Annotated in this window: 31 protein-coding genes and 2 pseudogenes; 11 read left to right on the top strand and 22 right to left on the bottom strand. The window is 63.4% G+C overall.

Features of this window, described 5'->3' with window-relative positions:
- The 5 genes and pseudogenes from ACEW8N_RS14890 to ACEW8N_RS14870 form a co-directional block, all read left to right on the top strand.
- Positions 1 to 339, top strand: a pseudogene (locus ACEW8N_RS14890) (cation-transporting ATPase PacS); the annotation flags it as partial.
- Between the two features lie 293 nt (positions 340 to 632).
- Complete coding sequence (locus ACEW8N_RS14885) at positions 633 to 1,229, top strand: YceI family protein (protein ID WP_373500626.1); 597 nt, start codon at positions 633 to 635, stop codon at positions 1,227 to 1,229.
- 108 nt (positions 1,230 to 1,337) lie between these two features.
- Positions 1,338 to 3,521: a SpoIIE family protein phosphatase gene (locus tag ACEW8N_RS14880; RefSeq protein WP_373500625.1), complete on the top strand. Its 2,184-nt coding sequence runs from the start codon at positions 1,338 to 1,340 to the stop codon at positions 3,519 to 3,521.
- 87 nt (positions 3,522 to 3,608) lie between these two features.
- Positions 3,609 to 5,510: a CHASE4 domain-containing protein gene (locus tag ACEW8N_RS14875; RefSeq protein WP_373500624.1), complete on the top strand. Its 1,902-nt coding sequence runs from the start codon at positions 3,609 to 3,611 to the stop codon at positions 5,508 to 5,510.
- Positions 5,507 to 7,372 carry a putative bifunctional diguanylate cyclase/phosphodiesterase gene (locus ACEW8N_RS14870; protein ID WP_373500623.1) on the top strand — a complete coding sequence of 622 codons (1,866 nt, stop codon included), beginning with the start codon at positions 5,507 to 5,509 and terminating at the stop codon, positions 7,370 to 7,372. The genes ACEW8N_RS14875 and ACEW8N_RS14870 overlap by 4 nt, the downstream gene beginning before the upstream one ends.
- 99 nt (positions 7,373 to 7,471) lie before the next feature.
- Here ACEW8N_RS14870 and ACEW8N_RS14865 read toward each other — a convergent pair whose 3' ends face one another.
- The 5 genes from ACEW8N_RS14865 to ACEW8N_RS14845 form a co-directional block, all read right to left on the bottom strand.
- Positions 7,472 to 8,683 carry an ABC transporter permease gene (locus ACEW8N_RS14865; RefSeq protein WP_373500622.1) on the bottom strand — a complete coding sequence of 404 codons (1,212 nt, stop codon included), beginning with the start codon at positions 8,681 to 8,683 and terminating at the stop codon, positions 7,472 to 7,474.
- The gene (locus ACEW8N_RS14860; protein ID WP_373500621.1) at positions 8,683 to 9,411 is read right to left on the bottom strand and encodes an ABC transporter ATP-binding protein; all 729 of its coding nucleotides are present in this window, start codon (positions 9,409 to 9,411) and stop codon (positions 8,683 to 8,685) included. The genes ACEW8N_RS14865 and ACEW8N_RS14860 overlap by 1 nt, the downstream gene beginning before the upstream one ends.
- Positions 9,408 to 10,688, bottom strand: coding sequence for an efflux RND transporter periplasmic adaptor subunit (locus tag ACEW8N_RS14855; protein WP_373500620.1), 1,281 nt, complete (start codon positions 10,686 to 10,688; stop codon positions 9,408 to 9,410). Before ACEW8N_RS14855 ends, ACEW8N_RS14860 begins: the two co-directional genes overlap by 4 nt.
- Positions 10,689 to 10,977: 289 nt before the next feature.
- Positions 10,978 to 11,412, bottom strand: coding sequence for a hypothetical protein (locus ACEW8N_RS14850; RefSeq protein WP_373500619.1), 435 nt, complete (start codon positions 11,410 to 11,412; stop codon positions 10,978 to 10,980).
- Positions 11,409 to 12,404 carry a hypothetical protein gene (locus ACEW8N_RS14845; protein WP_373500618.1) on the bottom strand — a complete coding sequence of 332 codons (996 nt, stop codon included), beginning with the start codon at positions 12,402 to 12,404 and terminating at the stop codon, positions 11,409 to 11,411. Before ACEW8N_RS14845 ends, ACEW8N_RS14850 begins: the two co-directional genes overlap by 4 nt.
- A 226-nt stretch (positions 12,405 to 12,630) precedes the next feature.
- Between ACEW8N_RS14845 and ACEW8N_RS14840 the strand changes: the two genes are divergently transcribed.
- The 5 genes from ACEW8N_RS14840 (at position 12,631) to ACEW8N_RS14820 (ending at position 21,090) form a co-directional block, all read left to right on the top strand.
- Positions 12,631 to 14,175 (top strand): cryptochrome/photolyase family protein, encoded by a 1,545-nt coding sequence (locus ACEW8N_RS14840; protein ID WP_373500617.1) that lies wholly within the window; start codon positions 12,631 to 12,633, stop codon positions 14,173 to 14,175.
- Positions 14,176 to 14,269: 94 nt separating this feature from the next.
- Positions 14,270 to 14,983: an SDR family NAD(P)-dependent oxidoreductase gene (locus ACEW8N_RS14835; RefSeq protein ID WP_373500616.1), complete on the top strand. Its 714-nt coding sequence runs from the start codon at positions 14,270 to 14,272 to the stop codon at positions 14,981 to 14,983.
- Positions 14,984 to 15,176: 193 nt separating this feature from the next.
- Positions 15,177 to 16,385, top strand: a complete 1,209-nt coding sequence (locus tag ACEW8N_RS14830; RefSeq protein ID WP_373500615.1) for an efflux RND transporter periplasmic adaptor subunit — start codon at positions 15,177 to 15,179, stop codon at positions 16,383 to 16,385.
- Entirely contained in the window at positions 16,382 to 19,471 is a 3,090-nt protein-coding gene (locus ACEW8N_RS14825) for an efflux RND transporter permease subunit (protein ID WP_373500614.1), read from the top strand. The genes ACEW8N_RS14830 and ACEW8N_RS14825 overlap by 4 nt, the downstream gene beginning before the upstream one ends.
- The gene (locus ACEW8N_RS14820; protein ID WP_373500613.1) at positions 19,468 to 21,090 is read left to right on the top strand and encodes a TolC family protein; all 1,623 of its coding nucleotides are present in this window, start codon (positions 19,468 to 19,470) and stop codon (positions 21,088 to 21,090) included. Before ACEW8N_RS14825 ends, ACEW8N_RS14820 begins: the two co-directional genes overlap by 4 nt.
- 12 nt (positions 21,091 to 21,102) lie before the next feature.
- On the opposite strand, the gene ACEW8N_RS14815 is transcribed toward ACEW8N_RS14820, so the two are convergent.
- The 9 genes from ACEW8N_RS14815 to ACEW8N_RS14775 form a co-directional block, all read right to left on the bottom strand.
- Positions 21,103 to 22,965 (bottom strand): SLC13 family permease, encoded by a 1,863-nt coding sequence (locus ACEW8N_RS14815; protein ID WP_373500612.1) that lies wholly within the window; start codon positions 22,963 to 22,965, stop codon positions 21,103 to 21,105.
- A gap of 58 nt (positions 22,966 to 23,023) precedes the next feature.
- Positions 23,024 to 23,362: a type II toxin-antitoxin system PemK/MazF family toxin gene (locus ACEW8N_RS14810; protein WP_373500611.1), complete on the bottom strand. Its 339-nt coding sequence runs from the start codon at positions 23,360 to 23,362 to the stop codon at positions 23,024 to 23,026.
- A complete protein-coding gene (locus tag ACEW8N_RS14805; RefSeq protein ID WP_373500610.1) occupies positions 23,347 to 23,589 on the bottom strand; it encodes a ribbon-helix-helix domain-containing protein in 243 nt (80 codons plus the stop codon). The genes ACEW8N_RS14810 and ACEW8N_RS14805 overlap by 16 nt, the downstream gene beginning before the upstream one ends.
- 271 nt (positions 23,590 to 23,860) lie before the next feature.
- Positions 23,861 to 25,933 (bottom strand): hypothetical protein, encoded by a 2,073-nt coding sequence (locus tag ACEW8N_RS14800; protein WP_373500609.1) that lies wholly within the window; start codon positions 25,931 to 25,933, stop codon positions 23,861 to 23,863.
- Between the two features lie 108 nt (positions 25,934 to 26,041).
- Positions 26,042 to 26,488, bottom strand: coding sequence for a tRNA (N6-threonylcarbamoyladenosine(37)-N6)-methyltransferase TrmO (gene tsaA / locus ACEW8N_RS14795; protein ID WP_373500608.1), 447 nt, complete (start codon positions 26,486 to 26,488; stop codon positions 26,042 to 26,044).
- A gap of 30 nt (positions 26,489 to 26,518) precedes the next feature.
- Entirely contained in the window at positions 26,519 to 27,361 is an 843-nt protein-coding gene (panB, locus tag ACEW8N_RS14790) for a 3-methyl-2-oxobutanoate hydroxymethyltransferase (RefSeq protein WP_373500607.1), read from the bottom strand.
- A 184-nt stretch (positions 27,362 to 27,545) separates the two neighbouring features.
- Positions 27,546 to 28,475 (bottom strand): ketopantoate reductase family protein, encoded by a 930-nt coding sequence (locus ACEW8N_RS14785; RefSeq protein ID WP_373500606.1) that lies wholly within the window; start codon positions 28,473 to 28,475, stop codon positions 27,546 to 27,548.
- 171 nt (positions 28,476 to 28,646) lie between these two features.
- Positions 28,647 to 31,613: an insulinase family protein gene (locus ACEW8N_RS14780; protein ID WP_373500605.1), complete on the bottom strand. Its 2,967-nt coding sequence runs from the start codon at positions 31,611 to 31,613 to the stop codon at positions 28,647 to 28,649.
- A 42-nt stretch (positions 31,614 to 31,655) separates the two neighbouring features.
- Positions 31,656 to 32,027 carry a hypothetical protein gene (locus ACEW8N_RS14775; RefSeq protein ID WP_373500604.1) on the bottom strand — a complete coding sequence of 124 codons (372 nt, stop codon included), beginning with the start codon at positions 32,025 to 32,027 and terminating at the stop codon, positions 31,656 to 31,658.
- 294 nt (positions 32,028 to 32,321) lie between these two features.
- Between ACEW8N_RS14775 and rsmA the strand changes: the two genes are divergently transcribed.
- Positions 32,322 to 33,197 carry a 16S rRNA (adenine(1518)-N(6)/adenine(1519)-N(6))-dimethyltransferase RsmA gene (gene rsmA, locus ACEW8N_RS14770; RefSeq protein WP_373500603.1) on the top strand — a complete coding sequence of 292 codons (876 nt, stop codon included), beginning with the start codon at positions 32,322 to 32,324 and terminating at the stop codon, positions 33,195 to 33,197.
- 1 nt (position 33,198) lies between these two features.
- On the opposite strand, the gene ACEW8N_RS14765 is transcribed toward rsmA, so the two are convergent.
- The 8 genes and pseudogenes from ACEW8N_RS14765 to ACEW8N_RS14730 form a co-directional block, all read right to left on the bottom strand.
- Positions 33,199 to 34,446 carry a type I glyceraldehyde-3-phosphate dehydrogenase gene (locus tag ACEW8N_RS14765; protein WP_373500602.1) on the bottom strand — a complete coding sequence of 416 codons (1,248 nt, stop codon included), beginning with the start codon at positions 34,444 to 34,446 and terminating at the stop codon, positions 33,199 to 33,201.
- 47 nt (positions 34,447 to 34,493) lie between these two features.
- Entirely contained in the window at positions 34,494 to 38,693 is a 4,200-nt protein-coding gene (locus tag ACEW8N_RS14760; RefSeq protein WP_373500601.1) for a PEP/pyruvate-binding domain-containing protein, read from the bottom strand.
- A gap of 91 nt (positions 38,694 to 38,784) precedes the next feature.
- Entirely contained in the window at positions 38,785 to 39,405 is a 621-nt protein-coding gene (locus ACEW8N_RS14755; protein ID WP_373500600.1) for a DUF3786 domain-containing protein, read from the bottom strand.
- Between the two features lie 69 nt (positions 39,406 to 39,474).
- Positions 39,475 to 40,401: a dihydropteroate synthase gene (locus ACEW8N_RS14750; RefSeq protein ID WP_373500599.1), complete on the bottom strand. Its 927-nt coding sequence runs from the start codon at positions 40,399 to 40,401 to the stop codon at positions 39,475 to 39,477.
- A 238-nt stretch (positions 40,402 to 40,639) separates the two neighbouring features.
- A complete protein-coding gene (gene acsC / locus ACEW8N_RS14745) occupies positions 40,640 to 41,986 on the bottom strand; it encodes an acetyl-CoA decarbonylase/synthase complex subunit gamma (protein ID WP_373500598.1) in 1,347 nt (448 codons plus the stop codon).
- A gap of 114 nt (positions 41,987 to 42,100) precedes the next feature.
- Complete coding sequence (acsB, locus tag ACEW8N_RS14740; protein WP_373500597.1) at positions 42,101 to 44,314, bottom strand: acetyl-CoA decarbonylase/synthase complex subunit alpha/beta; 2,214 nt, start codon at positions 44,312 to 44,314, stop codon at positions 42,101 to 42,103.
- Between the two features lie 105 nt (positions 44,315 to 44,419).
- Positions 44,420 to 46,438, bottom strand: a complete 2,019-nt coding sequence (gene cooS / locus ACEW8N_RS14735) for an anaerobic carbon-monoxide dehydrogenase catalytic subunit (protein ID WP_373500596.1) — start codon at positions 46,436 to 46,438, stop codon at positions 44,420 to 44,422.
- A gap of 55 nt (positions 46,439 to 46,493) precedes the next feature.
- Positions 46,494 to 46,950, bottom strand: a pseudogene (locus tag ACEW8N_RS14730) (acetyl-CoA synthase); the annotation flags it as partial.

Below are 46,950 nucleotides of genomic sequence, written 5' to 3'. Positions count from 1 at the left end.
CCGGCCCTGGCCCGGGCCGACGTGGGGGTCGCCGTGGGCCGCGGCGCCGACGTGGCCATCGAGGCGGCCGACGTGATCGTATCCAGCGGCAATTTGAACGGGGTTCCCGCAGCGGTCCGCCTGAGCCGGGCCACCCTGGCGACCATCCGCCAGAACCTCTTCTGGGCCTTCTTCTACAACATCCTCCTCATCCCCGTGGCGGCAGGCGCCCTCCACACCGTCACCTTCCTCCCCGCCGCCGTCCGGGACCTCCACCCCATCCTGGCGGCCCTGGCCATGTCCATGAGCAGCGTCACGGTGGTGACCAACAGCCTGCGGCTTTATCGATCAAAGTTCTGATCTGCGAGATCCGGGAACCCTGGTGCGGGTGGATCGCGGACGACGCACCTGCTGTCGGCGAATCCGGTCCCGGCGGCCCGTGTTGACAATTGAAAATCCTTCTTTAGTTTAAAGAATTGACAACTGCGGCGCTTGTGACGCCCTGTCTTCAGGATGTGCGCGACCTCGCGTCGCCGGCCTGGTCTTACCGGTTCCAAAACGCATGGAAACGCGAGGGGAGGTGTCGGTTTTCCTTCCCCGTGGACGTCTGAAGTCCAGGCAGAATAAAAAACGCTTAACCCAAGGAGGAAAGCATGAACGCAACACTCAGGCTCTTGTCGAGGCTTCTAACGGGGACCCTGATGCTCGCGGCTTTTACGACAGCCGTGCCCGTGCCCGCGGCCGCGGATACCTACCAGGTGGACCCGGTCCACACCTACGTTCTGTTTCGTGTCAAGCATCTGGATATCGGCTATTCCTACGGCCGTTTCGGGGGGCCCGAAGGCGTCATCGAATGGAACGAGGCCGCGCCCGAAAAAAGCCGCGTGGAGATGTCGGTCAAGGCCGGCAATGTCGATACCGACAATGACAAGCGGGACCAGCACTTGCGGAGCGCCGACTTCTTCAATGTGGATCAGCACCCGGTGATCGCCTTCAAAAGCACGTCGGTGAAGAAGACCGGAGAGCGGACATTCGACGTTTCGGGCGACCTGACCCTGCTCGGCAAAACCCGTCCCGTGACCGTCAGCGTCCGGCAGACCGGGGCCGGCCAGGACCCTTGGGGGAAATACCGCACAGGCTTCGAAACGACCTTTACCGTCAAGCGGAGCGAGTGGGGGATGAACTTCATGCTGAACGGCGTCAGTGATGAGGTCGTTGTGACCGTGAGCGCCGAAGGGATTCGGCAGTAGACCGGCGGTAGAACAGATTTGTCCATTGTCCGGCCCGTTCCCGCCGACGGAGAACAAACCGGGGCCAGGATGTGAATCCGTTGCCGGGGAGAGAAGGGGGAGGCGCCATTGAAGTCTGTTGATCCCGGTAAAATGAAAATCCGCCTGATGCTGGCGGTGAGCGCCTATCTTCTGGTCACCGCCGGCCAGTGGCTCCAGAAAGACCTTCACGATCGGCTGGACGCGGTGTTCGTCGACCGGCTGGCCCCCCTGCATGTTGTCTCCAGTACCGGCACCCCGTCTTCGGCGCACCCCGCGGGCAAGGACCCCGAGGGCGGCCGCGACCCCGTCGTTTATATAGACGCCAATTTCTACTATGACCGCTCCTACCATGCCCGGGTGATTCAGAACCTGGCCGCCCTGGGGACGACGTCCCAGTTTGTCGATTTTGTATTTGAGGAGAATCTCGGGGATGAGAACGACCAGCAGATGGTGGCGGCGGTGGCTGCCGCCGGCAGCGTCTACTTCGGGGTTTCATACGAATCCCTGAACCATCCGGCAGGCACGATCCGGGACCTCGGCAGCAAAAGCGTGATCGACTATATGGACCAGACCAAATGGTGGGTCGACGCCGCCGCGCCGCCCGATCATTTCTACATCGGTCATACCCCCCGGATGACGGCCTCCCGGCTCGCCACGGTCTCCAGGGGCAGCGGGTTTCTGAACCTTCCGGTCGATGCCGACGGCGTTCTCCGCCGGATTCCCCTGCTGGTCCGGTATCGCGGGGCGCTCTACCCGAGCCTGTCGCTCCGGGCCGCCTGTGATTACCTGGGCATTTCCCCGGCGGACATCCGGGTGGATCCCGGTGAAAACATCACCCTCCGGCGTGAGAAACTCTCTCCCGACGCCCCGCCCCGGGATATCGTCATTCCCATCGACGATTGCGGCCGCATGCTCATCAACTTTGACAGCCTCCGGACGCCCATCCCCCATTACAGCTACCGGGATATCTTCCGGGCTTTTGAAGACCCCGACACCTCCCTGCGACTGAAGCGGGAGTTGTCCGGAAAAATCGCCATCCTCTCCGAGAACATCGAGGCGGACATCAACATCCGGCCCGCGGCCGGGCACAGGCGGCTCACCTCGGGGGCCGTCCATGCCGTCGTCATCCGCAATATCCTTTCCCAAACCTTCCTGTGCCGGCTTTCGGACCCTGCCGGCGAGGCGGTCGAGATCGCGATGCTCATCGCCGTGTTGGGCATTTCCCTCGTATGGTCGTCCATCGGCCTGGTTCTGGGAACCCTCATGGTGTCCGGAGCCTATCTGGCGGGGGGCGTCTATGCCTTTTCCGGAATGCGGATGGTCGTTCCGTTTGTCGGTCCCATCCTCATGGCGGGTGTCGCCTGCACCCTGATTCTGATCGCCATGGCCGCCGAACGGGCGGTCCTGCTCACCCGGACCGAAAAGGCCAGGCAGCGGGCCGAACACGAACTCGATATCGGCCGCCGGATCCAGTCGGGCTTTTTCCCGACGACCCTGCCGGAGGCCCCCGGCTGGGAGATCGCCGCCCATTTCCAGGCGGCCCATCACGTGTCGGGGGATTTCTATGACGCCTTTCACCTGGAGAACCCGCGGTATGTGGGCGTGGTCGTCGCGGATGTCTGCGACAAGGGCGTGGGTGCGGCGCTCTACATGGCGATCTTCCGGAGCCTGGTCCGCATCCTCTGCCGCGCTTCGGCCGGCGATAACGGCGACCCCCGGCCCCGGGTCGACATCGATCCGGTCCGGGTGTTGAAACGGACGATCCGGTCCGTCAACGATTACATCGCCGTCACCCATGAAAAAGAGGGCATGTTCGCCACCATCTTCTTCGGCATCCTCGACACGGAAACCGGAGAGCTTTTCTACATTAACGGCGGGCACGAGCCGCCGCTGGTCCTTGGAAACATAGGGGGAACCACCGGGGTCAAGGCCCTTCTGATGCCCACGGGGCCTGCGGTGGGGGCCTACCCGGACATGCCTTTCGAGGTGAAAATCGTCCGGATCGAGCCCGGCGAGACCCTCCTGGGCTACACCGACGGCGTGACCGACGCCCGGAACCCGGCCGGCGCGCTTTTCACGAGGGAGCGTTTCGCCCTGAAAGCCGCCGCCGCATCCGGGGATTCCCCCGGCCGCCTCATCGATGCCGTCAAAACCGAGATCGAGCGCTTCACGGCGGGCGAGGCCCTCTTCGACGACATCACCCTCCTGGCCGTGGGGCGGCAACCGTTGGATGTCGATCAAATTCTCCATGAGCAAGGTGTTCAAAAATAGGGCTTGACAATCTGAAAGCGACAGCTTTATAACAAATATTATAACTGTTATAAAAATCGAACATCCAATCTCCGTTGGAGGAACGACATGTCGCTCAGAACCAAGGTCATCCTGTCCCTGTTCATCGTTTTTACCGCATACGCGGCCGTTGAATATATTGTCCAGCGCAGGTTTCTCATGCCGGCCTTCGTCGAACTGGAACGGGCCGCCGCCGTCCGGAACGCAGAGCGGGCGGTGGAAGCCCTCCAGCGCGAGGCGGAGATGCTGATCCCCTCGGCCGCCGACTGGGCCACCTGGGACGACACCTACCGGTTTGTGCTCGACGGGAACGCCGAATACAGGAACGCCAACCTGAACCTCAAGGCCCTGGAAAGCCTCAAGGTCAACCTGCTGGCCATCTACAACACCCAGGGCAGGCGGATTTGGGGCATGGCCTATGACCACGACGCCGGCAAAGAGATAGCCTTGGGAGAGCTGTCGGCAGACAGCATCGGTCCGGCCCACCCCTTGCTGGGGGCGGGCACGGAGGATACCGTGGCGGGGCTGTTGAATACGGACGCGGGGCTCTTCATCGTCGCAAGCCGCCCGGTGCTGACCAGCGGAGGGGAGGGGCCTGTCCGGGGCCGGGTGGTTGTGGGGCGCCTGCTGGATGAGGCCGCCATCGCCCGCCTGGGGCTCCAGGCCCGGGTCAACCTGAAGGTAGAAGCCCTGGCCCAGGGCAAAACAGCTGGGTCGGCATCCATCGTGAAGCGGGGTGCCATTGGATATCTGTCCGTGGCGATCGATGAAAAGAACGCCGTCACGGAGGCCCGCACCACCCTGCTGGATGTGGCGGGCACACCGATCCTGCGCCTCCGGGTGGATACCCCCCGCACCATCGTCTCCCAGGGGAGGACGACCCTCAACCATGCCGCCGTCTCCCAGGCGATCGCCGGCGCCGTCGTGCTGCTGGTCCTTTTGATCCTGCTGCGGCGAACCGTCTTCGATCCCGTATCGCGGCTCACCCGTCATGCCATCGCCGTTGGCGCCGAAGGAGATTTGAGTGTCCGCCTCGCCATGGACCGCACCGACGAGATCGGCACCCTCGCCCAGGAGTTCGATCGCATGGTGGGGCGTCTGGCCGAGACCCGGCAGCGCCTCCTCGACCAGTCCTACCGGTCGGGCGTGGCGGAGATGGCCAGCGGCGCGCTGCACAACATCGGCAACGCCATCACGCCCCTCGGGGTGAAGCTGATCGCCCTGAAACAGGAGTTGGCGCAGGCGCCGGCGGCGGAGATGGCCATCGCAGCCGATGAATTGTCCGACCCGGCCACCCCTGCAGACCGCAGGGCCGACCTCGCCCAGTTTGTCGAGCTGGCCGGCACGGAGCTGGCCGCCGTGGTCAGGCGCGCCTCGGGCGAACTCGATGCCATCCGCGGACAGATGGACCACGTGCAGATGATCCTGGCCGACCAGCAGCGATTCAGCCGGGCCGAGCGGGTACTGGAGCCCATCGCGCCCCTCCGCTTCGTGGACGAGGCGGTTCAGCTCCTGCCGGAAAACCTGCGGCAGTTCGTCCGGGTGGAGGTCGACCCGGGGCTGGAAGACGCGGGCCGGGTGCGCGCGGCTCGGGTCGCCCTCCAGCAGGTCGTCGGCAACCTCCTCATCAATGCCGCCGAGTCCGTCCGCGACAGCGGCCGGAAAGAGGACTCCGGCAGGATCCGCATCCACGCCGCTTGCCCGGATGCGGACAGCGAAGCCTTCGTCCATCTATGCTTCGAGGACAACGGGACCGGCATATCCGCGGAGCATCTTCCCCATCTCTTCGCGCGCGGCTTCTCAACCAAAAACCGGGGTTCGGGCATGGGCCTCCATTGGAGCGCCAACACCGTGTCGGCCATGGGGGGGCGCCTCTATGCCGAGAGCGCGGGAATCGGCCAGGGGGCCTGTTTCCATCTTCTCCTGCCCCTGGCTGACGCCGCAGCGCAACCCATGGCGGAGGCCGCATGAGCACTTCGAACAACACCGAAGCCCAAACGACCATCCGCATTCTTGTTGCCGACGACGAAGCCGCCATCCGCGACAGTTACAAGGATATCCTCCAACCGCAGCCTCCGCCGTCCGCAAGCCGGGGCCTGGACGACATGCGGGCGCGGCTGTTCGGCTCCCGGTCGGCCGCCACGGCGCCCCGGGATCGTTTCGACCTGACCTTCTGCGTCGGGGCGGAGGATGCCGTGCATGCCGTGAAGGACGCCCTGGCCGACGGCAGGCCGTTCAGTGTCGTCTTCCTGGACATGCGCATGCCGCCCGGGCCGGACGGCATCTGGGCCTCGACCCGGATCCGGGAACTGGACACCCGGGTCGACATCGTGGTGGTGACCGCCTATTCCGATATCGATCCGGAAGAGATCTCCCGGCGGGTGCCGCCCACCGGCAGCCTCTTCTACCTGCAGAAACCCTTCCACACCCACGAGATCCGGCAGATCGCGGGCGCATTGGGACGTCGCCGCCAGGCCGAGGACCGGATCCGCCAGCTCGCCTACTTCGACGATGTCACCGGCCTGCCCAACCGGGCCTTCTTCAAGGAGCGGCTCACCCAGGCCCTGGGATCGGCCCGGCGGAGCGGGCAGCACCTGGCCGTGCTCTTCCTGGATCTCGACAACTTCAAGCGCATCAACGACACCCTGGGACACTCCATCGGCGATCTGCTGCTGACGGAGGTATCCAAGCGCCTGATCATGAACCTGCGCGCCAGCGACGCCATCGCCATCGGCCTTCCGGTCCAGGGGAGCGAAAGCCTGGCCCGCTTCGGCGGCGACGAGTTCACCATGCTCCTGCCGGAAATCCGCCACGGCAATGACGCAGGGCTGGTGGCGCAGCGGGTGCTCGATGCCCTGGCCAGGCCGGTCATGCTGGCCGGCCACGAGATCATTGTCACCGGCAGCATCGGCATCGCCGTCTATCCCGAGGACGGGCAGGATGTGGAGACCCTGCTCAAGAACGCCGATATGGCCATGTATTTCGCCAAGCGGGAGGGCCGCGACGGCTTCCGGTGCTTCACCGAATCCATGAATTCCGCCGCCCTCAGGCGCCTGACCCTGGAGAAACACCTGCGCCAGGCCCTGGAGCGGGATGAACTGTCCCTCCACTACCAGCCCCAGGTGGATGTGGCCAGCGGCACCGTGTCCGGCGTGGAGGCCCTGTTGCGCTGGAGCAACGATGAATTGGGAGCAATCTCGCCGATGGAGTTCATCCCCCTGGCGGAGGAGACCAACCTCATCGTCTCCATCGGCGAATGGGTGCTGCGCACGGCCTGCGCCCAAGCCAAGGCCTGGCAGGATGCCGGCGTCCTGATCCCGCGGGTGGCCGTCAACGTGTCCGTGCGCCAGTTTGCTCAGACCGGGTTCGCGGCCAAGGTGGGGAAGATCCTGGAGGAGACGGGCCTCGATCCGTCCAGCCTCGAGATCGAGATCACCGAGAGCGTGCTGATGAAAGACGGCGAAATGGCCCTTACCACCCTCCGCGAACTCAAGGCCCTGGGGATCCAGCTCGCCATCGACGACTTCGGCACCGGATATTCGAGCCTTGCCTACCTGAAGCAGTTTCCCATCGACCGCCTCAAGATCGACCGGACCTTCGTCTGCGCCCTCAACACCGACCATCAGGACCGGGCCATCGCGTCGGCCGTCATCTCCATGGCCGAGAGCATGAACCTGAGCGTGACGGCGGAAGGGGTCGAAACCGAAAGCCAGCTCTGTTTTTTGAAATCCCGCCGCTGCGGAGAGGCCCAAGGCTATTATCTGAGCCGGCCCCTGCCCAGGGATGAGATTGCCGTATTCATGCGGAAAAGAGGCCTGGAGGGCACCGCGTAGAACCCTGCCCCGCGTGAAAAAATACGCCTGTTGAGAGACATGGAAAGATCCGGCGGGGAGCGGTTCTCCCGCAGCTTGAACTCCGGCCCTTCAGCGGCGCTACTCCGCCCGGAGTGCCTCGATGGGGTTCATGCGGGCCGCCTTCCGGGCCGGGAAATACCCGAAGACCACGCCCACGCCGCCGGAAAAGAGGAAGGCCCCCAGGACGATGCCGGGGTTGAAGACGAAGGGGATGCCCATGGCGCGGGCACCTATCATCGCCGCCGTGAGCCCCAGGACGATGCCCGTGAGACCGCCGAAGGCCGAGAGCACCACCGCCTCCACCAGAAATTGAAACAGCACGTCCCGTTCGAGGGCGCCGATGGCCAGCCGGGTGCCGATTTCCCGGGTCCGCTCGGTGACCGACACCAGCATGATGTTCATGATGCCGATCCCTCCCACCAGGAGGCTGACGGCGGCCACGGCCGCCAGAAGTCCGGTCATGACCCGGGTGGTGGCCGTGAGGGTGGCGACGATCTCTTTCATGTCCCGGACGGTGAAATCGTCCTCCTTGCCGAGGGCGATGCCGCGCCGCTGCCGCATCAGCCGTTCGATGTCGGCCTGGACCGTTTCCGTGGGAACCCCTTCCTTCGCCGACACCAGAATGGTGGCGACATCCGTGTTTCCCGCCAGGCGCCGCTGAAGTGCCCTGAGGGGGATCAGCACGGTGTCGTCCTGATCCATGCCGAAGCTGGATTGTCCCTTTTCCGCCAGGAGGCCCACGACCTTGAAGGAGATCCGGCCCAGGCGGACGGCGGAACCCACCGGGTCCGCGCCGCCGAAAAGCTCCCGTTTCACCGTGGCGCCCAGCAGGCATACCGCCCGGCCGGAGCGGATCTCGCCGTCGGTGAAGGCACGGCCCGAGGCGATCTCCCAGTCCCGGACCGTGAGATAGGCGCTCGTGGTGCCTGTCACCGTTGTGGACCAGTTGGCGTTGCCGGATATGGCCTGGCTGGACCGGCTGGCGGTGGGCGCCACGGCCGAAAGCCCGGCGATCTGGTTCGCGACGGCGGCGGCGTCGGCCACGTCAAAGGGCTTATCATCCGACCGTGCGCCCCCCGGCCCCCGGAAACCCTGGCCGGGGCGGATCTGGAGCATGTTGCTGCCCAGCTTCGTGATGTCGCTCGTGACCTTGGCCGTGGCGCCGTCGCCCAGGGTGACCATGGCGATGACGGCACTCACGCCGATGACGATGCCCAGGATGGTGAGGCAGGATCGCAGCACGTTGCGGCGGATCTCCCGCTGGGCCAGCATGCAGGTTTCCCAGAGCATCAGCTTGCCCCTCCCGCGCCGGGGTCGGTGTCGATCCGGCCGTCCCGGAACTGGATCCGCCGGCCGGCATAAGCCGCCATCTCCGCCTCGTGGGTCACCATGAGGATGGTAAGGCCCCGCTGCCGGTTGAAATCGGTGAGCAGCGCCATGATCTCCCGGCTCCGGGCAGTGTCGAGGTTTCCCGTGGGCTCGTCCGCCAGGAGCACCTCGGGCTCGCTCACGATGGCCCTGGCGATGGCCACCCGCTGCTGCTGGCCGCCGGAAAGCTCTCCGGGGGTATGGCCGGCCCATCCGCCGATCCCCACCGCTTCCAAAGCAGCAAGCGCCAGCTCCCGACGCCTTCGGGCCGGGACCTTCCGGTAGATGAGCGGCAGTTCCACGTTTTCCAGTGCCGACGTGCGGTTGAGGAGGTTGAATCCCTGGAAGACGAACCCGAGGTAGTGGCGGCGCAGGAGCGCCCGCTGGTCCCGCGAGAGGCTTCCCACATCCACCCCGTCGAAGCGGTAGACCCCATCCGTGGGTGTGTCCAGGCACCCCAGGATGTTCATGCAGGTGGATTTTCCCGATCCGCTGGGGCCCATCACGGCCACGAACTCGCCCCGGTCGATGGTGAAATCGACCCTGTCCAGGGCGCGCATGGCCGCAGCACCCCTTCCGTAAACCTTCGTGACCCCGTTGAACACGATGAGGGGGCCGTCCGCGGACGCTTCCTCAGGAGAATCCGTCATGATTTGCCTCCCAGAACCTCCACCACCAGGGCCTGCCCGGGTTCCAGAGCGCCGTCAACGATGGCGGTGAGCGTCCCGTCGGTGTGGCCGGTGGTCACGGCTACCGGCGCCGGCTTTCCGTCCTTCAGGATATGGACCCGCTGGCGCCTGGCATCGGCTTCCTCCGCGCCGGCCTGTCGCCTCGGGGTATGGGGCGGACGGGGCAGGAGGGACTGGATCAGCCCCCGCCTGGGGGTCTCCGTCCGCTGGGGCGGGGTGAACCGAAGGGCCGCATTGGGCACCAGGAGCGCCGAAGCCAGCCTTTCCACCGTGATGTCCGCCGTCGCCGTCATCCCCGGGCGGAGCAGCAGATCGGGATTGTCCACCGCCATGATCGCCTTGTAGGTGACGACGCCGTCGGTGTCCTCGGCACCGTAGCGCACCTGGGTGATGCGGGCCTGGAATGCCCGGTCCGGATAGGCATCCACCGAGAATTCGGCCTGCTGGCCCTCCTTTACCTGCCCCACGTCCGCCTCGTCCACGTCCACCTGAAGCTCCATCCGGGTGAGGTCCTCGGCCAGGGTGAACAATATCGGGGACTGGAGGCTTGCGGCAAAGGTCTGGCCGGGGTCCACGGCCCGGTTGAGGACGATGCCGTCCACCGGGGAGTAGATGACGGTCTTGGCCAGGTCCGCCTCGTCCTCGACGAGTTTGGCGGCGGCCTCGTCAATGGCGGCCCGGGCGGCGTCCACCTCCGCGACGGCCCGATTCCGGGCCGCCTCTCCGGTCTCCAGGACCTCCATGGACGGGATCTTCCCGCCGGTGAGGCGCCGGGACTCGCGGTACCGCGCGAAGAGCTTTTCCTTTTCCGTCCGGGTCGCCTCCGCCTGCCGCAGCTTGGCCCGGGCCGATGCCAGGGCCGCCCTGGACTTCATTACGGCGGCCCTGAACTTGGTGTCGTCCAGCCGGGCCAAGGGCTGGTCTTTTGTCACCCGGTCGTTGAAGTCGACCTCGACGGTCGTGACGATGCCCGACAGCTCGCTGCCCACCTCCACCTCGTTGGTGGCGGCCAGGTTCCCGGTGGCCGTGACGGCGACGACCAGCGGCCCCCGGGTCACGGGCAGGGTCTTGTAGGCGACGGCCTGGGCCTTGTCGTTCAGACGCCATATCCAGACGCCCGCGGCAAGGACCAGGAGGAGGGCGGCGGCCCAGATGAACCCGCGTGTGAGGAGGCTTCGGGTCGCGCGGGAGCCGATCCCCAGGGTAGCTTCAAGGGATGTTTCCGGAGTGCTTTTCATGGATGTCCATTTCCGTGATGCGCGTAAGGGCGGCGTCGGCCGGGGGCCTGCCCCGCGTGGCCGGCCAATGGGGAAGCTCTCCCCCTGTTCCGACGCATATACGATGAAAAATGTCTTACCCCGTTTCGGTCTTTTTTGCAAAATGCTGGTGCGCCCATATTAGGAAATGTCGGCGGCGGGTGCGGTTTGGTTACAGCCGCGCGGAAGATTGCGGGGCCTGATGGGGGAATCGGTGCCGTGCGGTGGGAACATTGTAGGGGCAGGCCCCCGTGCCTGCCCGGGGGGTATTTCAAATGGGGACCTGTAGGGGCGCACGGCCGTGCGCCCCTGCGAGGGCATCCCGGATCAGCCCGTAGAGGACAAGCAGTTCGTCACCCGGGGCCGGGTCGGCCGTCCATATCCAGGCGACATCCTCCGGGGCCACCCCGAGACGCGCGGCCGTCTGCCGCGCCTGATGCCAGGTGGGCACCCACACGAGCTGTTCGGCCATCGCCTCCGAGCTGCCGAAAATGCTGATGAAACGGGGGAGGCTCAGAACGAAGTAGACCCGCAGGGGGAAAGGGGAGTCGGCCTCGATGCGGGCCTCGGGATCCCAGACAAAGCACCCGACGTGGGGCCGCCACGCCAGGCCGCGCTGCTTCATCTCGCGGGCCAGTTCCAGATGGGCTTCGGTGAAGGGAAGGGGCGCCATATCGGTTGCCGGATCAAAGGGAATCGGTTTCATCGGTCTCTCCTTGAGGGATCTGCAAGGTTTCGTTTTGCCGCGGGATTCAGGTAATGGCGGACCATCTCTCGTGCGGTGGCGGTCGCGGCCCGTCGGATCACGGGATAGAGGCGGCGGCAGTCGGCCATGTCCAGGCGCCGGACCACGGCATCCGTTTCAAGCTCGTCCCGGGTATGGGGATAGGGGTCCGCCGTCGCCGTGATCTCCTCCTTGGCGATCAGCTTGCTGTAGATGAGTGCGCGCCCGGCCAGCAGGTCCTCCTCCGGCAGAACGCGGTCCGGGTGGAACCGGTAGAGAAGGGTGAGCAGGTCTCCGGGGCCGTAAAGATGGCGGCGAAAGCCCATGCCGCGCACGGCGTCCGCCATGAGGAAGGTCACGCTCAGTTCATGACCCGGGGGAAGCCCGTGCCTCAGCTCCCGGAAGAGCGGGTAGTGCATCTGGCCGGCCTCGATGTAGAAGGACCCGCCGTCCGCCAGGGCCGCGACAATGGCCCCGGCCCGCATCCGTTCGCGCAGGGCAAAGCGGTCCGCGTCGGACCTGGCGAACCGCTTTACCGCGGTAACGGTCTCCTCGAAGGTGCCTTGGACCGACACCTCGTAGAAGTCGATCAGGGCGGCGGTGGCCTCCCGCTCCGCGGCATAGACTTGATGCAGGTCCGTTCCCGGTTTCAGGTCCGCCGGACGGCCGCCGTCTGCGAAGTGCTCGTGGATTTCGATCAGCCTCTCCAGGAAGGGCTCCACCTGGTACAGCCGTTTTCCGGCGCGGTGAAGTTCTCGCAGGATTTCCGACATGCGCCTGCCGAACTCCGGGTACTCCAGGTCCAGGGTCTCCAGATAGGCGTCGATGCCGAGCCGGCCCGACAGCATGGGTTGGAACCCTGGATCGGGCGGCTCTTCGAGGATCACCGCGTCGTGGCGCGCCATCAGCGCCTGGGCTGGGGCAACGGCTTCGGGCCGGTGGTTTGACAGGACAAGGGTCGCACGGGATCTCATGCAGCAGCCTCCGGTGGATTGAGGTTGATAAAAAACCTAACATAATCATGAAACGATCAAAGCCGCCCGCCCGGAAGAGGCCCCGGAAATCTCTGCTGGTCGGCAAAGCGTGCCTCGAAATGAAACGTCTCTGCTGTTGCCGCCGATAGCCGAATATACTATAGACACAGGAGCGCAACACCGCAATTGCAAAGACGCGATCCCCTCCGGGGAAGGAGGCATGGGTATGGCAGCGGAAAAAATTCTCCGGCTCGTCCTGGGGGACCAGTTGAACCTCCGGCACACCTGGTTCCAGAAGCCCCGGAGCGACGTGGTGTACGCGATGATGGAGGTCCGGCAGGAGACCGATTATGTCCGGCACCACATTCAGAAGGTGGCGGGGTTTTTTGCCGCCATGCGTCGTTTTGCCGCAGAGATCGAGGGTCTGGGGCACCGCGTGCGGTACCTCCGGCTGGATGACCCCGAAAACGCCCAGAATATCGAAGAGAACCTCCGGGCGATGATCCGGCAGGAGCGGTACACCCGCTTCGAGTACCTGCTTCCCGACGAATACCGCCTGGACCGGCAGCTTGCGGCCGACGCCTCCCGGCTGCCGGTGCCCTCGGCGGCGGCCGACACCGAGCATTTTCTTACGGAGCGGGACGCGGTCGCCCGCATGTTTGCCGGCAAAAAACGCTTCCTCATGGAGTCTTTCTACCGGCAGATGCGCAGGCGCCACGATATCCTGCTGGAGAACGGCAAGCCCGCGGGCGGCAAATGGAACTACGACTCGGGCAACCGCAGCCGCTACGACGGCGCCGTGCCGATTCCCGCCGCCATGGAATTCGAAAGCGACGTCACCGACATCGTCGAGATGATCGAGCGCTGCGGCGTCACCACCCTGGGCCGGATCGACCCCAAGCGTTTCATCTGGCCCGTCACCCGATCCCGGGCCCTGGCGCAGTTGGACGAGTTCGTCCGCCTTCGGCTGCCGCATTTCGGCACCTACCAGGACGCCATGACGACCCGAAGCGGGTCCCTGTTTCACTCGCGGCTCTCCTTTGCCCTCAACACCAAGATGCTCCACCCCATGGAGGTGATCCGGGCGGCTGTCGGGCGGGCTGAGCAGGCGTCCGGCCCGGCCATCGGCATTGGGCAGTTGGAGGGGTTTGTCCGCCAGATCCTGGGCTGGCGCGAATTCATGCGTGGCGTCTACTGGGCGAAGATGCCTTCATACGAAACCCTCAACCACTTCGACCACCATGCGCCGCTTCCAGGCTATTACTGGACCGGTGACACCCGCATGGCCTGCATGCGCGCGGCCATCGCCCAGTCCCTCGAACAGGCCTATGCCCACCACATCCAGCGGCTCATGGTGACGGGCAATTTCGCCCTCCTGGCCGGCGTCCATCCGGACGCGGTGGACGCATGGTACCTGGGCGTCTACATCGACGCCGTCCAGTGGGTGGAGATCGTCAACACCCGCGGCATGAGCCAGTTCGCCGACGGCGGCATCGTGGCCACCAAGCCCTATGTCTCGTCCGCCAACTACATCCGGAAGATGAGCGACTACTGCGACGGGTGCCGGTACACGCCGGCCAAAGGCGCCGGGGAGGGGGCCTGCCCCTTCAACAGCCTCTACTGGGATTTTTTGCACCGCCATCGCGCCAGGCTCGAAAAGAACCCCCGGGTCGCCATGATGTACCGCACCTGGGACCGGATGAAGCCGGACACCCGGGATGACCTGCTCACGCAGGCCCGGGCCTACAGATCCCGCCTGGACGACCTGTGACGGCGAATGTCGACTCGTATTGCCCGCACCGGCAGGCATGGTTACTTTTCTCTCAACTTTTATGGATTCCATCAGCTTGTTCCGGAGGCCAGACATGAATGGAAAAACAGTTGTGGTTGTCGGCGGGAGCGCCGGCATCGGATGGGCCGTTCTCGAACGCCTCAGCGGCGAGGGGGCTCAGGTGCTGCATTTTTCGAGGTCGGAAGGCCTCCGGTCGGAGCTTGCCGGGGTTCGCCACCGGACTTTCGACGCCGTCAGGGACCCGTTTCCGGCGGAGGCGCTGCCGGAAAGGCTGGACGGCCTGGTCTACTGCCCCGGCAGCATTCGCTTGAAGCCCTTTGCCAGGATTACGGCGGAGGAGTTTCTCGAGGACTTTGACATCAATGTCATCGGCGCGGTCAAGGTGGTCCAGGCCTGCCTGCCGGCCCTTAAAAAGAACCCGGACGGCGCCGCCGTCGTTCTGTTCAGTACCGTGGCGGTGCAGACCGGGATGCCGTTTCACGCGTCCATCGCCTCTGCCAAAGGGGCCGTCGAGGGCCTGACCCGTTCCCTTGCCGCCGAGCTGGCCCCCCGCATCCGAGTCAACGCCGTGGCGCCGTCCCTCACGGATACGCCGCTGACGAGCCGGCTGCTGGGCGATGAAGGCAAGCGCAAGGCCGCCGGCGACCGTCATCCCCTGAAACGGGTCGGGTCGCCTGAGGATCCGGCGGGGGCGGTGGTTTTCCTCCTGGGAAATTCGGCTTCCTGGATCACCGGGCAGGTACTCGCGGTGGACGGGGGGATGGGATCCATACGGCTGTTCCAGTAGCCGGCCGGTCCGAAGGTGATCCACCCAATTCTCCGGCAGTCGGACGGGGCCTAGGGAACCGATCCCTCCAGGTGATCGCGGGTTGCGAAGGCGCATCGGCATGTGTTACTGGATGCACTTTCAACAGGTGTGCAACCCACGACAAAGCCCGCCGTCCGGTATGGCGGAAGCGGAAACAAACGGTGATGTTTTGATGAAATCAATCGGCGCAAGGCTCCTGGCGGTTCTGCTCATCGGCGCGGCGGCCGCCCTGGGTTGGATGATCTTCAGCCGGATTCAGGAACAGGGTGCTTCCAGCGCACGCAATGAAGCCGCGGACCCCACCCCGGTGTCGGCGGCCCCGATTACGCGCGGCCCCATCGCCCTGCGGCGGACTTTCAGCGGCACGCTGGCGGCCCATGCGATGTTCGTGGCCGCCCCCAAGGTGAGCGGACGCATCGAGCGGATGCTCGTCGATCTCGCCGACCCTGTCCGGCGCGGCCAGGTCGTCGCCGAACTGGACGATGGGGAGTATATCCAGGCCGTGGCCGAGGCCCGGGCCGATCTGGCCGTGGCCCGGGCCACCCTCGCCGAGGCGGGGAGCGCCCTGGAGATTGCCACCCGGGAGCTGCGCCGTATCGAGACGCTGCTCAAGCGGGGGGTTGCGTCGGATGCGCAGATGGATACGGCAAAAGCAGGCCGGCTCGCGAAACAGGCCCAGCTCGAGGTCGCCAGTGCCCAGGTGACCCGAGCCCAGGCATCCCTGGAGGCGGCGAACATCCGGCTCGGGTACACAAGGATGACCGCCGAGTGGTCGGGTCCGGACCCGGCGCGGGTGGTGGCCGAGCGCCATGCCGGCGAGGGCGACACGGTCTCGGCCAACACCCCGCTGCTCACCATCGTCGACCTGGATCCCATCACCGCGGTCATCTATGTCACCGAGAAGGACTACGCGAGCCTGCGGCCCGGCGAGGCCGTCTCCCTGACGACGGACGCCTACCCGGACGAGGCCTTTTCCGGGCGGATCGACCGGATCGCCCCCGTCTTCCGGGAGGCCACGCGCCAGGCGAGGGTCGAACTGACGGTGGAGAATGCCCGGCAGCGGCTCAAGCCCGGCATGTTCATCCGGGCCACGGCGGTGCTGGAGAGCCTGGCGGACGCCGTCATCGTTCCGGATCGGGCGCTCACCACGCGTGACGGCCGGTCCGGGGTGTTTGTGGTGAGCGGGGACGGCCGGTCCGTCGCGTGGCGGACGGTGACGGTTGGCATCCGGGAGGGGGAGCGGGTCCAGGTGACCGGCGAGGGGCTGTCCGGACGGGTCGTGACCCTGGGCCAGCATCTTCTGGAGGACGGCGCAGCCGTCACCATCGCCGACGGGATCACCGGCCCGGCCGCCGCCGGGGAGGAAGCGGGGCGTCCATGAACCTGCCCGGCTTCAGCGTGAGACGGCCCATCCTCACCACCATGGTGACCCTCATCATCGTCATCCTCGGGGCGGTTTCCCTGAGCCGGCTGCGCATCGACCTCCTCCCCGACGTGGAACTGCCCACCGTCACCGTCCGTACGGAGTACGAAGGGGCGAGCCCCGAGGTGATGGAGCGGCTGGTCACCCAGGTCATCGAGGAGATCACGGCCACAGTGCCGGGCGTGGCGGAGATCTCATCGACCTCCTCCGAGGGCAACAGCACCATTCGGGTCAGCTTCGTCTGGGGAACGAACATCGACACCGCGGCCCTCGACGTGCAGGGCAAGATCGAGGACCAGATCGGGAGCCTGCCCGAGGAGGTGAACCGGCCCCGGGTCACCAAGTTCGACATCGCCCGCTTCCCCGTGGTGCTCCTGGGCGTTTCGAGCACCCTCGATCCCATGGAGCTCACGGATCTCATCGAGGACCAGGTCCGGTACCGCTTTGCGCGCATTCCGGGCGTGGCCCAGGTGGACATCCTGGGCGGGTTCGACCGGGAGGTCCGGATCGAGCTGGATCCCGGCCGCATCCAGGCCCTGGGCATCCCGCTCAACCGGATCATCGACGCCGTCGAGAACGCCAATATCGACCTCCCGGCCGGCCAGCTTGAGCAGGGCCTCCACAAGGTCACCCTCCGGGCCCCCGCCGAGTTCACCAGCCTCGACCAGATCCGCAGCACCGTCATCCACCGCAGCGACGGCGCCGTGGTGACCCTGGGCCAGGTCGCCGACGTCAGGGACACCTATCAGAAACGGACCCGAGTCATCCGGGTCAACGGGGAGCCCGGCCTGCGGGTGGCCATCCGCAAGCAGGCCGACGCCAACACCGTCGAGGTCGCCAAACGGGTCCTGGCCGAAATCGAGGCGGTCAACGCGGCCTTCCCCCGGATCCGGATCGTCCCGGTGATCAACCAGGGCAACTTCATCGAACGATCCATCGCCAACGTCGCCCGGTCGGTGCTTTACGGCGGCGGGCTGGCGGTCGCGGTGCTCCTTTTTTTCCTGCGCAGCATCCCGAGCACCGTCGTCATCTCCCTGTCCATCCCCATCTCCGTCATCGCGACCTTCACACTGATCTACTTCGGAGGGCTCACCCTGAACCTCATGACCCTGGGCGGTCTGGCCCTGGGGGTCGGGATGATGGTCGACAGCTCCGTGGTGGTCCTGGACAACATCGTCCGGCGTGCCCAGGAAACTCATGAACCGACTGCCATCGCGGCGATCAACGGCGCGCAGGAGGTCGCATCGGCCATCACGGCGAGCACCATCACCACCCTGGTGGTCTTTCTCCCCCTGGCCTTTGTCCGGGGCGTTTCCGGCATCCTCTTCCAGGAATTGGCCTACGTGATCATCTTCTCGCTGATCTGCTCCCTCCTGGTCTCCCTGAGCCTGGCGCCGATGCTGGCCTCCCGGCTTCTCGGGTCTCCCCGGCGTGCAGGGCTGCGCAGTCCGCGGGCGGACAGATGGCGCGCCGCGGCGGACGCCTTCTTCACCGGCCTCGACAACGGCTACCGGAGCCTGATCCAGTGGGTCCTGAACCACCGTCTCCTGACCGTCGGCGCGTCCGCGGCCGCCTTTTTTGCGAGCCTGATGCTGGTGCCCATGATCGGGACCGAATTCCTCCCGCCCAGCGACGAAGGGGAGGTGCGCGTGACGGGCGAGATGGAGATCGGCATCCGGCTGGATCTGCTCGATCAACAGGTCCGGCTCCTGGAAAAGATCGTTTACGCCGCCGTTCCCGAAACCATCGCCTCGGTGGCCAGCATGGGGGCATCCGGGTGGCGGCCCGACCAGGCCTCCCAGGGGGAGATCCGCCTCTCCCTGGTGCCCGCCTCCCGCCGGAAACGGTCCAACGTGGAGATCGCGACGGACCTGCGGCAGCGGCTGGCCGGCCAAATCCCGGGCATGGTCGTCCGTACCTTCGCGCCCCAGGGGCAGATCCTGCTGGAGCGGCTCCTGAGCGGCGGAGGCCAGGGGCTGACCATCGAGATCCGGGGGTTCGATCTGGAGATCCTGAACGCCTTGAGCGAAAAGGTGGCGGCCGCCGTGTCGGACGTCCCGGGCATCGCGGACCTCGACATCAGCCAGGCGGCGGGGGTGCCCCAGATGGAGATCCAGGTGGACCGCGCCAAGATCGCGGATCTCGGTCTCACCGTGCGCGACGTGACCGAGGTGCTGGACACCGCGGTGGCCGGTTCCCGGGCCGGCGAGTATCGGACGGGCGGCAATTCCTACCGTATCTTCGTGCAGCTCCAGGATGTTGAAAAACTCTCTTTGGATGAAATCCTCGACTTCACCCTGACGGCGGCGTCCGGCGAGCCGGTGGCCCTGAGAAACCTGGTCGCGACCCAAGAAAACCGGGGGCCCGTCGTCATCGACCGGAAAGGCCAGCAGCGGATCGTGACCTTCAACGCCAACGTGACGGACCGCGACCCGGGCTCCGTGGCCGGGGAGGTGCAGGCGCGCCTGACCCGGATCCCCCGGCCGGTGGGGTATGATCTCACGGTGACCGGCAATTTCGAGGAGCAGCAGAAGGCCTTTCGCGACCTGATGCTCTCCCTGGTCCTGGCGCTGGTCTTCGTCTACATGGTGCTGGCCTGCCAGTATGAATCCCTGCGGGACCCCGTGATCGTGATGGTGTCCGCGCCGGTGGCGGCGGTGGGGGTGCTCCTGACCCTCTTCCTGACCGGGACCACCCTGAATCTCCAGTCCGCCATCGGCTGCATCATGCTGGGGGGGATCGTCGTCAACAACGCCATCCTGCTGGTGGACCAGGCGTCACGGCTGGTCCGACAGGGGATGGGCGTCCGCGAGTCCGTGGCCGAAGCCGGCAGGCGAAGGCTGAGACCCATCCTCATGACCACCCTCACCACCATCCTGGCCCTGGTGCCCCTGGCCCTGGGCATCGGAGAGGGCGCCGACGCCCAGGCCCCCCTGGCCCGGGCCGTGGTGGGAGGCCTCACCGGCTCCACCGTGATCACCCTGGTGCTCATTCCCGCGGTCTACTCCCTCTTCCACCCGGACCCCGAAGGAGATGCCCCTTGACCCCCCGCCGCTTCGGATCGCTATGGTTGACGCTGCCGCTGGTCTGGGCGGTGCTGGCCGGCGGATGCATGCCGCCGGACCGCTGGCCCGCCCTTCAGCCCGATTTCGACCGGGCCGCCCGCCGGGACGAGGGGGACCCCGTCGTGGTTCCCGATGCCCTGCAGCCCCGGCTCGCGCGGGAGCCCGCATTTGAACTGCCCGATGAAGGCCCCATTGCCCTTTCCGTGGAACAGGCCCTGATGGCGGCCCTCCGGAACAACCGGGATCTGCGGGTGCGCGAACTCAACCCCGTGATTGCCGGCGCCTTCGAGCAGATCGAGCGAGGGGCCTACGACGCCGAGGTGTTCGGGGAATTTGAATACAACGAGGAGGAGGCCAGCGAGGTCTCCAGGTCCACCGCCACCCAGTTCGGCGTCGAGGGGCGGGACACCGCCGCCGCGATGGGAATCCGCCGGCAGCTTCCGACGGGAACGCGCCTCGAGGGCTCCGTTTCTCAGGAGCGCAGCATCTCCAACCGCTCGCCGGAGCAGCAGGTCGCGCGGCTCGGACTGAGCGTCACCCAGTCCCTGCTCCGGGGGTTCGGCCCGGCCGTCAACCTGGTGAGCATCCGCCAGGCCGAGCTCGACACCGTGGCCAGCATTCATGAGCTGAGGGGGTTCACCGAGGCCCTCGTGGCCGATACGGAGACCGCCTACTGGAACCTGGCCCTGGCGGCGAAGGAGATCGCCATCTTCGAGCGGTCCCTGGCCGTGGCCAGGCAGCAGCTCGACGAGGTGGCGCAGCGCATCGAGGTGGGCATTCTGCCTGAGGTGGACGCCCCGGCCGCCCGCGCGGAGGTCGCCCGCCGCGAGCAGGCCCTCATCGATGCCCGGAGCCAGCTTACGGAGCGCCGCCTCAGGCTCCTGCGCCTCATCAACCCGGAACCCGACGAGCTGCTCGACCGCAGCGTCGCTGCCGTCACCGAACCGTCCATTGTTCCCATAGCTGTTTCGGATCTCGAAGACCGCATCCGGCTTGCGGAAAAGCTGCGGCCCGACCTGAACGAGGCGCGCCTCCGCCTGGAGCAGAACCGCCTGGAAACCATCGTGACCCGCAACGGCCTCCTGCCCATGCTGGACCTGTTCGTGGTGCTCGGCAAGACCGGCTTCGCCGACACGTTTTCGGATTCGTTTCGCGAGATGAGCGGGGACACCTACGATTTCGCCGCGGGCGTCAGCCTGCGCCAATATCTCGGCAACCGGGCCGCCAAAGCGCGCCACGAGGCGGCCCGGGCCTCCCGCAGGCAGTCGGCCGAAGCGGTGGAAAACCTCCGGCAGCTGATCCGCCTCGACGTCCGCCTTGCCGCCAACGAGGTGGAACGCACCCGGCAGCAGATTTCGGCCTCCAGGGTGACCCGCGAGTTCGAGGAGCAGACCGTCCGGGCCGAAAGGGAGCGGTATGCGGTGGGCGCGAGCACCGCCCTGCTGGTGGCCCAGGCCCAGCGGGATCTTCTCGTCAGCCAGATCGCCGAGGTCCGGGCCGTCGTCAACTACCGCATCGCGCTGGTATCCCTCCACCTGGCCGAGGGCAGCCTGCTCGAGCGTCGGGGGGTGCGGATGGCCGGCGGGGAAACCCCGTGACCCCGGCCGGGACTATGCGTGGATGCCGTAGAAGAAATAGAGCATGGTCATGACCACCGCGATGAAAATGAGCGACATGCCGGTGCCGGCCCGGACGTAGTCCTTGACGCGGTAGCCGCCCGGCTTCATGATCAGGGCGTTGACCTGGTGGGTGGGCAGAATGAAGGTGTTGGAGGCGGCAATGGCCACCAGCAGCGCCGCCATTCGCGGATCGGCGCCGCACTGGAGGGCCATGTTCATGGCCAGGGGGATCATGAGGACGGTGGCCCCGACGTTGGAGGTCACGAGGGTGAAGAAGGAGGTCAGCAGCCCGATCACCAGGAATAAGATGAGCGGCGTCAGAAAGCCCTGGAGGGCGCCGGTGATGGCGGTGGAAAGGTACATGGCCGCGCCGGTCTTCTCAAAGGCGAGCCCTAACGGGATCAGCCCCGCCAGCAGAAAGACCGTCATCCAGTCGACGCTCCGGTAGGCTTCATCCAGGGAGAGCACGCGCGTGAGGATCATCCCCACGGCGCCGGTGAGCAGCGCAATGGAGAGCTGGACCTTGAATCCCAGCGCAAGGACAAGGGCAAGGACCAGGCAGCCGACGGCAAATCCCGCTTTTTCCGGGTGCTGGATCTCCCCCTGAACATGCTCGGTGAAGGCCAGGTCCGGCTTTCTCTGGAGGATATGGAATTTTTCCCACTCCCCCTGGAGCAGGAAGGCGTCTCCGGGCTGAATTTTGGTTTCCGAGATGTCTTCGAGCTGGACCTGGTTCTTGCGGTACAGGGCCAGGGGGTTGACCTGATACCGTTTCCTGAAATAGACCTCGTGGAGGGTCTTTCCGACCAGCTCCGACCGGGGCGTGACAATGGCCTCGGTGATGCCTGCAACATCCGGGCTCAGGACCTCGTTGAGCTTGTCCAGTTCGTCGCAGAGGGTCCACCCCATGTCCGCGGCGAGTTTTTCCGCATGCTCCCGGTTGCTGATGAGGCCGACCACGTCTCCGGGTTCGATGATGTCGGCCCGGGCGGGCACGGTCACCTTGTAGCGCCCCTCCCGCTTGCAGATGCAGATGACGGTGGAATGATAAAGCGGTCGGATCCTGAGTTCGTCCAGCCGGCGGGTCACAAAGGTTCTGGGGACGTGGAGCTCGTAGGCCCTCTGGATCTCCTCACCATAGGCGCATTCGAGATCGTTCTTCAGGATGCAGCCCGAGGTCTCTTCGCAGTTGACCTCCGGCAGGACGGTTTTCCCGAAAATCACGAAGTAGAGAATCGCGGACACGACCAGGGCGATCCCGATGGGCGCGACGCTGAAGAGCCCGAAGGGTTCGAAGGCCTTTCCCTCCAGGACCGCCGCGCTGCCGGACCACCAGGCGGCCATGAGGTCGTTGAGAAGGATGAGCGGGCTGGAGCCCACGAGGGTGACGCATCCGCCGATCACGGCGCAGTAGCCCATGGGGATCAGTATTCTCGAGATGGGCACATTGAGCTGCCGGCAGATCCGGTTGGCCGCCGGAAGGAACAGGGCCGCGGCGCCGATATTCTGCATGAAACTGGAGATGAACGCCACGGTCCCGGCGATCAGGGCCATGATCCGTCGTTCGCTCTTCCCGGCGAACCGGATGATGTGGCGGGCGAAAACATTCATGACCCCGGTTTTGTCCAGACCCTCGCCGATGATGATGACCGCGATAATGGAGACCACGGCATTGGAGCTGAGCCCGCTGATGGCCATGGACGCTTCGATGACGCCCGAAAGCGGCAGGAGGATCATCATCAGGAGCCCGACCATGTCGACCCGGAGGATGTCAAAGATGAACAAGCAGGTGACGCATATCAGAAAACCGAAAACGATGATCATGTCTGACGTCAGTGCAAGGGGCGCTGTCATGGTCTTGTCATCCTCCAGGGCTTCAGGCGCAAAGTGCGAAAATCCCCCGGCTGCCCGGTTACCCGCCGATGATTTCATTCAGGCCCTCGATGATGAGGGCCATTTCTTCATCAGATACATTTGCCAATTTATTGCCAATACGTTTTACGGAAAGTGTGCGGATCTGGCTGATTTTGACCCAGGACGGTTTGGGAAGCTTGGATGCTGAAAGTTCCAGAGTCAGGGGAAAATTTGCTCGTTGGGGCTGACTTGTGATCGCTAACGCAATTACAGTTCCTGAGCGTTCATTAAATACGTTTTGGCTTAAAATGAGAACAGGGCGCAAGCCGCCCTGTTCACTGCCGATAACGGGGTTTAAATCTGCCCAGTAAATATTTCCCCTCAATATTCCGGCCATTCTTCCATCTCCACTGAAAAACCCTCTTCCGCGATAGATTGCTCCAACTTTGGATCAAGTTTGGCACACTCCTGGGCCAGGCGGGTTTTTCCAAGACGAACCAGTTTCTCTGTAACCGCTTCCTGGATGGCCTTGCTCCTGTTCTTGAAATATTTCGATTTAACAAGAATATCAATTTGTTTTAGTATCTTGTCGTCTATTGTGATTGCAATTTTGGATGCTGCCATTTTTATCACCTCCAGTATGACGATATATCATACCGGAGCGATTTTCAAGCATTTTTTAGATGGGTTAACACCGGACATTCCGTCAGGCCGTGTGCTGAAATTGCTGATGAGACTCTCGCCGGCATACCGCCTGAAAACCGGTCTGAATCAAATTCAGACGCCAATCGGCCGGCGATTCGAGGGCAAGGGTACAAGATCTGCGATGCAGCGCGGCTCATTTTTTCATCCAAGAGTTCGCGGCACCCAAGCATTGAGATGCAGTCGCGCTTTTTCACTCCGCGATCCGCTGCCGCAAATTGATCCGCGAAGAGGCAGTGCTCTGGAACTTGACATCGGCCTTGGACGTGTCTTTCCCCAGAATGCGGGCGAGCGTCGCCTTCACCGTGGCTTCGTCATCGTCGAAGTCGCCATGGTGGACGGAACGGGATGCATCGGCGGAGCCGGTGGGCGCCGTGTTGGGGGAAAGCAGCCAGGCCGTGTCGCGTTGGACGGTGCCGTCGAACAGCTTGCGGAGTTCCTCGTCAGCACGGATGAACTTCTCCATCCCCAGGATGGCATCGCCGCTGGGCCGGAAGACGGGAACGCGCGGCTTATCCTCGAAGGCGTTGGATACCAGATAGAGCAGGGATTTGTTGTAGATCCTGGCGCAGTTGTCATCCCGCTCCGCCTTGTCGGTCAGCGTGAAGAGCGTGAACGTGCCGATGCCGCCAAGTTTGAGGGCCGGCAGATAGGACTCCTTGAACAGCTTGGTTGTGCAGGCGGGGGCCCACAGCGTGCAGGTCTGGATCTTCAGGCCCAGACCGTTGACTTTCGACGCTGCCAGGGGGCCCTTTTTGATGCGGCCCGTCGCGCTGAGGTACTGTACCAGGGGGGCGTGGAAGATGCTGCCGGCGCTATGCCCGACCAGATGGATTTCCATCTCCGGGAACCGCGCTGCCATCAGCGCGATCTCGTCCGCCGCCAGGCGTGCGCCGCCGCCGGCCGTGGTCGTGGCCCGAAGCGCGTTCTCCTTCATCTCGTCCCATGCCGCCTTTCCGGTGAACAGGCGCGCAATCGGCTCCAGGGCGTCGTCCAGGCGATCCAGCATGAAATCCTTTGCATCATCGATGATGCCCTCCGGGCGCCGCCGGCTTGCCGCGTCCTGGAGCATGTTGGTCAGGGTCGACCAGTAATCGCTCTTCCAGATGAATGCCAGGGGATAGCACTCTGTTTCCACCATCACCTTCCGGTAGTCGGACACCCGCTGGATCGCCGCTTCCTCCCCCACCAGCCCGCCGTGGGCATAGAGCACCAACCGTTTTTTCTTCCATCCGTCGGTGATGCGCGGGAAGTCGTTGCGTAAAATTTCCCGGACCAGGTCCGCCGACGTGCCGATATCGCCCCGGTCGTCAAGCTGGCCGTCGTTTTTCAGGCTGATGACATGCGGGCGGATCTCGTTGTACTGGTAGGCTTTGGACCGCACGGCACCGGCGGCAGACAGCCCGGCCGACCGCGTCGCTTCCGGAAGGTTCACGGGCACGCCAAGCCGGGCAACCCACACGTCGGTGCCGTTGGCAAGCCAGTCTTCATAGGAGACGTGGGCGAATCCCTCGCTGCCCCATTTCGTGCCCCAGGAATTCTGAATCCAGAACCCGTCCTGGTCATAGGCGACGATGGCAAAGGCGTGGCCGCCCAGGCTCCCCTCCTCGAAGGGAATGCGGCCGTCCTGCCCGGCATTTTCCCAGCCGGTATGGACATTGGCGCTGGCGTAGAGCACCCCGACCTCCGTAATGGCGGCGTGCATGGCGACCAGGCTCTTGTGATTCACCCGGAAATACGCCCCCAGGGGCCGCCGCGCGGCATCGACCGCCATGTCGTGACTCAAGACCTGTGGCGCGCTGGACCCTGCCATCCAGATTCCGTCGGCGCAGACGCCGTGCTTGTACCACCCCTTCATCGCGCCGCGGCAGCTCGATCCCTCATAATCCTCGCCGGCCCACTCGTCGTAGCGGCGGGCCATGGCATAGAGCATCCGCGGGCTGACCAAATCGGTATCGGGAACGATTTTCCGGACGCGCAGGAGGTAGTGGGCTACGGCGGCAAGGCCATAGCCCGTGCAGGCACCCTCACGCCCCTGATCGAGAATCGGCGTTTTTGCCGCGCGATAGTCCGCCAGATCGCGCCGCAGCGGCACCTCGACCAGGGTTGGTACATACATCTGGTCCCGGAAATCGATGCCGTCCGGGCGCGCGTTCAGGACGCGGGGCACACCGCCGCCGGCAGCCTTGGCAACGGCTTTGGCGGATGTCGGCTTGGCCGTTGTGCTTCCCTTGGTTTTTGGTGTTTTGCGAGTCTTTTTTTCCATGTTCCGCCCCTTCTTTTTTGATGTTGAAACACAGATCCATGACACATGGCACGTCATCCAAAAGGTTCGCCCGGCATGGGCGTTGATTCTTGCCTTCGGCCATCGGCATCAGGGTTTCGCGTCGGCCCTGTCCCACGGTTTGTTCGCCCAGTCCGGCACCCGCACGGTCTCCTTGGTCAGTTTGTCGATGGGGATGTAGGCCTTGATGTCGATGACCGGGGTCTGGTCGTAGGCGTCGATCTCGTCGATGTGGATGACGTTGCCCTCGATGCCCGTGATCCGGCAGTGGGTCAGGGCGATGAGATTGGGCCGCAGGGGGGAGTGGGTGGCGAAAACCCCGGTCAACGGGTTGGTCTGGTCCCTTCTCGGGTGGACCATGAGGGTGCCGCGCATCTCCGGGGTGTCGTTCTGGTTGAACCAATAGAGCACCGTGATGTGGGAGAAGCCCTCCAGGCCGTCCATGGCCTCCCGGTAGGCTTCCTGGATCTCGATCCTGGCGGCGTCGCCCTCCTTGTGGATCGTTCCGATGGGGAAAATCTGATAGGATTCGGTCATGCCCCTTCCTTGATGCTTGAGCTTCGGCCGTTACTGGTTTTTATCCATCTTGTCCAGTTCGTCGGTCTTCATGGTGAAGCTGTGCTCCTCCCCGGGAAACCGCCGGTTTTTCACGTCGTCGGCGTAGGCCGAGATGGCCGATGTGATGGTGTCGCTGATCCTGGCGTACTGCTTGACGAACTTCGGGGTGAACCGGTCGAAGAGGCCCACCATGTCGTGGATGACCATCACCTGGCCGTCGCAGTGGACGCCGGCGCCGATGCCGATGGTGGGAATCTCCACCGCCTCGGTGACCATCCTGGCGATGGGCGCGGGGATCGCCTCCAGAACGACGGAGAAGCAGCCCGCCGCCTCCAGGGCCTTGGCGTCGTCGATCAGTGCCCGGGCCGCTTCGGCGCTCTTGCCCTGGACCTTGAAGCCCCCCAGGGCCGAAGCGGTCTGGGGCGTGAGGCCGATGTGGCCCTGGACGGGAGTGCCGGATCGGACGATGGCCTCTGCCACCGGGGCCATACTCCTGCCGCCCTCGAGCTTGATGCAGTCGGCCCGGCCTTCCTTCATCATCCGGTTGGCGTTCTCCACGGCCTTTTCCACCGAGACGTTGTAGGACCCGAAGGGCATGTCGGCCACCACCAGGGCGCTTTTGACCACGCGGCTCACCGCCTTCACGTGGTGGATCATCTCCTCCATGGTGACGGAGATGGTGTCCGGATAGCCCAGGACCACCATCCCGAGGGAGTCCCCCACGAGGATCATGTCGATGCCGCCCCGGTCCACGAGCAGGGCCCAGGGGTAGTCATAGGAGGTCAGCATGGTGATGGGGGGGCCGGTTTTTTTTCTGGCCTTGATGTCGACGACGGTCGTTTTCTGTGTCATGAGGGCTCCTTTTCGGGAATCGGTTGCATGCAGCGCGGCGCCGGGGATCTTTCCCCGCCGGACGATACGAACTCGCGGCCGGAAGGCCTGGCGCGCGGAGGTAAGCTCTGCTCGAACAGGCGTCTCCTCCGGCGGGGAAAGATCCCCGGCACCTGCCTGTTGTGCCGGGCCGGGGTCGGTTGATCTATTCGATCCGATGATCGGCTGTGGCCTCCAGGGCCGCGATCATCTCGGACAGGAACTGGTTGCAGGGAGTGGCCACGCCCAGGGCCGCCCCCTTGTCGACGATGGCCCCGTTGATGACGCCCACTTCGGTCCGGGCGCCCCTCAGGATGTCCTGGAGCATGCTGGCCCGGTTCTCGGCCGTCTTCCGGCAGACCTCCTTTACGTGGGCCAGGGGGTCGCCGTAGGGCAGGGCGATCTTGAGGCGCTCCGCCACGGCCACGGCTTCGGCCACGGCCTGGGCCATGAGGATTTCGCACGCGGGCGTCGCGGCCAGAACGCCGTTGGGGACCCGCAGGATGGCCGCCAGGGAGTTGATCCCGACATTGATGACGAGCTTGCCCCAGATGAGGGTATCGGGGTCCTCGGTTCGGGCCGTGTCGATGCCCGCGTCCCGGAATGCGGCGACAACCTCGGCGACGCCCCGGGTCTCGGGAGACGCCCCGGCGATGAAGGTGGGGCCTTTCCCGGCGTGGCGGACATGCCCCGGCCCGATCATCGTGCCGCCGTGGGAGGTCACTCCCACCAGTGCCCGGGCCGGCCCCAGCACCCGGACGATCTCATCCAGGTTGCCCAGGCCGTTCTGCAGGGTCAGGGCCATGCCTGCCGGCTTCAGCAGGGACTTCGCCTCCGCTACCGCGTCCCGGGTGTCGGGGGACTTGGTGAAGACCACGGCCAGATCGAAATCCGGGGCCAGGGTGTCCGGGTCGGTGGTGCCGTGAAGCCGGAAAATCTCCCGGGTCCCGCCGGCCCCCTCGACGGTCAGGCCGTTTTCCGCGATGGCGGCGATGTGGCGTTCCAGGGGGTCGACGAGTACCACATCCGACGTCGAAGAAAGCATGGCGCCGAAAATGGAGCCCATGGCCCCGGCGCCGATAATCACAATGCGCATGATTTCGATCTCCATTTAATCCTGAATCAAAAAGAGCCGTGCGTATCCCCTCGCCGGAGGAGACGCCTGTTCGAGCAAGGGTTGCTTTCGCACCCTACCCCGGCGGCCGCGAGTTCGTATCGTCCGGCGAGGGGATACGCACGGCGACTCATGCCTCGATATTTTCTTCCGTCAGATCTGATGCAGCGTCAGGGGCCTTTCGGCCAGCTCCGCGTTGGCCGACTTCAATTTCTCCTCGCTGGAGATTACCGCCACGGCCTGGGGCCTGGATCCGCCGTCAAAGTACCGGTCGGCCGCGGCCCGGATCTGATCCGGGTCCACCTCCAGAAGGCGGGCCTTGAATTCCCGCCGCAGGTCGTCGTTCAGTCCAACGAGCTGCCGGATGAATGCCTTCCGGGCGGCCGGCCCGGGCGGGTCGGGCTTGTCGATGTCGGAGCAGACCTGGAGGATCGCCTCCTTGACGTCGTCGTCCGTGAATCTGCCACTCCGGATGAAGGGGCCGGCCTGGTCGTAGACCCGGAGGGTGTTGACGACATGGGGGTCCCGGTAGGAGCCCAGGCAGAACAGGCCGTCCTCGGGGTTGTAGATGGAGAACCCGCCGTAGGCCCCGCCCTTTTCCCGGATCTCCCGGTGGAGATAGAGGCTGCGGAGCATCTTGCCGATGACGGCCAGGGCCGGCGCGTCGGGGTGCCCCATGGCCGCGGTTTCAAAGCTCCTGGCCACGAACGAGACCGCCGTCCCAGTGCTCCAGCCTTCCCGGGGAACCGCCCCCGCCGGGGCCACGGCCTCCGGAGCGGCAAAGCCGCCGCCGTTCCGATCTTCAAGTCCCGCGATCAATCCGGATACCGGCGAAACCGCCGCCGCAAGGGCAGAATCCTCCCCGACCAGCGCGATCTTGAGGTTCTTCCGGGTGAAGATCGCCCGGCCGATGGCCACGAGCCGGCCGGAAATCTCCGCCAGGCGGGTCTCCGTGAGGTCCTCGGTGAGGTCTTTGATGGCCCTGAGCTGATGCACGCCCTGCCAGGTCTCGCTCAAGGCCCGGGAGACCGAGAAGTTGCGGGAGGCGAGGGAGATGGCCAGGCTGTGCCCGTTGCGGACGATCATCGATTCCATGTTGGCCCGGTATTCCAGGAAGAGCGTTTTGAGCCGGGCAAGGTCCGCAAAATTGAAATGGTGGAGCAACTCCGCCAGGATGTCGAACATCTTGTCCTGGTTGCGCACGAGGCACTTGCCGCTCAGGGTGACAAAGGGCAGGCAGGCCCGTTCCCCGCCGTACCGGGTCCGGGTGTGGGCCGAAAGCCCGACCCCGCCCGTGACCATGTCGAGCAGGCGGGCAAGCTCCGCATAATCCCTTTTTGCGGTGCCGATTTTGGGAAAGGCGTAGCAGAAAAAGGGCACCAGCGGCACCAGGTCACCAGAAACCCCGGCGACGCCCGATGCGGCGGTGAAGTAGAGGATGCCCGACGTGGGCTGGGCATACCATGTCACGGGCCCCGGGCCGAAAGGGGACGCCGGGGCCACGGTCTGGATGGACGGGGGGATGTCCTCGATCTCCAGGGTGGGGAGCACCGAAAGGTCTTCCTCGGTTTCCTGGAGGGCCGTCAGGGCTTCCTGGTCGGCTTCGATGCGCGCCAGCTCGGTCGGGGTGAGGCCCTCCAGGATGCGCGCGAGCTCCGCGGCCGTGCGGGACTCCTCGGCATGGGCCATCTTCTGGTCCGGCACCAGGGTGAAGAGGACCCGGTGGGGGTTGTCGGTCAGGAAGCGCCGGATGGCCTCCTCGAAGACCCTCTCCGCGGCAAGGGCCGCCTTGAGCCGGGACAGGTCATCGTCGAAACGGAGGCTCCGGACGGGGTCCGCGCCGTGGAACCAGGGGGCGGAAAATGCCAGCATGAGCTTGAGCCCGTAAGGGTAGGGGCTGTTGGTGACCTCCTTGCGGTGGAATTCGAGCTGGTGGATGGCCGCCTCGATGAGTTCGCCGTCGATGCCCGTCCGGACGAGCTCCGTCAGGGTGTTTAGGATGATCCCCTCGATGGTTCCGGCGTCCCCCGCCTTGACGTCTTTCAGGCCGCAGGCGAAGAGAGTGTCCCGGTTGTCGGCGTCATAGCCGGTGCCGTCGGCGAGGGAAGAGCCCAGGCCGGAGTCGATGAGGGCCTTCCGGAGCGGTGAGGCCGCGTTGCCCATGAGGATCTCGCCCAGGAGGGAGAGGACCAGCACATCGTAAGCCGACTGGATGTCCGCCGTGAGCCAGGCAACGCTGACCTGGTATTTTTTCTCCGGGTCCTCGCTCGGGGAGAGGGGATAGGGGTACGAAACCGTTTTGGGCGCCTGCCAGCGCGGCTGGGTCGGCACGTTGGTGCCGGGATCGATGCGGCTGAACCGGCCGAGGACCTTCTCCTGGATGAAGGCGAGATGGTCCGTGAGGGGAAGATCGCCGTAGGTGTAGAAAAAGGCGTTGCTGGGGTGATAGTGGCGCCGGTGGAACGCCGCAAGCTGCGCGTGGGTGAGCCGCGGGATATCGGAAGGTTCCCCGCCGGAGTTGTTGCGGTAGGTCGTGTCCGGATACAGGGCGTTCATGAGGGAGCGCACCATGACCTGGTCGGGGGAGGACATGGCGCCCTTCATCTCGTTGTAGACCACGCCCTTGTAGACCAGCCGGCCGCCCTCCAGTTCCAGGCGGTGACCCTCCTGCTTGAAGTTGAGTTCGGAGAGTTCGGGGTAGAAGGCCGCATCCAGGTAGACGTCCATGAGATTGTAGTAATCCTTCCGGTTCTGGGTGCAGAAAGGGTACATGGTCCAGTCGGATGCGGTGAAGGCGTTCATGAAGGTGTTGAGGCTCCGTTTGATCATGGAAAAGAACGGGTCCCGCACCCGAAATTTCTGCGAGCCGCAGAGGGTGGTGTGTTCCAGGATGTGGGCCACGCCCGTGGAGTCGGTGGGCACCGTCTTGAAGGCCACGCTGAAGGTGTTCTCCCGGTCGTCCCGGCTGATGTGGACGTGTTTTGCCCCGGCGGGGCCATGTTCCAGCGCGATGTAGCGCGCGTTGATCTCCGGCAGATCGACGATGCGGCGGACCTCATGGTCGCCGATGCGATCGCCCTCCTTTACCTCCGGGTGCCGAAATTCCGTTTGAGAGTTCATGGGCATTCCCTCGCTTCCCCCGGTGGGGCTGCCTTCCAGGCCTCACCCCCGGGGGACGATATAGGTTCCGCGGTTGATCCGCTCGATTTTTCCGATTCTGTGCAGCCGGTAGATGATGTTTCGGAGCTTCTTTTCCTCGAATCCGGTGATGTCCTGTATTTTGGCAAAATTGACGCCGTCTTTGAAATCCTCTATCACCGAGAGGACCGCGTCCGAAGCGGCCTGGCTGCTGCCGGACTTGGGCTGGGGACGTCTCACGCGGCTGTTTTCGATGTCCTGTTTGATCAACTGCTCCAGGCGGTCGATCCTGGCCATCAGCCGATCGACGTCCTTTTTGGTCGGAATGCTGTACTCTCGCAGGAATATTCTGACCAGGGCGTTGAGATTGTAGTTTCGCTTTTTTTTGACGGCCATGGGAGATCCTTCCCCGATACCCCTAGTTACGATAACCATTACGGCAGTGGATACAATGCCGCGGTTCGCCGGCGCACGGGCGACCTATGCCCTTCGGGGCGGCGCGGCCGCGGGCGTTTATCTATCCTGATTGCAGGATAAGATATGCGGTTGCAGGGGGAGAATTACTTGAAACGAAGTCAAAAGTCAATATAAAGCATGGAAATAGATATAAAAAATTTAAAATGCCGAGCGGCTTGGCCTAGATAAAGAACCACGGTTGAAAAAGGGCGGCATTCGTGGTAGTCCCCTGTCATGACGTCACCGGTATCCCTACTCAAGGCATGGAAGTTGCGGCCCAAGAAGCAGCTGGGCCAGAATTTCCTGGCGGACCCGTCGATCCCCAGGATGATTGTGAACCGCGCCGGCATTTCGTCGGAGGAGATCGTCCTGGAAATCGGGGCCGGGTTGGGCGCCCTCACGGTGCCGGCGGCCAAGGCCGCGAAGCGGGTCTATGCCGTCGAGACGGACCGGGGTCTCATCGACCTGCTCCAAACCGAACTCCTGCTCTACAAGGCCGACAACGTGACGGTCCTGACCCGGGACATCCTCAAGTTCGACCTCGCGGATTTTGTCCGGCAGGAGGGGATCGACCAGCCCCTCGTGGTGATCGGCAACCTGCCCTACCATATCTCCTCCCAGATCGTCGTCCGCCTCATCGAAGGCCGCAGGTGGATCGACCGTGCCGCCATGATGTTCCAGAAGGAGCTTGCCCGGCGCTTCATGGCCAAGCCCGGGGGCAGGGATTACGGACGGCTGTCGGTGATGCTGGCCTACTGCGCGGAGGTCCGGTCCCTGGCCGAGGTGCGGGCAGACCTGTTTTTCCCCAAGCCCAAGATCGACTCCGAGGTGATCGAGGTCCGCTTCCGGAAGACAATAGAGCATCCGGCTTCAGACGAAGCCTTTCTTTTTCAGGTGGTCAAGGCGGCCTTCGGGCAGCGGCGCAAGACGCTCCGGAACGCCCTGGCCGGAAGCGAGCTTCACATCGCGCCGGAGGCGGCCGGCCTGGCCCTGGATGCGGCGGGGATCGACGCCGCCCGGCGCGCGGAGACGCTCTCCGTCCGGGAGTTCGTGGCCTTGAGCCACGCCCTCGGGGAGGCCCGCAGCGATCTCGAAGCCCTTGCCGGATAATCTACATGCTCTCGGCGACGGTGACCGTCCGGTCGCCCAGCATGTTGACGTAGCTGCCCATCTCGTTGTCGTACCAGCCGTAGATGACGGCCTGGGTGATGGGGATCCTCACCACCGTATCCGTGAGCATCTCCCGGACCCTGGCGTCCAGACCGGGGATGCTGCCCAGGTCCATGGTGACCTCCGCCGTCCGGGTGTGGGTTTCATGCCCTTCGATGACGGCGGCGGCCCTGGGGCTGCCGATGATGTCGCCGGAGACGTTCTGCTGCTCCGAGAAATGGAGATAGTTTCGCGGGTCCTGATGGGCCGTCTGACGGTAGATCTCGTTGATGGTCTCGCGTCGGATGGGGTTGCCTGCGGGCTCCTCCTGGAAATTGACGACCAGGATGACGAGGGATCCGGAGCTGGTGGGGATTCGGACCGATTCCGCGATGAAGCCGATCTCCTCCATCTCGGGGATGACGAGGCGGAGCGTCTTGGCGGCCCCCGTGGAGGTCAAAATGATGTTGTTCATCACGCTGCGGTTTTTCCGGAGGTCGCCCGCGCCTGCGCCCGGGAGCCGGTCGAGCACCTGCTGGGAGCCCGTGGCCGCATGGATCGTGGCCATGGACGCCGAGAGGATCTTCCTCGGTCCGAATATATTGATCAGCGGCTTCATCATGTGGGCCAGGCACGTCGTGGTGCACGAGGCGTTGGAGATGATCCTGTGGCGGCGAGGATCGTAATCGTGATCGTTGATCCCCATCACTGTGGTCACGGCGTCGGCGGGCATCTCCTGCCGCTGATCCTTGATCTTGAAGGGTGCGGAGACGACGACCTTTTCGGCGCCGGCCTCCAGGTGACCGCGGACGGACCCTTTGGGGTGGTCGGCGGGCAGGGTGGGATCGATGAACTGGCCGGTGGTGTCGACCACCAGCCGGACCTCTTGAGCCTTCCAGTCGATGGCCTGCGGGTTTCGGTTTTCCAGCAGAAACCGGACCCGGATGCCGTCGATGACAAGGGTCTGGTTCGGGTTGTCGATCTCCTGGATCACGGGCCTCGCGCCGCGTCCGTAAAGGTAGTCGGCCAGAAAGCCGTAGGTGGAGTCCCGTTCCACATAGTGGGCGATGTCCGCCATGGATTTGCCGACCGGCCGTCCCAGGTTGACGACCAGTTCGTCGAAATGCTTGCGGGCGACATGATGCCAGAGGGTCAGTTTGCCGATTCTTCCCATTCCGTTGATCCCCAGCCTCGATGAGCTGCTGTCCATTTGACTCCTTTCCGAATTCGACGGTTCTCGCTTCGAACTCTGATGCACTATGTTTCCCTGACTTTCATGAACCCTTGATACACCAAGCCTTCATGGCCGTCAATACTGACGAAATCCCCGGATTCGATGTGCACCTCGCCGAACTGGGCGTTCCGTTCGCTCTCGTTGCAGACCAGATTGACGCAGCCCACCACACAGGTCTTCCCCAGCCGGTGGGCGACCACCGCGGCATGGGAGGTGACGCCGCCGCGGGCCGTCATGAGGCCGTCGGTGGCATCGATCTCCTGGATGTCGTCCGGGACCGTGTCGCCCCGGATCAGGATGAGGTTCGTCTCGGGCTCGACGGTCCGCCAGCGGTCGATCTCTTCCAGGCTGAAGACGGCCCGTCCGCTCATGGCTCCGCCGCTGACCCCGATGCCGCTGCCCAGGAAAAGCTTTTCCACGGCCGTATCCTCCAGGTCGAAGGTGAATACCTTTTTGCGCTCGCGCATGGTCATGTTCCGGCTCTGGAGGATGTAGAGATCCCGGGTGTGTGGGCTTTCAAAGGTGAACTCGATCTCCTGGGGGCTCCACCCCTTTTTGTAGATCAGCTGGTTGGCCCACGCCATGAGGGCCTGATAGATTTCCGGGAAATGGGTCTCCAGGGTGATGTCCGTATCCCGCATCTCGTTTTCCTGCTGGATGATGGAGATGGGCAGCGTTGCCACCAGGCCCGCGACAACGTCTTCCCCCTGGTTGCCGATGGTGAAGTCCCCCCAGAGGCGGAGATTGTCCTCGGACCACTTGGGGTTGTGGGTGAAGAAGACCCCCGAACCCGAGGATTGGGAGGCGTTGCCGTACACCATGCTCTGGACCGTCACGGCTGTCCCCCAGTCGTCGGAGATGCCGATGATCTTCCGGTAGGTCTTGGCCCTGGCCGACTCCCAGGAGTTGAGCACCTTCGTGATGGTCAGGAGGAGCTGGGCGAAGGGGTCTTCTATGACCTCGATGCCCTCGTCCAGGATCCGCTGTTTGTAGGCCAGGGCGAGCTCCCGCATCTCATCGCCGCTGAAGCCCCGCTTGACCGCGATTCCCTTCTGCTTTTTGAAGAGCCGCATGATTTCGTCGAAGTCGTTGCGCTTGAGGTCGAAGGCCATGCCGTAGCACTGGAGAAATCGGCGGTAGTTGTCCCAGGCAAACCACTTGTTTCCCGTCTGCCGGGCGATGCCTTCGGCGATCTCCTCGTTGATGCCCACGTTCAGGAAGGTGTCCATCATGCCGGGCTGGGAGATGGAGGAGCCGCTCCTCACGGAAAAGAGCAGGGGCTTTTGGGTGTCCCCGAATTTTTTCCCGGCCTGCGCCTCGATCAGGCGGATATGTCGGGCGGCCTGCTCCTTGAAGTTCTGATCGGCCGGGGGATAGGAGGCGATGACATCCCGGCAGCGGAAGACCTCGGTGGTGATGATGAAGCCGGGCGGGGTCTGGAACCCCAGCTCGTTCAGCTTGACCAGGTTGTTCCCCTTGTTGCCCAGGTGAATGATCCCCTCGGCCGACTTTTCGGGATCGCGGATGGTCGTCATGGCGCGCTGCGGGTTGTAGTTGAGCAGCAGCCTCAGCTTGCTGTCCGGAAGTTTGTAGGACTGGTGAAACAGGGTGCTGAGGATCCGGCTCAGGAAGAGGTCCAGTTGGCGGAGGCCCAGGGAGAGCGAGATTTTTTCCCGCAGAAAAAGCTCGGAGATCCAGTGCTGGCGCTTTTCCAGGTCGATTTCGGCGCAGGGGGGGAGGTATTTTTCCAGGATCTCGTCGCGGGACAATCGTGAGATGATCCTGTTGAGATTGTTCTCGTGGGTGTTGTTGAAATAGTCGTTGATGACGTTGGAGACCGACCGGGCAAACCCCCTGAAGATGTCGAGGTACTGGGTGAAGGTGAACCCGCGCGTCTCCAGGGAATGCTCCAGAAGCTCCATCTGGTTCTGGAACTCCACCGAGGAGATGCCGTCCAGCTTCAGGGCCCGGTCGAACAGCTTCAGCAGTTCATGGATGCGGTAGAAGGTCTCCTTGGTGATGAGGCTCAGGTCGATGTTGTCGACGATCTCCTCGAAACAGACATTGGCGACCGATTCCACCCGGAAGGTCAAGCCCAGGGCATTGAACTTCATCTCGTGGTAGCTGCCGTACATGGAAGGGATGTCCACGGTGATGTGGCGCTTTTTATAGATATCCTCCCGGATTTCGAAGGTCTGATCCGAGAGGATCAGGGCCTTCAGCGCCTCCAGGCAGTCGAGCAGCATGGCCAGTTTTATCGAGAAATCCTTTTCGAGGAGCGCCGTTTTCAGGCCTTCCAGGCCGGGAAACCCGTCCGTCTTGAGCTGCGCGAGGTAGCTGCCGATCTCCTCGCAGACCTCGGGCTCCATGACCAGCGAGTATTTCTGGTGAAGCAGCCGGTAGAAATGGACCGCCAGGGCTACCCGTTCCTTCTCGTGCTCCCGAACCGGGGGGAGGTCTGCAAGCAGGGTGTCGAGGTCGGTTTCACTCTGGGAGAGGAGATCCCCGGGGAACCGGAGTCCTTTTTCCTGAAGGTGGCAGAGGATCCGGTGAACCTCCGTCACGTATGGACTGGAGGGGTCGATCTGCTCGAAGATGCTGGGCGGCACGAAAGGCTCGACATGCCCCTTGTCCTGCGTCAGCCAGAAGCGGAGCATCGCTTCGATGAATCCCACCACCCGGTTGCTGCTCTCCACATGGGTCTGTTTCCGGAGAAAGTGGATGAGGGGGTCTTTCCGGTGGGAGATTTCGTCGATCCGCGTGGAGATGTCCCTCAGGTCCCCCTCGGCCCCGATATCGTTGAAATAGACGGGAAAGAGCCGGGCCAGCTGCTTGACCAGGTTGTAGACCGGCCCGATGTCGCTGTTCAGCAGTGCCGTGATGTCGCGGGGGAAGAGATCCGTGTCCTTGATGAAGACCCCGCCCAGGGAAAGATGGATGATCAGGTCCGAGAGCAGGCGGGTGGACCATTTCGGATTGAGTTCGATCAGCTCCAGCCAGGTCCGGATGTTCAGGATATGGGCGGGATTGACGCGGATCTGCCAGTCATTGCCGACCCCGCGGATCATCGGGGCCTGAAATCCCAGATCGCTGACATGCTTGATGAAGGACTTGACCAGGTCGATGTCGTCGGTCTTGTAAATCCCTTTTCCCATGTTGAGGACGCAGGAGAGGGCGGTCTGGGGGAATTCGTGGGTCCGTGTATCCAGAATCGAGAAGGTGTCGTTGATCAGTTTGACGAGGTAGGTATACTTCCCGTTGCTGATGAGCCAGCTGAGAGTCCGGTTGATGTCCCTCAGGGCCTCCTCGTGGATGAGGGCCAGGCCCGAGATGTTCATGATGTGGAACAGGAAGATGACCTTTCTCCGGTTGCCCTGGCCCTGATCCTTACCGGAGTGAAGCAGCTTGTAGGGGATTTCGCGGTAGGTCTCGACAAAATGGCTGTATCCGGGAAGGGTCAGGAACTGGCTGAGCTGGTAGAGGCCTCTTTCGGCCCCGATCCGGGCGGTGCCGTCGAGGTCTGACAGAAGGGCCGCGATCTGTTTGTGGGAGACATCGTCGAAGATCTCCAGCAGCCGCTCCCGGTTTCCGACGTTCTCGACCTCCTTCTCGAACCATGCCATGGGGTCTTCAACTCCCTGCCAGTAGCCGTAGGCGTGCCGGAAGTACTTGAAGAGAAGGCGGTTGATCTCCGCAAGATCCAGGGATACGTCGCTGGTATAGTAGATCAGCTCCTCCCCGATCTTCTCCATGCGGTAATAGCTGATGACGAAAAGAAAGAAGACCTTGTCGTCAAGCTCGCGGATGCACCGGAAGGCACCGTTCAAGACCGGCATGAACCGCTCGATGTGGGAGACGCCGGCTTCCTTGATGATCTTCTGGAGGAACAGTAGGAGATTGTCGACGGCATCGGTTTGCACCTTCGGGTCCATGGTGGAGTGGATGGCGTCGAGAAAGATCTCCACATAGAGCCGCGCCGCTTCATGCCCCTCGGGATGGGATTTGAGCAGGTGAAAATAATTGAGGGCGTACCCCCGGGCCTCCCCGACGATGAACTGGAGGTTTCTGCGGGGGTGGGAGAGTTCCTTGAGAAAGGTGTTCATTCCCTCCAGCAGTCCGTAATATTGAGACATGACGTCATGGAGGACCGTGAACCGGGGGTCGATATCGACTTCTACATGGTAGCTGGCCAGATTGACCTCAAGGGCTTTGGACTGGACCAAGTCAGACTCCTTCTTCAGGCTTTCAAAATGGGCGGCCGGCGCGCCATCCCCGGGCGGGCGTGGGATCGGGGGATGCGGCGGCGCCCCTGGATCAGCCTTTTGGATAAGAAAGGGAGATCAGGCGGTAGACCAGCATGCCGGCATACCAGGCCACGTCTTCCGGTGAAAAAAAATCGGCGATGTTTTCCCGGAACAGGATATTGGCTTCCGGCTCGAACTCCTCGTCTCCCTCCCAGAGAATCAACTGGATGGGAGCGTGGGGGAGGACCTGAAACTCGTAGCCGGCGTCGCCCGCCTTGATGGGGGTCCCGCCCAGGATTTCTGCAGGTCCCTTCATGCCGTCGGCGTTCCGGCCGAAGACCTTCTTGAGCGGATCGATGGCGCGCTTGACGAAGGAGCTGAAGTAGAAAGCGGCGCCCTCGATCTCCCGGTAGGCGATGACCTCATCGGTAACGGCGTTGCTGCCGCCTTCCAGGTAGTGGAGGATCAGCACCTGTTCCTGGATGGGGATCTCCTGATCCGAGGAGGCCTCGTCCTCGAACCGGAATTCCGGGTATCGCACCCGGTAGACCCGGTTCAGGAAAGGAATCCTGAGTTCGTTTTCAGCCGGGACTTCGAGCCCGGACCGTTCTGCGATCCCTTCAAAGGGCTGATCGGCCAGGGTCTTGACGGCCAGCGCTTTCGCGTTGACATAATCATCCATGCGCGCCATAAGGTGTTCCCTTCAAGAAAAAAAAGCCTCACCCCGAAGGGAGAGGCTTTGTTGGCGTCTTTTTGCGTATCAGACGTCGAGCCATGAGTCGGAGAAAAGGGTTTTCCCGAGAATGACGTTGGTGGACTTCACGTAATGCTGAAGCTCCTGGGAAATGCTTTTCATATCCGGCGGATTGCCGTCCATGGTGTCCTTGATCGCCTTGAGGATGTCGGGGCGCCTGCCGTGGGCCAGGTCCATGGTGATGTCGTCCTTGCAGTCGGCGATGAAGGACTTCATGCCGTGGACCTGAAGCATGACCGTGAAGGTGATGTTGAGAACATGGCGCAGGTTGTCCGGCACGCCGCTGGAGATGTTGGAAACGCCGCAGGTGCTCATGGCGCCCGGCATGATATCCTGGAGCATGTCCATGAAGTTCATGAGGGAGATGGCCTGGGGCTGCTGGATGTTGACCGGCGTCACGAGGCCGTCCACCCACATCTGGTCGTTTTCAATGCCGGCCTCGTTGGCCACGGTCATCAGCTCGACCAGCAGGGCGGCCCGCTCGTTCTCGTCGCGGGGCAGCCCCTCTGGGCCCCACATCAGGGCGCAGAAGTCGGCGCTGAACTCGGCGGCAATGGGAACCATCTTTTCATAGCGTGCCGGCCGGACCATGATGGAGTTGATCATGGGGGGCATCTTGCATTTCGGCAGCGCTGCGTGGATGGCATCGATATTGGATGTGTCCAGCACCAGCGGAATATCGTCGACCACTTCCTGAACCGTTTCGACGACCCAGGGCATCAATTCGTGGCCGTCTTTCTTGGCCGGACCAAGGTTGATGTCGATCAGGTCGACCCCCTTTTCCTTTTGAAACAGGGCTTCCGCCTGGATGGGCTTGGCGTTGCGCTCCCTGAACGCCTTTCCGATCTCTTTTCCGATAACGTTGAGACTTTCTCCGATGACCCAGAATTCACCATCGTTCAAAGGTCGCAACACATCTTTCAATTTCGCCATGAAAAACCTCCTACCCTAAAAAAATTAACCCAATAAGGATGAAAAAACGATCGATCTCTTCCCGGCGTCTGTTCAAAACCCCAAGGGGTCCGGACTTCTGAATTGAAGCCACGCCCGAGCCGTCGGGAGATATGTATCCGGTTTTATCACCCCGAGGACAAAAAATGAATGGTTATGATGCCGGCGCAGCGCCCTCCCGCGGGATATGCCGGGGGAGGGGCCGTCTGTCATCGTTCTGCTATTTGGTCTTCTCCTTCAGGAACGCGGCAAGGTGCGCGGCTTCCCTGGGGCCGACGGTGATCTTCCAGCCGGGAAGCTCCTCTTCCACGTCGCCTGCGATGGCCGCGGCGTAGCCGGGGATGATCAGCTCGGTGGTCTTGGTCTTGTCCATGATGCCGGATTTCTTGACGAACGCACCGACATCGTCGCCGGAGAACTTGCCGGCGGCCCAGGCGGTCATGACGGAAAGACCCTCGGAGTCTTTGATCAGCAGCCAGGAGGGGACCTTGCTCCCTTCGATTTCACCGGAAACGATGAAGTAGGTCAGCGCAAAGTTGGTGGTGACCAGGACCGGTGAATTTTCGTCGGGGTTGTTGATGGGATAGATGCCCTCGACGACCGTCATGGGCCGCTGCGGGTCGGTGTAGATGTTGAGACGCTCCAAAAGCAGCGGGAAAATGCTCTCGCCGGTGAAATCGGACAACACGTTGATGGCGCCGTATTTGGCCGTGAACATGGCGGTGATCATCGTTTCGGTCTCAAGATTGTCGGCCATGGCGCAGGGGAAGGTGATGGTGGGGAAGCCCAGCCTGCGGTTGCCGTTTTTAAGAGCGGAGCGGCGGATGGCCACCTGGTCTTCCAGGGCCTTTTTGACCTCGCGGGAGCCTGGATCCAGAAGAATCTTCTTGTGGCCCAGGGCCACCAGCTTGTCGGTGAGGGGCTGAAGGGCCTCGACCGAATCGGCCCGGACCACGATGGGCAGATTGTTTTCCTTGGCCAGGGCGCCCCACTCGTCGATATTGGCGGCCGTGGCGGCGCACATGACGGGGTTCTTGAATCCGCAGGCTTCGATGCCGGCCTTCATGACGTCGGTCTTCTCGGTCATGAGGATCACGTTGAACTCCGAGGTTTCGGCCACGGTTTTGGCAACCTTGGCGAAGGCTGCGGCATTTCCGCCCACATCGTTCACGGCCACCAGCTCGGGTTTCAGGTTGAGGCCGACCCGCTCGTACTGAAGAGCGTTCCAGGCCTTGAGCTTGGATTCGAGGGCGGCGTCGGCGATGTCGGAGCCCACGACGGCGGCGTATGCGCAGGGATTGAAAAAAGTCTTTTCATGACGGCAGAGAACGGTTTCTCCGCCGACGGTGAATTTCCTCACGCCCTTTCCAATTTCCACCGGCAGGATCGGGGGCGCGGAAGCCTCCGCGAGTTTCTCTCTGGCTTCGTCGGATACGTACGGGCACTGGTCCAGTTCAGCCTTACCGGATGCCAGGTTCATGGCAAACGCAAGACACGTGGGCACGCCGCATTCCTTACAGTTGGTTTTCGGCAGAAGTTTAAAGATCTGAATACCGGTTAAAGCCATAAAATAATCTCCTTATTCGGTATCGGGGAATCAGAGGCGCCTGACCCCCCGATCGGTATCTTGGTAAGGGAGCGGCACAGGGGTCGCCGCTCCTTGGTTCTGTAATCGTATTCCTTACCCGACGATCGACTCCATATCCAGGGCCGGATGTTTTTTCTCCTTGAGGAAGGACATGATCTCCTCTTCGGTGACGCCGACGGTTTCATCGGCGATCCGGTCGATCAGGTCCGGACATCCCATTTCCGTGCCCCGTTTGATCAGCCGGTCACGGATCTCTTCCTTCAGGCTCTTGGGCATCCAGACCATGCGGAGCAGGCCGCCGTCGCCCACGAGGAATTTCCGCTGGGTGATGTTGTACTTGGAATGCCCCACGAATCCCGGAGAGGATGCGCCGCCGCCCATGACGCCGGCCAGGGTGGTGAACTTCATGCCGCAGGGGGTCTCCCCGGTGTATTCCCGGTGGACGGTCATGACGCCGTTGCAGCCGGGCAGCATGGCCGCGATGGCCTCGCAGCAGCCGCAGGTGGTCATGGGGTCGATGACCATGGAATAAAAGTTATAGTGGGTGACGGCGCCGCGGGAGGCTTTGGACACGAACTCGTTGACGCCCTTCCACTGGCCCAGCTTGGGATCCAGACACTCGCCCTTCTCGATGGGCTGGTTGGGGCCCGTGGGGTTGATCTGGAAGGCTGCCTTGCAGTCCATCCAGTTGTAGGCGCCGCAGAGACCGGTTCGCTCGGGGCTGACCGTGCAGACGTGGTTGGGGGCGAAGGACTGGCAGAGCGTGCAGGAATAGAAGGTCTCCACGTCGTCGTCGGTCATCTTGTCGACGCGTTCGTCTCTATACTTGTAGGCGGCCCGGGCCTTTGCAGCCAGCTTTTCCACGTCCTCCTTCTTGGTGTAAAGGGTGACCTGGATCTTGTCGAGAATAGCCGAGAAATCCTGATGGAGCTTGGCATGGAGGACCACGCCGAGGTCTTTCAGGGTGAAGCCCTTATCCACGGCCGCGTCGCCGATGCGGACCCAGGCGATATCGCGCTGGCCGGCGTGCATGACGCCCTGGATATAGTTGACCAGGTGGTGTGTCTGGCGTTCCAGGATCGGCTCGAAATCCTTCTGGAACTCGCGGCCGGCGACCTGTATAAAGATCCCCAGCGGGAACACGTCGCCGCGCTTCATGTCGGGGATGTCCGGACCGATAACCGTTACCTTGGCGTCGTCGATCTCCTTCATGTCGGCCTGCTCCAGGTATTCCGTGCACAGGGTCTTTCCACCGCCGGCCTGGGCAAAGAGTTCTTTGCCCCGGACGCGCTCGCCCTCATAGGCCGGGCCGAAGGAGCACGGAATGTTGATCTGGGCGATGGAGACCTTGAGGCCTCGGGTCTCGATGGATTTTTCCACGAGGTTGTCGTGCGAGACGTTGCCGAGAACATGCTCGTAGGTACAGATACCCGTGGGCAGGATCTGCGGGATGTCGGTGTCGGCGATGGTCGGGAAGCCCCAGTTGACCGCACCGGCCGCGGCGGCGGCCCACTCCGCGTTGACGTCGCCCAGGGCGTTCACGAAGGCGAAGACGCGGTTTTTGTTGTACATGAGGATTTGCTTGTAATCACCGGCCGGAACGCCGCCGAAGGCCATGGCGACGCGGTTGGCGAAGCCCAGGGCGAAGACGGCCGCAGAGATCTCGGGGCCGAAGGGAACAATCTTGGTGTGCCATCCGATGTCCACGCCCGCCTCGATGAGCTGCTGGGCGCAGGAGGTGCCGTTCTGGTTGGCGGCCAGGAAGACGTAGATGGATCGTTTCTGGTATTCCTCGATGATCTTCTTGGCGATTTCCGGGGACGGGGCCGCGCCGACGATGGCGGCGAACCCGGGGGCGGAGCCGTCGACAAACTCGACGCCGCGTTTCCGGAAGATGGTGTCCTCGGCCGCGCCCAGCCAGATCTTCCCGTTTTCAACGTCGGTTTCCTCGGAAACATAGTAGAAATCGGGTTTTTCCAGATAGTTCAGGGCCTCGTCGATCTCGAATGCGAAGACGGCGGCCATGCCGGCGTCCAGAAGGGGCCCGAGGTAGGGGAGGTGGTTGCTGCCCTTGATATGGGGGGGCAGGAGCTTCCGGATGACATCCAGGGGTTTTTTGATGTCGTCGAGGGTCTCGACCTTGATGCCCAGGAGCGAATAGATGACCGGCAGGAAATAGGCCGTGTTCGGAAACCCGACCTTGGTGGTGGCGTCATAGGATTCCAGTGCTCTCTTGTAACGGCCCTCGACCTTGGAAACGATGTTGTAACCGCCCTGAATACCGGCGAATGCGACTAATCTTGACATATGATTTCCCCCTTCATTGAGGATTTGTGGTTTTCGTGGTGAATCACGTTATCGAACATGGGTTGCATGGGGATAAATCCCCCGGAATGTGTTGCCTGACACCCCTTATGCCTCCAGGGCCTGGCGGTCGGCAAAGTCCATCATGACGCGCTCGCGGGCCTGGTCGATGCCCAGGGCCTTCCGCTTGGCATCGATGTGGTTGATCATCTTCCAGGCATGCTTGACGGGATCGGCTTCAAAATCCCACATGCCGCCGTACATCTTTTCCATCTCTTCAAACAGATACCGCTGGAAGACCGGCGCCCCGGTGGTCGGGAAAACCGCGCCGAACACGGTATAGACGCCAGAGGCCACGACGTACTGGCCGATGCTGATGGCCTTCTCGCTCATCCACTCCGGCGCGCTCCCGGCCGCGGGCAGGTCGCTGATGGTCGTGCCCAGGCCGCCGGCCTTGACCACCTCGGTCGCCGCCAGGAGGATCCGGCTGTTGTCGACGCAGGAGCCCATATGAAGGACCGGCGGGATGCCGACGGTTTCACAGACCTCCGCCAGGCCGGGGCCGCAGAATACCTTGGCGGATTCCGGCGTGAGGAGCCCTTCCATGGCGCAGGCGATGCCGTTGCAGCCCGTGGTGAGGACGATGACGTCGTTCTTGATCAGCTCTTTCACGACGGCGATGTGGCCCTCGTTGTGCTTGACCCGGGCGTTGTTGCAGCCCACGACGGCGCCGATGCCTCGGATGCGGCCGTTGATGATGTTGTCGTTCAGGGTGTAGTAGGTGCCCCGGAAGGTGCCGCCCAGGTGGTACTCGATGGACTCCACGCCGAAGCCGGCGACGATCGGGGATTTCTGGCGCGGGATGATGACATCCGAGCCGCGGTTGGTGAAGTTGTCGATGGCCATGCGGACGATCCGCTCGGCGTCTTCGATGGCGTGATGTTCGTCGAACTCGATGTGAATCACGTTGTCCTGCTCCATCCGTGCGATGGGATGGGTCGTGATCAGCTTGGTGTGGAAGCATTTGGCCACGTTGGCCAGGTTCTGGAAGATGCACTGGACGTCCACCACCATTGCGTCGACGGCGCCGGTGATGACGGCCAGTTCCTGCTGCAGGAAGGTCCCGCAGAGGGGCACGCCGTGGCGCTGGAGGATCTCGTTGGCCGTGCAGCAGATGCCCGAGAGCTGGATCCCTTTGGCGCCCTTGGATTTGGCGTACGCCACCAGTTCCGGTTTCTGGGCCATGGCCACGATCATCTCGGAGAGAACCGGTTCATGGCCGTGGATGACGATGTTGACGTGGTCTTCCTTGAGGACGCCCAGGTTGGCTTCCGAGGTCAGGGGGTACGGGGTGCCGAACAGTACGTCCTGAAGGTCGGTGGCCATCATGGAGCCGCCCCACCCGTCGGCCAGAGCGGCCCGGGTGCCCTGTTTCATGAGGTTCTTGTAATCCTGGTCGACGCCCATGTGGGTCCGGTGCATGATCTCCACGATCTCGCGGTCGATGTTGCGCGGCAGCACGCCGGCCTTCTTCCAGGTGTCATAGAGCGGCTTGGGCGCCCGTTTCAGGTAGTGGAGTTCGCCTTCCGGCTTTCCCCATTCTTCAAGGGCCTTCTCGCCGACTTCCAGTGCGATCTCATCCAGATCCCGGTCCAGGACGGCGCCGTCCTTCTCCACCGTGGTGGCCACGTTGAAGTAGGGGGCGATCTCCAGGAGCTTTTTGAAGTCCTTGATCTGGTAGGCCTCGGACTCTTTGCGGGCGGCCGTCAGGAAAACCTCGGCCACGTTCCGGCCGTGGTCGGAGTGGGCCGCCGCGCCGCCGGCGATCATGCGGATGAAGTTGCGGGCGGCGATGGTGTTCGCGGTGGCGCCGCAGATGCCTTTACGGGTGTCGTTCGCCTCGTCGTAATCCTTGGTCAGGGGCAGACGGCAGGGGCCCATGCCGCAGTTCTTGCAGCAGGTGCCCTGATTGCCGATGTTACAGGGTTTGAGGGTGACGTTGCGGTCAAAGCAGGTGTCGATTCCAAGGCTCTGGGCGCGCCGGATCATCATCTGGGTTGCGGCATCAATAGATGCATCCTGGGGGTTCGCTACTTTTACCTTAACGTCGCTTTTTACTTCTGCCATCTTGAGGTTCCTCCTCAGTATTGTAGTAAGCAGTTTGCAGACAAACGAATGGTTTTTAGTAAAGTCTTCCGTTGACCCATTGAATTCTTTCGACCAGTTTGTCGAGGGCGTTCTTCTGGATTTCAGCCGGCGTCAACTGGGGCTTGGCCGCCTTGGCTTCGGCTGCGGCCTTGGGCGCATGCGCCGCCCGTTTCCCCGTGCGCTCTTCGCGCTCCTTGGCTCTCGCCAGCCGGATCGCATCTTCCTCGACGCCGCGCTTGGCTGCTTCCGCCGCCTTGGCATCGGCTTCGGCTTTGGCTTTGGCTTCGGCATCCGCTTTGGCCTTGGCTTCGGCATCGGCTTTGGCCTTTACTTCGGCTTCGGCTTTGGCCTTGGCATCGGCGTCGGCCTTGGCTTTGGCATCGGCTTCCGCCTTGGCCTTGGCTTCGGCATCGGCCTTGGCCTGGAGGGCCGGATCTACTGCGGGTGCTGCTGCCGCTGCGGGCTTGGGCGCTTCGGCTGCCTTGGGCGCC

The sequence above is a fragment of the Desulfococcus sp. genome (genome assembly GCF_041737845.1).
Classification (GTDB): domain Bacteria; phylum Desulfobacterota; class Desulfobacteria; order Desulfobacterales; family Desulfococcaceae; genus Desulfococcus.
This window is presented reverse-complemented; position numbering and strand designations above follow the sequence as displayed.

Bases quoted from the DNA above. Each gene is read 5' to 3' on its own strand.
- ACEW8N_RS14885 (WP_373500626.1), top strand. From the start codon at position 633: ATGAACGCAACACTCAGGCTCTTGTCGAGGCTTCTAACGGGGACCCTG.
- ACEW8N_RS14875 (WP_373500624.1), top strand. From the start codon at position 3,609: ATGTCGCTCAGAACCAAGGTCATCCTGTCCCTGTTCATCGTTTTTACC.
- ACEW8N_RS14870 (WP_373500623.1), top strand. From the start codon at position 5,507: ATGAGCACTTCGAACAACACCGAAGCCCAAACGACCATCCGCATTCTT.
- ACEW8N_RS14865 (WP_373500622.1), bottom strand. From the start codon at position 8,683: ATGCTCTGGGAAACCTGCATGCTGGCCCAGCGGGAGATCCGCCGCAAC.
- ACEW8N_RS14860 (WP_373500621.1), bottom strand. From the start codon at position 9,411: ATGACGGATTCTCCTGAGGAAGCGTCCGCGGACGGCCCCCTCATCGTG.
- ACEW8N_RS14855 (WP_373500620.1), bottom strand. From the start codon at position 10,688: ATGAAAAGCACTCCGGAAACATCCCTTGAAGCTACCCTGGGGATCGGC.
- ACEW8N_RS14850 (WP_373500619.1), bottom strand. From the start codon at position 11,412: ATGAAACCGATTCCCTTTGATCCGGCAACCGATATGGCGCCCCTTCCC.
- ACEW8N_RS14845 (WP_373500618.1), bottom strand. From the start codon at position 12,404: ATGAGATCCCGTGCGACCCTTGTCCTGTCAAACCACCGGCCCGAAGCC.
- ACEW8N_RS14840 (WP_373500617.1), top strand. From the start codon at position 12,631: ATGGCAGCGGAAAAAATTCTCCGGCTCGTCCTGGGGGACCAGTTGAAC.
- ACEW8N_RS14835 (WP_373500616.1), top strand. From the start codon at position 14,270: ATGAATGGAAAAACAGTTGTGGTTGTCGGCGGGAGCGCCGGCATCGGA.
- ACEW8N_RS14830 (WP_373500615.1), top strand. From the start codon at position 15,177: ATGAAATCAATCGGCGCAAGGCTCCTGGCGGTTCTGCTCATCGGCGCG.
- ACEW8N_RS14825 (WP_373500614.1), top strand. From the start codon at position 16,382: ATGAACCTGCCCGGCTTCAGCGTGAGACGGCCCATCCTCACCACCATG.
- ACEW8N_RS14815 (WP_373500612.1), bottom strand. From the start codon at position 22,965: ATGACAGCGCCCCTTGCACTGACGTCAGACATGATCATCGTTTTCGGT.
- ACEW8N_RS14810 (WP_373500611.1), bottom strand. From the start codon at position 23,362: ATGGCCGGAATATTGAGGGGAAATATTTACTGGGCAGATTTAAACCCC.
- ACEW8N_RS14805 (WP_373500610.1), bottom strand. From the start codon at position 23,589: ATGGCAGCATCCAAAATTGCAATCACAATAGACGACAAGATACTAAAA.
- ACEW8N_RS14800 (WP_373500609.1), bottom strand. From the start codon at position 25,933: ATGGAAAAAAAGACTCGCAAAACACCAAAAACCAAGGGAAGCACAACG.
- tsaA (WP_373500608.1), bottom strand. From the start codon at position 26,488: ATGACCGAATCCTATCAGATTTTCCCCATCGGAACGATCCACAAGGAG.
- panB (WP_373500607.1), bottom strand. From the start codon at position 27,361: ATGACACAGAAAACGACCGTCGTCGACATCAAGGCCAGAAAAAAAACC.
- ACEW8N_RS14785 (WP_373500606.1), bottom strand. From the start codon at position 28,475: ATGCGCATTGTGATTATCGGCGCCGGGGCCATGGGCTCCATTTTCGGC.
- ACEW8N_RS14780 (WP_373500605.1), bottom strand. From the start codon at position 31,613: ATGAACTCTCAAACGGAATTTCGGCACCCGGAGGTAAAGGAGGGCGAT.
- ACEW8N_RS14775 (WP_373500604.1), bottom strand. From the start codon at position 32,027: ATGGCCGTCAAAAAAAAGCGAAACTACAATCTCAACGCCCTGGTCAGA.
- rsmA (WP_373500603.1), top strand. From the start codon at position 32,322: ATGACGTCACCGGTATCCCTACTCAAGGCATGGAAGTTGCGGCCCAAG.
- ACEW8N_RS14765 (WP_373500602.1), bottom strand. From the start codon at position 34,446: ATGGACAGCAGCTCATCGAGGCTGGGGATCAACGGAATGGGAAGAATC.
- ACEW8N_RS14755 (WP_373500600.1), bottom strand. From the start codon at position 39,405: ATGGCGCGCATGGATGATTATGTCAACGCGAAAGCGCTGGCCGTCAAG.
- ACEW8N_RS14750 (WP_373500599.1), bottom strand. From the start codon at position 40,401: ATGGCGAAATTGAAAGATGTGTTGCGACCTTTGAACGATGGTGAATTC.
- acsC (WP_373500598.1), bottom strand. From the start codon at position 41,986: ATGGCTTTAACCGGTATTCAGATCTTTAAACTTCTGCCGAAAACCAAC.
- acsB (WP_373500597.1), bottom strand. From the start codon at position 44,314: ATGTCAAGATTAGTCGCATTCGCCGGTATTCAGGGCGGTTACAACATC.
- cooS (WP_373500596.1), bottom strand. From the start codon at position 46,438: ATGGCAGAAGTAAAAAGCGACGTTAAGGTAAAAGTAGCGAACCCCCAG.